We start from the raw sequence: 56,180 nt of genomic DNA, 5'->3' as shown, positions 1-56,180 counted from the left end.
TTTTACTTCAACTGGCAGTCACTGGGGGAAGTATCCGATCCCGCCTTTGGCCCCGCTTTTCTGGCCATCTGGCTGTCGCCCAACAGCCGGGATCCCGGTTTGACCCGACAACTGAAAGGAAACTGATATGCGAATTCTGTTACTGAGTCTGTCTCTTTGCACCGGTTTGCTGCTGATGTCGTGCAGCAGCAATATTCATGATTATGCGGATACTCAACCGGCGTTCGAGCTGGATCGCTTCTTCAACGGCGAGCTGGTGGCTCACGGCATGGTACAGGACAGATCCGGCCGAGTGCTGCGCCGCTTTTCGGTCGAGATGATCGGCCGCTGGGACGGCAACAAGGGCGTACTGGAAGAAGACTTCGTCTATGACGACGGCGAGCAGCAGCGGAGAGTCTGGCGGCTGGAAAAAGGCCCGGACGGCCGGTATAGCGGTAGTGCCGATGATGTGGTGGTGCCGGCCACCGGCCAGACTCGAGGTTTCGCCCTGAACTGGCGTTATACCCTGGCGGTGCCGGTCGACGGCAAGATCTGGAATATCGACTTCAACGACTGGATGTATCTGCTCGACGAAAACCGGGTGCTCAACCGGGCCGAAATGACCAAATGGGGCTTCAAGGTCGGTGAAGTGACCCTGTGGATAGAACGTAAAAACAGTGAGGGGTGAGGAGTGAGGAGTGAGGGGTGAGGAGTGAGGGGTAAAGGGTGAGGCGGGCAGCTTTCCCCTCACCCCTCACGAGCTAAAACTCCGGGCTGGAAATTTCGTCCAGCGACAGGGAAAAGCTGGGCACGAACACTTCGAGAAAATAGCGGATTTCATCGTTCATGCGTGCTTCCAGCATATCGGTGAGCCGTTGCTTGGCCTGGGCAAACTCCCGGTTGCCGGCGCTGATTTCTTCCTCGCATTTCAGATAGGCACAGAGAATGTCCGCCGACTTTACCAGTCGGCTGTAATCGTCCTGCGCATGGCCACAGAGCAGGGGCGCATAGGTTGCCTGCAGTTCGGGGGGCAGCATTCTGAGCAGGCTTTGCTCGGCGTTGCGCTCGATGTCCTTGTAGGCCCGGGCGATGTCTTCGTTGAAGTACTTGACCGGGGTGGGCAGGTCGCCGGTCAGCACTTCGCTGGCATCGTGAAACAGCGCCTGCATGGCCGCCTGGGCCGGATCCAGGGTGCCGTTGAAATTGGTGTTTCTGATCACCGCCAGCGCGTGAGCCACCATGGCCACCTGCAGGCTGTGCTCGGCGACGTTTTCCTGCTCTATGCTGCGCATCAGCGGCCAGCGCTGAATGAGTTTCATGCGGGCCATGTGGGCGAAGAAGTGACTGCGTTTCATGGGCGTGCCTGTGTTGTGAAGGGCGATATCGTTATAATGGCACTAACCGACCCCAATGGAGAAGACAACATGGACAAGCAAACCCAGATTGAACTGGAAGCCGCCGCCTTTCGTACCCTGCTGGCGCACCTGGACAAGCGCAAGGATGCACAGAATATCGATCTGATGAACCTGGCCGGCTTCTGCCGCAACTGTCTGAGCAAGTGGTATCTGGCCGCCGCCGAAGAACAGGGTGTCGAGATGAATTACGACCAGGCGCGGGAGCGGGTGTACGGCATGCCCTACGACGAGTGGAAGGCGAAATACCAGCAGGAAGCGACGCCCGAGCAAAAGGCGGCCTTCGAGAAAAGCCACAAGTAACAGTCGTAAAGGGTAAATAGTGAGGAGTGAGGAGCAAAACACCCGATCTGCGGATATGGATTTTATTCCTCACCCCCCTCACCCCTCACGTTTTATTTGAACACCACCGTCTTGTTGCCGTAGACGAACACCTTTTCTTCCAGCACCAGGTTGAGCGCCCGACTCAGCACCGATTTTTCCACGTCGCGACCGGCCTTGGCCATTTCCTGGGCGTTGAAGGTGTGGTTTACGTGGGTCACGTCCTGCTCGATGATGGGGCCCTCGTCCAGATCGTCGGTCACGAAATGAGCGGTGGCGCCGATCATTTTCACACCGCGCTCAAAGGCCTGCCGGTAGGGACTGGCGCCGACAAAGGCGGGCAGGAAGGAGTGGTGAATATTGATCAGCCGCTGGCGATAGCGGGCCACGAATTCGGGGCTGAGAATACGCATGTACTTGGCCAGTACCACATAATCGGGTTGATAGCGGTCGATGATCTCGGCCAGTTGCAGCTCGTGCTCGGCCCGGTTCATCTCTTCGTGTGACACCGTGTGGTAGGGAATATCGAACTTTTCGGTCAGCCCGGCCAGGGTGTCGTAGTTGCCGATCACGGCCTGAATATCGATGTTCATGGCCCCGGCGAAACGTTTCATCAGAATGTCACCCAGGCAATGGGCTTCCTTGGTCACCATGATGACCACCCGCTTGTTACCGGCAGGCACCAGCCGACGCTGACTGCCGTTGGGCAGGGCATCGTCCAGATCGGCAAGCAGGGTATGATCGTTGAAATAGCCTTCCAGCTCGGTACGCATGAAGAAATGACCGTTGTCGTAGTCCACGAATTCGTCATTGCGCATGATGTTGAGCTGGTGCTTGTAACAGATGTTGGTGATCTTCGAGATCAGCCCCTTGGCATCGGGGCAGTGAGTCAGCAGTATTTTTCGTTCCATGATAAGGCGTCTGTCGGCTAGTTGAATGAAGGGGCTCAGTGTCTGGCGCAGCACTGTTTGTATTTTTTTCCACTGTTGCAGGGGCAGGGCTGATTGGCACCGATTTTGGGCGGATTGAGCTGACCGGAATGGTACAGCCAATGGCCTGCTGCCGAGATAAAACGGGAGCGCTCGTGCAGCGTCACTACCCGGTTGTTTTCCCGGTAGCGAACCTTGAATTCCACTTCTCCCTCTGTGTCGGCAGGCGTACCGCGAGCGAAGACGATGGTCAGATCAAGCCAGTCGGTGTCGAGCCCGGTTTGTGACAACTCAGCCGCGGTCAGTGCCCCTCGAGTATCCGGGTGCCAGCTTTGCAGCAGGTAGTCGCCCAGGCCCAGCACAAACGCCGTGTAGCGTGAGCGCATCAGGGCCAGGGGCGTCGGTGCGGCAGAAGCACCCTGCAGATAGGGCTGGCAGCAAAGCTCGAAGGGCTGCTGGCTGTGGCAATGGCAACGCATGGGAAGGAAAGTCCGGGATAAAAAGAAAAACAGTATGCCATGACCGCAGTAAGGTAAAAATAAAAAACGGCTCCGGGGAGCCGTTTTTGCGGTCAGGAATTCAATCGCTGTTATTCGATGATTTCAACCTGAATAGTGGCCTGGGCCTTGGCATCTACGCGACGGTCGCGCTGACGTTCGGCTTCGGTTACGCCTTCGGCCAGTTCACTGCCGTACCAGGCAGTCTGGATGTTCTGGGCGGCAACGCCACGCTGAACCAGGTAGTCCTTGGCGGCCAGGGCACGACGCTCGGACAACTTGCGGTTGTACTCGGCGCTACCCAGACGGTCGGCATAACCGGCCAGTTCAACCTGGTGATCCGGGTTCTCTTGAGCAAAGCGGGCCACTTCGTCCAGAGTGGCACGAGAGTCGCCAGACAGGTCGGACTTGTCGAAGGCGAAGTAGATGGAGCCATCGGCAGTGACGGTACGGGTTTCATAGGTCACTTCGGGAGCCGGCTGAGGCGCTACCGGGGCAACCGGCGGCGGGGTAGCCACGCCACGGTTCGGGTGCAGCACCACTTCCAGCATGAAGTTGTTTACATCGGTTTCGAAACCGTTGTTGACCAGATCACCCATGTCTTCGACACGGCGATAGCGGGCCTGTACGTCGACCAGATCGGAGGCACGGTAGGCCAGACCCAGACCGGCCAGCGGAGAAACACCTTCGTCACCGGCGCCGGTGTCGGTATCCCAGCCCAGGGCACCCAGCTCGCCGAACAGGGAAACGCGCTCGCTCAGCGGCAGACGACCAATGGCAGACAGGTTCAGTGCCTTGGTGTCGGCATCTTCGCCAAAGTTGTTGAAGCCCAGCTCGGCACCGAAATACTGGTTGAAGTTGTAACCACCGAACATGCTGACGGCTTCAGCATCCTTGTCGAGGTTGGCGTTGTTTTCATCGATATCTTCATACTGAGCGTAACCGGCACCGGCACCCAGGTACCAGTCATTGGCCTGCACGCTGGTAGAGATACCGGCGGCTGCGATAGCGATTGCAATCAGGGAAGGAGCCACTGTTTTTTTCATCATCGTCTTCCTCATTTTATTTGCATTCGGCCGAGGCCGAAATGGATATATCAGCACACACTGAGGGCAGTGTAGTGCGGAATGTCCGTTTGATATTTTTATTGTTCAGAGGAAGAACCATATGGAACAGGTTCATCCTGTGTTTGTACATCCGCACGATTGCAGACTAACGGTTTTCATTGAGGCCCACAAGCAGGCGGCGAGTGAGAAAGGCCAAATTTGTCGCAACTGACTCAAGATGCTGATGCAGTTTGCGCGGGTTTTTGCAATGCAACGCTGCAGTTTGCGGAGAAATCGGAGTTATATAGTGTAGTTAGGCGCTAACTGAGTCTAAATTGGAATTTTTTTCGGTAAAACAGGAGCAGAGCATAACGAGTCTCTTTAGCGGTGTTAAACTAATAAGACAGCGATACCAGTGGTTATCGGAATTCTTCGATAGGAGTAGCAAGGTTATGAATCCAGATACCAGCTTGGTCGGAAAAAAGATCCGGCAAATCCGTGAGGCAATGGGTCTTAGTCGGCCCAAATTTGCCGAACTGCTTCAAGTTCCCCCCACCACCTTGAAAAACTATGAGCTGGGATACCGGGAAGTGGGTGGTGCTTTTCTGGTGGCTCTGGCGCAGCACCCCGAGCTGCACAGATTCACCCTCTGGTTGTTGTCTGATCAGACCATAGAAAGTGTCGGTCAGATAAGTCCGGAGCAGATTGCCGAATGATAGAAAAAGACAAGGGATTGTCTTCTTCTTTATATCAAGCCCTCGTACCTAAAGCTCCCATACCGTGATGTTGGCAGCTGCTTCGCGGTATCTGTTGGCGGATGTTATCTTCAAAGCCATAGTCCGTGCTGTTTTCTTCAGAGGTTTTCAATGTATTACGGTGTTGATATCGGCGGCAGCAAGATAGCCTTTGCCGTGTTTGATGCGCAGGGCGTAGAGCGTGAGCGTTTGGTGCTCCAGACGCCGACGACCCGTTATTCTGCCTTTGTTCAGATGCTGGGTGAGCTGGTGACGGCGGCCGATGGTCGTTGGCAGACGGCCGGTCATGTCGGCATCGGCTTTCCCGGTGTGCTGGACAGTAACGGCCTGATGCTGGCGCCCAATGTGCCGGCGATTCATGGCCATGATCTTAAAGGCGACTTACAGCACCGGCTGGCAAGACCGGTATATGCCGACAACGACGCCAACTGCTTTCTACTATCGGAATATCACCAGGGGGCGGCGGCCGGGGCTGAACTGGCGCTGGCACTGACGCTGGGTACCGGGGTTGGCGGCGCCTTGTTACACCGAGGACAACTGGTAAACAGTGGTCGTGGTGGCAGTGCCGAATTCGGGCACGGGGGCGTCAATGCCGGCCTGCTTGCGCGTTATCCGGGATTGCCTTTGTTTCCCTGTGGATGTGGGCTGCATGGTTGTCTGGAAACCTATGTCTCCGGCACCGGCTTGATCCGGCTTTATCGCCATGTCGGCGGCGAGCCGCTGTCGGGCCCGGCCATTATCGGTGCCTGGCAACAGGGAGAGCAAGTAGCCAACGATTGTCTGTCGCTTTATCTGGATATTCTGGCGGCGGGGCTGGGTAGCTTGATGACCCAGCTGGACCCGGATGTGGTGGTGCTGGGCGGCGGTCTCAGCGAGCAGGCCTGGCTATATCGGGAACTGAGTAGTCGCTTGCCCGAATACCTGATGAACAATGTGGAACCGGCGCCGGTGCGGCCGCCGGTGTTTGGTGGCAGCGGCGGGGTACGAGGTGCTGCATTATTGGCCATGCGTGCCGCCTTGCCATTTAGCTGACCGAGTTATTTTGTTAGCATGCCTTTTTTATACCCAAACGAAGGGAATGTCATGTCGTCATATGAGACAGTAGAGCAAAAAGCCAGCTACGGTGTTGGTCGTCAAATCGGTGATCAGCTGAGCCAGCAATCCTTTGAAGGTCTGGAAGTATCGGCCGTACAGCAGGGCCTGGCCGACGCCCTTGCCGGTGTGGACTTCGCCGTTTCTCGCGAAGACATCAACGGTGCCTTTCAGGTGATCACCCAGCGCATGCAGGAGCAGCAGGCTGCCCAGTCTGCCGAAGCCAAAGAAGCAGAAGTTGCCTTCTTCGCTGCCAACGGTGAGCGTGCCGAAGTACAGCAGACCGAGTCCGGCCTGCAGTATGAAGTACTGGCCGAAGGCGAGGGCGCCAAGCCTGCCGCGACCGATACCGTACGCGTGCACTACCACGGCACCTTCATCGACGGCTCCGTGTTCGACAGCTCCGTCATGCGCGGCGAACCGGCTCAGTTCCCGGTGAACGGCGTGATCAAAGGCTGGGTTGAAGCCCTGCAACTGATGTCGGCTGGCTCCAAGTGGAAGCTGTATGTGCCGCACGATCTGGCCTACGGTGAACAGGGTGCCGGCTCCATTCCGCCGTGCGCGACCCTGGTGTTCGAAGTTGAACTGCTCGAAATCGTCTGATTCTGAAAAAACCGGCAGCCGCCGGTTTTTTTATGTCCTGAAAGACAGGAAAACCCGAAGAGCAAGGCGTGAGAACAACATGACTGCTCGCGCCTTGCTCTTCAGGGCTTTTTCGTTTTAAAGGCCGCTTTTATCTGGCAAACTTCCGGTTTACCCTTGGTTTAGCATGAAGAAAGGAATAAACGCATGACAAATCCGGTTCGCATCGCCGTGGCTGGTTGTAACGGACGCATGGGCAAGGTATTGGTCGAATCCGTGACCCATACCGAGGGCGTTACCCTGACCGCCGCCATCGAGCACTCGGGCTCTACGGTACTGGGTGTCGATGTCGGTGAACTGGCCAATGTTGGCCGTCTGGGCGTGATGGTGACCGACAATCTGGCGGCGGTGATCGAGCAGGTGGATGTGATCATCGACTTTACCCGGCCCGACGCGACTCTGGCGAATATTGCCCTGGCCCGGCAGCATGGCAAGCGGCTGGTGATCGGCACCACCGGCTTTGACGAGGCACAAAAGGCCGAGATCAACGCCGCTGCGGAAGATATCGCCATGGTCATGGCCTCCAACTACAGCGTTGGCGTCAATCTGGTGTTCAAGTTGCTGGAGCAGGCGGCCAGAGTAATGGGCGATTACACCGACATCGAAATCGTCGAAGCACATCATAGACACAAGGTGGATGCGCCGTCGGGTACCGCGCTGAGCATGGGGGAGGTCATTGCCGACACTCTGGGCCGGGATCTGAAAGAATGCGCCGTGTACGGACGCGAGGGCATTACCGGTGAGCGGGATCGCAATACCATCGGTTTTGCCACCGTGCGCGCCGGCGATATCGTGGGTGAACACACCGCCATGTTCGTGGATATCGGCGAGCGGGTCGAGATCACCCACAAGGCGTCCAACCGGCTGACCTTTGCCAATGGTGCCGTGCGGGCTGCCGCCTGGATTGCCGTGCAGCAGCCGGGGCTGTACGACATGCAGGACGTGTTGAACCTGAAATAATATTTATGCGATGAACTCGGCCTTAACCTGATGTCATTGAGCAGGATAACGGGTTTTCCAGGCTGGGTTTATCGCTTTAACTTATTTATATGATATTGATTTTAAAAGGTTTATTTCTTTACTTTTTATTTTTAGCATTAAAGTGTGAAATTTCATTTCAATTCGTTTTTTCTCCGCGTTATTTCCTTCCTTTTTTGTTTTTATGCGTTTTTTGTCGATTTTTACTTCGATTTTTCCTGGCTTCAGGTGAAACGAAAGGTTTTTCACGAAAAAGTTTGTCGAAAACGCCGCTTTTATATAAAATACGCAGAATTTGCCCAGTATTAGCCGAGATGCAGTAATATTTTTTTTGTCTGCACCTCGGGACAGCCAGGTAAATTGTTGATTTATAAGAATTAACTTGGAGGTTGTCTTGACTCACTCAGCGCTGCTTGTATTGGAAGACGGTTCTGTCTTTCGCGGTACAGCCATTGGTGCCGACGGTTGTTCCGTCGGTGAAGTGGTATTCAATACGTCGATGACGGGATACCAGGAAATCCTCACCGACCCGTCTTATTCCCGTCAAATCGTTACGCTTACTTATCCTCATATAGGCAATACCGGCACTAATGCTGAAGATGAAGAGTCCGATCGGGTTCATGCCCAGGGTCTGATCATTCGTGATCTCCCCATTGTCGCCTCTAACTTTCGCAATCAGCGCTCCCTGTCCGATTACCTGAAAGCCCATAACATAGTGGGTATTGCCGATATCGATACCCGCAAGCTGACCCGACTCCTGCGCGAAAAAGGCGCACAGGCCGGTTGCATCATCGCCGGTGAAAACCTGGACGAAGCGGCAGCCCTGGCCGAAGCCAAAGGCTTCCCGGGTCTCAAGGGTATGGATTTGGCAAAAGAAGTCACCACCGCCCAGACCTATGCCTGGACCGAAGGCAGCTGGACCCTGGGCGAAGGCCACAGCCAGCCGGCCGCGACCGAGCTGCCCTATCATGTAGTGGCCTATGACTACGGCGTGAAGCGCAACATTCTGCGCATGCTGGTGGATCGGGGTTGTCGCCTCACTGTGGTACCGGCCCAGACCCCGGCCGCCGAAGTACTGGCGCTGAATCCGGACGGTATCTTCCTGTCCAACGGCCCCGGTGATCCCGAGCCCTGTGACTATGCCATTGAAGCCATCAAACGCTTCCTGGAAACCGATATTCCGGTATTCGGCATCTGCCTGGGTCACCAGTTGCTGGGTCTTGCCAGCGGTGCCAATACCGTCAAAATGAAGTTTGGTCACCACGGTGCCAACCACCCGGTGAAAGACCTGGATAAAGGCGTGGTGATGATCACCAGCCAGAACCACGGTTTTGCGGTAGACGAGGCGACCCTGCCGGCCAACGTGCGGGTGACTCACAAGTCGCTGTTCGACGGCTCTCTGCAGGGTATTCATCGCACCGACAAGCCGGCGTTCAGCTTCCAGGGGCACCCCGAGGCGAGCCCGGGTCCGCATGAAGCGGCCGACCTGTTCGACCACTTTATTGATTTGATTAAGCAGTACCGCGCGTAAGGAGTAGGGAAGAGTCATGCCAAAACGTACAGACATACAGAGCATTCTGATCCTGGGCGCAGGCCCGATAGTGATTGGTCAGGCCTGTGAATTCGACTACTCCGGCGCTCAGGCCTGCAAGGCCCTGCGTGAAGAAGGTTACCGGGTCATTCTGGTGAACTCCAACCCGGCCACCATCATGACCGATCCGGAGATGGCCGATGCCACCTATATCGAGCCCATCCACTGGGAAGTGGTGCGCAAGATCATCGAAAAAGAACGTCCGGACGCGATTCTGCCCACCATGGGTGGCCAGACCGCACTGAACTGTGCGCTGGAGCTGGAAAAGCACGGCGTACTGGCCGAATTCGGCGTCGAGATGATTGGTGCTACCGCCGATGCCATCGACAAGGCCGAAGATCGCAGCCGTTTCGACACGGCGATGAAGAGCATCGGTCTGGCCTGTCCGCGTGCCGGCATCGCCCGCAGCATGGAAGAAGCCTACAAGGTACAGGAAGAGGTGGGTTTCCCCTGCATCATCCGTCCTTCCTTCACCATGGGCGGCACCGGTGGCGGCATCGCCTATAACCGGGAAGAATTTGAAGAAATCTGTACCCGTGGTCTGGATCTGTCGCCGACCAACGAGTTGCTGATCGACGAATCTCTGATCGGCTGGAAAGAATACGAGATGGAAGTGGTGCGGGATCGTAACGATAACTGCATCATCGTCTGTGCCATCGAAAACTTCGATGCCATGGGCGTGCACACCGGTGATTCCATCACGGTGGCACCCGCCCAGACCCTGACCGACAAAGAATACCAGCTGATGCGTAATGCTTCGCTGGCGGTTCTGCGCGAAATCGGCGTGGAAACCGGCGGCTCCAACGTGCAGTTCGGTATCGACCCAAAGACCGGTCGCATGGTTATCATCGAGATGAACCCGCGGGTATCCCGTTCTTCCGCCCTGGCGTCCAAGGCAACCGGTTTCCCGATTGCCAAGGTAGCGGCCAAGCTGGCCGTCGGTTACACCCTGGACGAGCTGCAGAACGACATTACCGGTGGTCTGACCCCGGCGTCGTTCGAACCGGCTATCGACTATGTCGTGACCAAGATTCCGCGCTTCAACTTCGAGAAATTTGCCGGCTCCAACGACCGTCTGACCACCCAGATGAAGTCGGTCGGTGAAGTCATGGCCATTGGCCGTAATTTCCAGGAGTCCATGCAGAAAGCATTGCGCAGCCTGGAAACCGGACAGTATGGTTTCGACCCCATCGTTGACCTCAACGACTCGGACAGCCTGGCGCGCATTCGCCACGAGCTGCAGGAGCCGGGCCCCGAGCGTATCTGGTACATTGCCGATGCCTTCCGTGCCGGCATGAGCGTCGATGGCGTGTTCAAGCTGACCAATGTGGACCGCTGGTTCCTGGTACAGATTGAAGATCTGGTCAAGCTGGAAGAACAGGTAAAAGAACTCGGCATGGCCGACCTGTCTCCGGAGCTGCTGCGCAGCCTGAAGCGCAAGGGCTTTGCCGATGTGCGCCTGGGTAAACTGCTGGGTGTGTCGGAAGGTGAAGTACGCAAGCTGCGTCACCGCTTTGATATATTCCCGGTTTACAAGCGAGTGGACACCTGCGCCGCCGAATTTTCTACCGACACCGCCTACATGTACTCATCCTATGATGAGGAATGTGAAGCCAAGCCGTCCGATAAAGACAAGATTATCGTACTGGGTGGCGGCCCCAACCGTATCGGTCAGGGCATCGAATTCGACTATTGTTGTGTGCATGCCTCGCTGGCGCTGCGGGAAGACGGTTTCGAGACCATCATGGTCAACTGTAACCCGGAAACCGTGTCCACCGACTATGACACCTCCGACCGTCTCTACTTCGAGCCGGTGACCCTGGAAGACGTGCTGGAAATCGTGCGCATCGAGCAGCCCAAGGGCGTGATCGTGCAGTACGGCGGCCAGACGCCGCTGAAACTGGCGCGCGACCTCGAAGCTGCCGGTGTACCCATCATTGGTACCAGCCCGGACGCCATCGACCGTGCCGAAGACCGTGAGCGCTTCCAGCAGGCGGTAGAGCGCCTGGGGCTGAAACAGCCGCAGAATGCCACCGTGACAGCCATGGAGCAGGCGGTGTCTCTGGCCGAGAAAATCGGTTACCCGCTGGTGGTACGTCCGTCTTACGTACTGGGCGGCCGGGCGATGGAAATCGTTTACGACGAGCAGGATCTGCGTCGTTACTTCAACGAAGCGGTTACCGTGTCCAACGAATCTCCGGTACTGCTGGATCGCTTCCTCGATGACGCCACCGAAGTGGACGTTGATGCCATCTGTGACGGCAAGGACGTAGTCATCGGCGGTATCATGGAGCACATCGAGCAGGCGGGCGTTCACTCCGGTGACTCCGGCTGTTCTCTGCCTCCCTATACCCTGAGCAAGGCGATTCAGGACGAGATGCGCGAACAGGTGCGCAAACTGGCCCTGGAGCTGGGTGTCGTCGGTCTGATGAATATTCAGTTTGCGGTCAAGGGCAGCGATATCTATCTTATCGAAGTCAACCCGCGTGCCGCTCGTACCGTGCCCTTCGTATCCAAGGCCACCGGTATTCCGCTGGCCAAGGTGGCCGCCCGGGTCATGGCGGGCAAGTCACTGGCCGAGCTGGGCGTGACCAAGGAAATCATTCCGCCTTACTACTCCGTCAAGGAAGTGGTGCTGCCGTTCAACAAGTTCCCGGGTGTCGATCCGCTGCTCGGCCCGGAAATGCGTTCAACCGGTGAAGTCATGGGCGTGGGTGAAACCTTCGCCGAAGCCTTCGGCAAGGCCCATCTGGGTGCCGGCAAGGGCGTACCGAAAGAAGGCCGTGCTCTGCTGTCGGTTCGCCACAGCGACAAGCAGCGGGTGGTCGACCTGGCCGCCAGCCTGCTGGAAGCCGGCTATCAGCTGGATGCCACTCACGGTACTGCCGTGGTGCTGGGTGAGGCCAACATCAACCCGCGTCTGGTCAACAAGGTGCACGAAGGTCGTCCTCATATTCTGGATCGCATCAAGAACAACGAGTACACCTACATCGTGAACACCGCCGAGGGTCGCCAGGCCATCGAAGACTCGCGTCAGCTGCGTCGCGGTGCTCTGGCCCAGAAACTGGCCTACACCACCACGCTGAACGGTGCCTTCGCCACCGTGATGGCGATGGCGCACGACGCCACCGCCTCCGTGATATCGGTGCAGGAAATGCATGCTCGTATCGCCAAGGGCGAATAAGCACTATCGCGATAGATAGAGCATGAATAGAAAAAGGCGCCGAAAGGCGCCTTTTTATTGCTTAAATATCACACAATAAATATTCACGATAATGTTTGACGCCACCCCCTTACTTCCGTAGAGTGCACGTCAGCAAGAGTTTCAAGTTAGCGCGGCCTTTGTATATTGTTCGTTCCTTACGGCACTACAGTCATCACCAAGCTTCCCTTATTTGATTTTGTTGCATTTTCCGAGCACGTGCTCGTCACTAAAATAAAGGTAAGATAAAATGGCTAACGGTACCGTAAAATGGTTTAACGAAGCAAAAGGTTTTGGTTTCATCACTCCGGCTGATGGCAGCAAAGACTTGTTCGCCCACTTCTCCGAAATCGTCGGTAGTGGCTTCAAAACTCTGGCAGAAGGCCAGGCTGTATCCTACACCGCTACTGAAGGTGCCAAGGGTCCGCAGGCTTCACAGATTCAGGTTCTGTAATTACCCTTCGGTAATTCAAGACCAAAAAAACCCGCTTCGGCGGGTTTTTTGTGTTTTGGTGAGGGGAAAGAGGTGAGGAGTGAGGAGAAAAAGATAAAGAAAGTAGCTCGGTTTTCTGATGTCAGGTATTTTCACGCCTCACGCCTCACGCCTCACGCCTCACGCCTCACGCCTCACGCCTCACAAGTAATTACTTTCCATCCAGGACTCCAGGATCAACTGAGCCGACACCGCATCCACCGCGTCTTTGCCCAGCGCCTTGTAGCCACCGGCCTCGAACAGGCGGGCGCGGGCATCGGTGGTGGTCAGGCGCTCGTCCTGCAGTTCGACCTTGATGCCGAAGCGACCGTGCAGCCGGTTGGCGAACTTGCGGGCGCGGCGGCTGATGTCCTGCTCGGTGCCATCCATGTTGAGTGGCAGGCCGACCACCAGCAGGCCCGGTTGCCACTCCTTCAGTAGGGCTTCAATCTGATCCCAGTTGGGCACGCCCTCGTTGGCTTTCAGTGCCAGCAGCGGGCGGGCAGAGCCGGTGATCTGCTGACCGACCGCCACGCCGATGCTCTTGGTGCCATAGTCGAAACCCAGCAAGGTCAGGCTCATGCATGACCTACCTGAGACGAGAGGTGACGGGCGTCTATGCCTAACCGGGCGATGGCCTGATGCCAGCGCTGGGCGAGGGGGGTGTCGAAGATAAGCGCCGTGTCGGCCGGAATGGTCAGCCAGCTGTTTTCCGTCAGCTCCTGCTCCAGTTGTCCCGGGGTCCAGCCCGCATAACCCAGCGCCACCAGATAATGCTCGGGTGCCAGGTCGGTGCCCAGGGTTTCCAGGACATCCGGCGAGGTGGTAATCATCAGATTATCGCTCAGTAACTGGCTGGAACTGAATCCTTCCACCGGGCTGTGCAGTACAAAGCCCCGATCGGCGGCTACCGGCCCACCCTGCAGCACCGGCGTGTCCATCTCGGGCACATCGTCCGGCTCCATTTCCAGCTGATGCAACAGCTCATGCAGCGGCATATCGATGGGAATATTGATCACCAGCCCCATGGCACCTTCGTCGTTGTGCTCACAGATATAAGTCACGGAGCCGGCGAAGAAGGGATCCTTGAGGCTGGGCATGGCAATAAGAAAATGATGTTGCAGTGAGTCCATGTCATCTCGTCTTGGGTCGGGAATGGCCCCGCCGGCGCAACGCCGGCGGGATTCGGGTCGGGCATTATTGTCAGGATAGACGCTTTTCGATGGCGTCCATCAGCATGCCGGTGATGTTGACCGGAAAGGCGGCTTCAATTTCCCGCACACAGGTCGGGCTGGTCACATTCACTTCGGTCAGTTTGTCGCCGATAATATCCAGCCCCACGAAGATCAGTCCCTTTTCCTTCAGTACCGGACCCAGGGCCTCGGCAATGCGGCGATCGCTGTCGCTCAGGGGGCGGGCTTCGCCCCGGCCACCGGCGGCCAGGTTACCCCGGGTTTCACCGCCCTGGGGAATACGGGCCAGGCAGTAGGGCACCGGCTCGCCATCCACCACCAGCACCCGCTTGTCGCCGTCGGTAATGGCGGGAATATACGCCTGCACCATGCAATAGCGGCTGCCGTGCTCGGTCAGGGTTTCGATGATCACGCCCAGGTTGGCATCATCCTGCTTCACTCGAAAAATCGAGGCGCCACCCATGCCGTCGAGCGGCTTGATGATGATGTCCTGATGCTCCTGATGAAAGGCGCGAATATCACTGCCCTTGCGGCTGACCAGGGTGGGCGGTGTGAACTCGGAAAACCAGGCGGTGTACAGTTTTTCGTTGGCGTCACGCAGACTCTGGGGCTTGTTGACGATCAGGGTGCCTTCGCTTTCGGCCCGTTCCAGCAGGTAGGTGGCGTAAATGAATTCGGTGTCGAAGGGGGGATCCTTGCGCATCAGAATCACGTCGAGCGAGCTCAACGGCTGGCGTTCGGCTTCTTCCAGGGTAAACCACTGGTTGGCGTCTTCCTTGACGGTCAGCCGCGCCATGTGGCCGAAGGCCTCGCCGTCGCGCAGGCTGAGATCGCTCATTTCCATGTACCACAGCTCATAGCCCCGATGCTGGGCCTCCAGCAGCATGGCGAAGCTGGTGTCTTTCTTGATATTGATGGACTGAATGGGGTCCATCACGATTCCCAGTTTAATGGTCATGCAAGATCTCCAAAGCGGCATTGCAGGGCGGTAATGGCGGTCAGGGCCGCGGTTTCTGTTCTCAGCACCCTGGGGCCAAGCAGTATATCAATAAAGCCGCGGGTGCGGGCCTGGATGATTTCGTCATCGGACAGGCCGCCCTCGGGACCGACCAGCAGCCTGAGGCCGGCGTCGGGGGCGGGCAGGGTACCCACGCTGTAGTCGGCTCTGGGGTGCAGGTTGAGTTTGAGGTCGGTGGTGTCTTCGGCCAGCCAGTGTTCCAGCGTCATGGCCGGGCGGATCTCCGGAATACGGTTGCGGCCACATTGCTCGCAGGCGGCGATGGCGATGTTCTGCCATTGCTGCAGCTTCTTCTCCAGTCGCTCGCCGCTCAGCTTGACGCCGCAGCGGCTGGAGAACAGCGGGGTGATCACATTGACGCCCAGTTCGACCGACTTCTGAATGGTGAACTCCATCTTGTCGCCGCGGCTGATCACCTGCCCCAGATGAAAATGCAGCGGTGATTCGCAGTCGGCATCGTCGAAGTCGCCGACGCGCACCCGCACCGATTTTTTATCGGCCTGCAGGATCTCGGCCTGATACTGGCCACCCTGGCCGTTGAACAGCACCAGTTGCTGACCGGGCTGCATTCTCAGCACCCGGCCCACATGATTGGCCCCATCTTCAGACAGTGCCAGTTCTACGCCGCAAGACAGGGCTGCGGGTTCATGGATTCTGGGTATACGCATAATGTTTGCACTGTTCCTTTACAAAGGGGTTGCTGTTGCCCTGAATGGCGCTGATGCGACGATCTCGTTCGCATTCCCATTTGCTGGCCGGATATTGCCGGTTCCAGACTTCAAACAGTTTCAGTTGCTGCGAGGCGATCTTCAGTTTGTATTGCCGTTGCATATACAGATAGGTGCGTGCGATGGCCCCCCGGCTGGCCGTGGGCGGCTGGACTTTTCGGCCCTTGAAGTCGACCAGCATCTGACAACGACCATATTGATTCGGCCTGCCGTTCCATTCTGAAAAGCGATAGTTGGAGCGGTCGCCGTTGACCTCACCCACCGCCGGCACCAGGTTGTGCAAGTCCCCTTCCATCTGTTTGAACAGCGTATCGTTGCGGGTGCAGTTCTTGCGGCCTCCCTGCTGCCAACACTGGCGCTGATGACCCAACTCCCATGCCGGAACCACATGTTCCCACTCGATACGGCTGGCCCGTTTTTGTTGTTTACGCACCTGATAGCCACAGCGTGCGAGATCCGGCACCAGTTTCTTGCCATTGGCACCGATAGGGCAGCCGCAGTAAAAGGTGATCGGATGATCGTTATAAATAGCGGGCGCCGCCCGCTTGGCCTGACGAAAAGACAAGGCTTCGCCATAGGCCAGCCAGGAGCTGAAGCCCAAAAGTAAAATGAAATAGCGCACGACTCGTTATTTTTTATGGTTTTGTAATGGGGCAGTTTACCACCCGCAGCAGGGGCGGGGAAAGGGCGGGCAGTCGGGGGATTAACGGCGGGGAACAAGCGGAATGATGTTGCTCCCCGCCGTTGATACGCGGTTACAGCAAAGCCAGCATGGCGTCGGCAGAAGACACTTCAAACTTGCCCGGTGCCTCCACCTGCAAGGCGGTGACCACGCCATTTTCTGCCACCAGCGCAAAACGCTGGGCGCGCAGGCCACCGAAGTCACCGGTGTCCTTGGCCAGACCCAGCGCCTGGGTAAAGGCGCCGTTGCCGTCGGCCAGCATGGTAATGGCTCCGGCATTCTGCGCCTGCTGCCAGGCGCGCATCACGAAGGCATCGTTGACCGACAGACAGTAGAGATCCACGCCTTTGGCCCTGAACCGGTCGGCCAGGGCCACAAAGCCGGGCAGGTGAGCGTTGGAGCAGGTGGGGGTAAAGGCGCCGGGTACGGCGAAGATAACCACCTTCTTGCCGCCGAAGAGCGCTGTGCTGTCGGCGCTGCTCTTGCCGGACTCGGTGATAAAGCTGAAGCTCTGTTCGGGCAGTTGATCGCCAATCTTGATCATGGGACTTTCCTTTTGGGTGTATCTGCGGTGGATAACAACAACAGTTTATTACAATGCAGGCATTGATAGCGCCGTTTGCCGCGTTGAATGCTGTTATGACGACGTAAACTCAGTTGATGCCGGCGACAACCGCAGTCGTATGCAAAGGTGGGGGCTACTTTGGCGGTGTTCAGCCGATGCCGGGTACGCGGCGCGAGCCCGAACACCGACCGCATGATGCTCTGCCATTCCCGGCCGTGCGGTTTGACCTTGCCGAAGCAGGCAAAGGCCACCAGATGAGCAACTTCATGGGGAATGATCTCGGCCATGAATTCGGCCTCGTTGTCGGCCAGCAGTACCGGATTGAAGCGCAGCTCCCAGCGTTCCAGCCAGGCTGAGCCTGCGATGCGACCGCGCTGGTTGAAACTGACGGCAGGAGGCGCAAACTCTCTACCCAGTTTTTGGGCGGCGAGCGTCATACAGTCGGTTACCCGTGCGTGCACGCGCTGGAAAAGGGCGTCATCAGGTTTCATGTTTGTAAAGCTGTAGGCTTGCCTCTTAGTCACAGGTTCTTGCCGTTTGCTGTACCGTGCGCTTTCGTCAGGCAAAGCGCACTGCTTCTCCGGCCCGCCGTAATGACATGCCACTCAATGTTTCAAACCGCTGCGAACATACTGAATGTTCGGTCGGGTTTAAACATTTCGTCACGGCGAGCAAGCTCGCCCCATGGGGGCTCCGCTGCGCCATCCATGGCGCAGAGGGCGCGGCGAAGCAGACACCCTTTGCCTTCCTTGGTCAGCACCGAGGTGCCTGTTAGCTTTTGACAGGCAACTCCCCAGTTTCACGAAGCAGCAGTGGGGATTGCCGTAGCCGACCGTCAAATGTCAGGGACGACATTTGCCGAGCGTCCCAGGGATGGGCTCGAAGCGCGTCGGCGGAGCGCAACCGCACTGCTGCCTCGCATGACGAACTGACATTCAGCATATAAAAAGGGGAAGCGTTTGCTTCCCCTTTATCACTTATTTCAGGCCGGCGGCGTCGCGCAGTAGCTCTGCCTTGTCGGTCGCTTCCCAGGGGAATTCGTCCCGACCGAAGTGGCCGTAGGCGGCGGTAGACTGATAGATGGGACGATTCAGGTCCAGCATCTGGATCAGGCCGTAGGGGCGCAGATCGAAGTGCTCGCGTACCAGGGCGTCGAGCAACTCTTCCGACACCTTGCCGGTGCCGAAGGTTTCCACGCTGATGGAAGTGGGCTCGGCCACGCCGATGGCGTAGGAAACCTGAATCTCACAGCGGTCGGCCAGGCCGGCGGCCACTATGTTCTTGGCAACATAACGCGCGGCATAGGCGGCGGAGCGGTCGACTTTCGATGGATCTTTACCGGAGAAAGCACCGCCACCGTGACGGGCCATGCCGCCGTAGGTGTCGACGATGATCTTGCGCCCGGTCAGGCCACAGTCACCCATGGGGCCACCGATAATGAACTGGCCGGTCGGGTTGATGTGGAACTTGGTGTTCCTGGTCAGCCATTCGGCGGGCAGCACCGGCTTGATGATCATCTCCATCACCGCTTCACGCAGGGTGGGCTGGTCAATGTCCGGGCTGTGCTGGGTAGACAGCACCACGGTGTCGATGCCCACCGGCTTGCCGTTGTCGTCGTAGACGAAAGTCACCTGAGACTTGGCGTCCGGGCGCAACCAGGGCAGCTCGCGGGCCTTGCGCACATGGGCCTGGCGCTTGACCAGACGATGAGCGTAGGTAACGGGGGCGGGCATCAGCACGTCGGTTTCGTTGGACGCATAACCGAACATCAGGCCCTGATCGCCGGCACCCTGGGCGTAGGGGTCTTCATCTACCCGATCCACGCCCATGGCGATATCCGGAGACTGTTTACCGATGGCGTTGAGCACGGCGCAGCTTTCGCCGTCAAAACCCATGTCGGAGCTGGTGTAGCCGATGTCACGCACGGTACGGCGTACCAGCTCTTCGATATCGACCCAGGCGCTGGTGGAGATTTCACCGCCCACGATCACCATGCCGGTTTTGACGAAGCTTTCGCAGGCCACGCGCGCCTTGGGATCCTGCTCGATGATGGCGTCCAGTACCGCATCGGAGATCTGATCGGCAATTTTGTCCGGATGACCTTCGGATACGGACTCGGAGGTAAACAGTCTGGCCATGATACATTCCTAACTTGAATTAATCTGGGGTGTAATGACGCACCGAATACGGCGGTATTAACATCTGGATGGCTATTCTAGAGAGGCGTCGGCCCGATTGCCAGTAAAAAGTCGTCTGGCTGTCTGGTTTGCCCACTCCGTTTGGCCATCCGTTAGACTATCCGTTTGAGCTGGGAGATTAGATTTGCGCCCTCAGGCCGTCTTTGGGACAATACCGCCGTTTTCTTCACCCCTTTCAAGTTAATGTTCTCAGGAGATGTCGATGCCTTCTCGTCAAGTGCTGGCCAATGCCGTGCGCGCACTCAGTATGGATGCGGTACAGAAAGCCAATTCCGGTCACCCCGGCGCCCCCATGGGCATGGCGGATATCGCCGAGGTGTTGTGGCGCCACTACCTCAAGCACAACCCCGGCAACCCCGACTGGGCCGACCGCGACCGCTTCATTCTGTCTAACGGTCACGGCTCCATGCTGCTGTACTCTTTGCTGCACCTGACCGGCTATGAGCTGTCCATCGACGATCTCAAACAGTTCCGCCAGCTGCACTCCAAGACCCCGGGTCACCCGGAGTACGGTTACGCACCGGGCATCGAAACCACCACCGGCCCCCTGGGTCAGGGCATCACCAATGCCGTGGGCATGGCCATCGCCGAAAAATCCCTGGCCGCCCAGTTCAACCGCCCCGGCCATGACGTGGTAGACCACCACACCTACACCTTCCTGGGTGACGGCTGTCTGATGGAAGGCATCTCCCACGAAGCCTGCTCCCTGGCGGGTACGCTGGGTCTGGGCAAGCTGATTGCCTTCTGGGATGACAACGGCATCTCCATTGACGGTGAAGTAGACGGCTGGTTCAGCGACGATACCCCCAAGCGCTTTGAAGCCTACGGCTGGCAGGTAATCGCCGACGTGGACGGCCACGACAGTGCCGCCCTGACCGCCGCCATCGACGCCGCCCGTGCCGACACGTCACGCCCGACCCTGATTTGCTGCAAAACCGTGATCGGTTTTGGCTCGCCCAACAAGGGCGGCAGCCACGACTGTCACGGTGCACCGCTGGGCGAAGCTGAAATTGCCGCTACCCGCGAGCAGTTGGGCTGGAGCCATGCGCCGTTTGAAATCCCTGCCGACATCTATGCCGAGTGGGATGCCAAAGAAAAAGGCAACGCTGCAGAAGCACAGTGGAACGAGCAGTTTGCCGCCTACGCTGCCGCTCACCCCGAGCTGGCTGCTGAGTTCAAGCGTCGTGTCAACGGCGAGCTGCCGGCCGACTGGGCCGCGCAAAGTGCCGATTTCATCAAGACGCTGCAGGCCAACCCGGCCAAGATTGCCACCCGCAAGGCGTCCCAGAACGCACTGGACGCTTTTGGTGCCATTCTGCCCGAGCTGCTTGGCGGCAGTGCCGATCTGGCCCCCAGCAACCTGACCATGCACAAGGGCTCTCAGCCCATCAGCGCCGAAGACGCCAGCGGCAACTACCTGCACTACGGTGTGCGCGAGTTCGGCATGAGCGCCATCATGAACGGTATCGCCCTGCACGGTGGTTTTGTGCCTTACGGCGGCACCTTCCTGATGTTTACGGAATATGCCCGTAATGCCCTGCGTATGGCGGCCCTGATGAAGCAGCGCTCCCTCTTCGTTTATACCCACGACTCTATCGGTCTGGGCGAAGACGGCCCGACCCACCAGCCGGTTGAGCAGATTGCTGCGCTGCGTCTGACCCCGAACATGAGCACCTGGCGCCCCTGTGATCAGGTTGAGTCTGCCGTGGCCTGGAAAGCGGCTATCGAGCGCAAAGACGGCCCGACTTCGCTGATTTTCTCTCGTCAGGGTCTGGGTCAGATCGATCGCACCGACGCCCAGCTGGCCGACGTGGCCAAGGGCGGCTATGTGCTGAAAGATTGTGCCGGTACGCCCGAGCTGATCATCATTGCCACCGGCTCCGAAATCGAGCTGGCCATGGCGGCGCAAGAGCAGTTGAGTGCCGACGGCAAGCAGGTACGCGTAGTGTCTCTGCCCTGTACCGACGTGTTTGACGCTCAGTCTGCCGACTATAAAGAAAGCGTGCTGCCCGCCGCCGTGACCAAGCGTCTGGCGGTGGAAGCCGGCATTGCCGACTACTGGTACAAGTATGTGGGCTTCGGTGGCGACATCATCGGCATGACTACCTTCGGTGAGTCGGCTCCCGCCGGTGATCTGTTCAAGCTGTTCGGCTTCACCGTCGACAACGTGGTAGAAAAGGCGAACGCCCTGTTAGACAAGTAAGTTAGGCAAGTAAACTGACCTAAGTTTGAGCGTTAATCTTTATGAAAAACCGGCTGCGGCCGGTTTTTTTGTGGCTAAAGGGCAGGGTAGCTAAATCGACAGCTACGTTTTAAGCCGTCTTCCTGACGCAAGTCAGGATCTCGTCTTTTGATTACCTTCAGCCGGTCGGTTCAACTTGAGTGCAGAGACAACACAGCCGTCTCCCACGACATGCTACGAGTACATCCATGTAAGCTCGGACATGCCATCCATGGCATGTCACGGTCGTGGGAGCCGTTCTCTGTTGCCTCTTTATAGTATCGGAGCCGCCTGTTGGCACAGTCTGCGGGCAGAGTGGAACCGACTTGTAGAGGCCGCTTCAGCCGGCCGGTTCTGCGCAGCAGAACTAAATAAATGAGCTCTTTCATCTCGGCGTAAACGTTGGACAAAGGACCCGCTCCGCCGACACGCCGTCAATCCTACCTGGAGGCTCCGCCGCGCCATCCCTGGCGCGGCCGGGAAATGCTCCTGCCGTCCAGGCATTCCCGCCATCCATGGCGGTCAGAAGGTCGGCGGAGCAGATCCCTTTGTCCTCCCAGATGCTCCGGAATGACCTGTTGGCAGAAGCCGCCGCTTACGGCGATGTTTTCCAAGGCTTTTTAATTGCACTTCGCCGTCACTCCGTCCAATATGGTCTCATTTGAAATTCACTTGTCATGACAATGAATGAGTAGGCAGGCCTGAAAACTTGATGTTTTAAAAGGTAGTAATAATCAATGAGTTGTAGCTGGTTTATCCGTTGACACCGAGCATAATCAAGGGTCAATTTGAGCATGAACGTACATGCGTATGTGTAGTATTAAAAATTTTATATTTATTTGGAGATCACACATTGAAGATATTCCTTTCTCTCTTAGGTCTAGTAATTGCAATAATTATTATCTGCATTGGCATGAACCTACTAGAGGAAAAACAAATAACTGGAGGTGAGTTTGTTTCCCTAGTTGTTGCGTTTTCAATAATCGGACTAATCATTTCATTTTCCTCTGAAGTTCAAGAGTTTTCTGTGGCTGGAAATATTGTAAAACTCAAGGAAGTGAAGAAAGAAGCCGAAGAATCTATATCTGGGCTAAAGAAAGCCAGAACAGATAATTTTCGATTCTTGTTAAAGCTTGCGATGAGGTTTCCTGGTGGTTTTGGTAGTGGCGGAACCGTTGATTCTAGACTTTCAGACTTTTGGTTGTTGTATGATCAAATTGTTGAGTTTGGGTGTGAGTTAGAACTAAGAGAGAACATAAAATCAGTAACTGATGTTCTATTGGGCGGTCAGCTTCATAGCATCGCTCAAAACAGTGATAATGTATCAAGTAAGTTTCCCCGTGGAACTATTCCTACTCCGCAAGAACTTACAATAACGGCTCTAGATAATGAATCAGTAGAGAAAGCTGCTTCACGGAATGTAGGTGGCGGCGATATTGCTAAGATTAAAGAGTCATTAGTTATTGGCCTTGATGAATATAAAAGGCTCTATGAATTAAATGAACAATGTAAAATATAACAAGTTAAGCAGGCTGGACTGTGTAGTTCCCCCGTTTGAGCAGACACCTCGATCTAATAAAACCGAAGTGCCATACGCCCTTTTACTGTTGCGCTAGGCGCACTGTAAGAAGGGCGCTATTGAAATTACTCTATTCCCAAGAGTTCCACTTCAAAAATCAGCAAGGATCCCGGTTTTATTGTTCCGGCGGGGCTGTTGCCGTAGGCCAGTTTGGAGGGGATGAAAAACTTGAATTTGTCACCCACGACCATCAATTGCACACCTTCGGTCCAGCCTCTTATGACGCGATTTAACGGGAAGCTGATCGGTTCGCCACGATCCACCGAACTGTCGAATACGGTGCCGTCCAACAGGGTGCCGTGGTAATGCACGGTGACCGTTGACTTGGCACTGGGGTGAACATCGCCGTCGCCTTTGGTCAGTATTTGATACTGCAAACCGGAGGCGGTTTCCTGCACATCATCATTGGTTTTGTTCTGGGCTAAAAACTCGTTTGCTGCCGCGATGTTCTCAACCGCCGCCTTTTTATGATTTGAATTTCTGATGATGTAAAAGCCCACGACCAGAATGACGACCGCCAAAATGAAAAATTTCATTACTTATCCTGCTGATGTTGAGATGTTTGCATTCTATCACTCGATGCTTGCCGAGGTAACACCAACCCCGTTAAGCATCTGATCATGTTGACACTTTTTCTTGAACGCCGAATATTCCGCAGACGGTACCCACAGGCGACTCTGCAGCATCAAGGAGAACTCTTCATCCGCCCCTATGCTGCCGCGTCGCCTGCGGGAACGCCCTGCAGACAACGCGGTGCTTAAGGAGAGGCAACAGAGATCGGCTCCCGCGACCGTGAAATGCCAAGGAAGGCATTTCCCGAGCCCCCATGGATGGTTTATGGCGTGTCGCGGAAGGTGACTCTGTTGCCTCTCGTGGCCAGCTTTAAAATAGATCATATTTTTACTTAGGTTGGTGTAAAGCGGCAATGCAGCGGCACAGGGGAATGGTTATAGTGACCGGAACATTGACCACGGAGAGAAGAATGATGAAAAAATATCTGGCGTTACTGGCCCTGGCCAGCCTGGGTGTTCAGGCGCAGACCGTGAACACCGCCGTGCTCGGCACCGACACCGCCCAGCAGCTGGTGACCGAGGGTCTCAAGCACTGTGCCAAAGACGGTTACCATGTAACGGTGGCGGTGGTGGATCGCTCCGGTGTGCTCAAGGCGCTGGCGCGTGATGAGCTGGCAGGGCCGCACACCATAGAAAGTGCACGCAAGAAAGCCTATACCGCTGCTTCTCTGGGCAAGTCTACCGCCGAATATGCCAACCTCATCGCCGAAAAACCGGGCCTGGCCGGATTGCGCGACATGCATCCGGACATTCTGATGCTGGGTGGCGGACTGCCGGTACGCGTGGGTGAGCAACTGGTGGGCGGTATCGGGATTGGCGGCGCCCCGGGCGGCCATCTGGATCAGGCCTGTGCCGAGGCGGCCATCGAGGCGGTATTGAAGTAACGACCGCCGGAATACTCGTGACCGCAACAAGCTGGCCATAACGGCAGATCCGATGAGGGCCTGCCGTTATTACTCTACCAGCCAGCGCAGCAGCTTGGCTTCCGGCATGGGCCTCGCCCGCAGGTAGCCCTGATAGGCCGGACAGTGCAGCTCGGCCAGGGTGGCCAGCTGCGGCTCGGTTTCCACGCCTTCCGCCACCACGCTCATTTCCAGGGTACGGGCCAGATCCAGCAGGCAGGCGATGATGGCCCTGTCTTGTGGCCGTTTGTCGATATGCTGAATAAAGGAGCGATCCAGCTTCAGTTCATCCACCGGCAGCTCCCGCAGGTAGGCGAAAGAAGAATAGCCGGTACCGAAATCGTCGATGGACAGGTTCACCCCCTGCGCCTTGATTTGCGCCATGCGCGTGCGGCTTTCCTGTAGGTTGTCCAGTATCACCCCTTCGGTTACCTCCAGCGTCAGCCGGTGTTGACAGGCCGGGTATTGTTGCAGCAGCAACGCCAGCCGGGAAACAAAGTTGGCGCTGTGAAAATGGCGGGCACTGATGTTGACCGATACCCGGCCCGGCTGATGGCCCTCGCTCTGCCAGCGCTGAATACGGCTGCAGGCCTGCTGCAGCACCCAGTCTCCGATATCGCAGATGAGCGAGGTTTCTTCCGCTATCGGAATGAAGTGGCCGGGCGGAATCGGCTTCTTGCCCGGCGGGTGCCAGCGCAGCAGTGCCTCGACGCCCAGCGGCCGGTTGTCATTCACCTGCTGCTGGGGCTGAAAATACAGCTCCAGTTCATCGTTGATAAGCGCCTGTTGCAGGGCATTGGATATGCGCACCCGCTCCTGAACCTCGTCGGCCATTTCCTGGCTGAAGAACACATGGCTGCCGGGGGCGACCCGCTTGGCGATGTGGTTGGCGGTATCGGCCTGACGCAGGTATTCTTCCAGCCCCATGCCGGTCACCGGAAACAGGCTGATGCCGATGCTGGCGCTGAGATGCAGGCGCAGGCTACCGAGCTGAAACGGTAACAGAAACTGTTCACGCAGGCCCAGAGCCAGCTGTTCGGCCCGGGTTTTGGCACCGGTGTAACCGTGGCTCAGCTCGGGACACAGCAGCACGAACTCGTCGCTGGAAATGCGCGCCAGGCTGATACCTTCCGTTTGGCCGGCAAAGCCATGCAGCCGTTCGGCAACCTGCACCAGCAGGTCGTCGCCGGTGGCATAGCCGAGCGAGTCGTTGATGTTCTTGAAGTCATCAAGATCGAGCAGCAACAGGGCGCCGCGCGTCGATTCATGTTCGGCCAGCGCCACCGTATGGGCGATATGCTCCACCATGAAGCGGCGATTGTGCAGGCCGGTCAGTTCATCGAAATAGGCCATCTGCTCGATGCGCTGCTTGTCGGCCTTCTGCTCGGAGAGATCTTCAACACAGCACACATAGTGCATGATGCCCAGGCCATCCCGCACCTGGCTGATGCGAATGCTGACCGGCAACTCGCGACCGTCGGCGCGCAGCAGACGTTGCTCACCCTGCCATCTATGCTGCTGCTCCATGGCGTGCACAATGGCGTCTATCGTGGTGCTGTGCGGATCCTCGGCGCGCAGGTTCAACGCCGAGCGACCGGTCAGCTGGTCGCTCTCATAGCCACTGATGTTGGCAAAGGCCTGGTTGGCGCGCTGTATCTGCATGTGGCTATCGGTGATAAAGAGTCCTTCCTGGGCATCAAAGGCCGCCGCCGCCACCATTAATGCTTCCTGATCCCGGCGGCGCAGCAGTTCGTCTCTTACCCTGTTTTCCAGTTGATCCAACAGACTCTGCAGGGCGGTGGTCTGGGTCAGTGGTTGCCTGAACAGCAGGGCCAGAATGCCGATGGGCTGCTGATGCTGATCTTTTATCGACAAGCCGATATAGGCCTGAATGCCTTTTTCCTTCAGTACCCGGTCGTCGGGAAACCGTTCGGCGGTATGGTTATGGTGAACACAGATGTTGGCTGAAGGCTGAAGGCTGAAATGACAGGGAGTTCCGGCCAGATGATAGCTGAACGGGGGCTGCAGCTGATTGTCGGTATAGCAGGACAGCACCCGTACCTTGTCTTTTCGAGCATGTTGCAACCCCACCAGGGCGATATCGGCGCCGCACAGGGTGGCCAGTTGTTGCATCAACTGATTGAAAAAGTCCTGCCCGGTATGGTGCGACAGCACCGGGGTCAGCTGGCCGATATGAATATCGGCGATGGGGGCAGGCATGGCAGGTGCGGCAATGAGTCCGGCCAGGCGGGCGGCGATGACCGCAACAAACTGCATGTCTGCGGCGGTGACCGGCGCGCGTTGCCGCCGGTATTCCAGACTCACCAGCCCGACTATCGCCTTATCGACCAGCAGGGGCACATCGAGCCGATGCTGAATACCGTCGGCTGACAGGTAGCCGAAGGCACTCAATAGTGGCTGCTCGGCACAGTGGCTGTAACTCAAGCCACCTCTTTGTTGCAGGGTACGCAGATAACGGCGTTCGGCCTTGACCGGTTGCAATGAAAAGGGCAATCCCTGGCTGTACAAGGGGCGCAGCACTTCTTCTGCCGCATAGTGGCGCCACAATATCACCCGGTCGGCGTTCTGCTGACCGATCAGGGTGTCCATCAGCATCGGCATCTGGGCTGCCAGCGACGAGGGCGCTTGCTCCCAGCCTTGCTGTAGCTGCCATTCCATCAGACCCAGTTCGTCGTCCCGTTGAACCTTGCCCATCTCGGCACTAAGCAGCCAGTGGCGGTTTTCGGTAGGGGCCAGGTGGCATTGCCAGCGACGGCCGGCGATGGTCAGGCCGATGCTGGCGGCTTGCTCTGTGGCGCACAGCTGTTCCAGCTGGCGACGGTCGTTATCATCAAGCTGACAGAGCAGCGAGCGATCGGCATCGGGCAGGCGAATATCATCGGCGGGCAGCGCGGTTAACGGCGCCAGGCAAAACTGCGGATCCAACCTGAAAAAACACAGATGATGATGGGGGCGATTCAATGCAGGTAACTGCATGGTGCTGATGTTCCTTGTGAGTACACACTTGCCGAATGGCGCCCATCTTGCCGACTGATCGCCGTCTTGTAAATAACAGGACACCGATTCGCCACTATGGATACATAAGTCATTGCTAAACTAAAAGCGTACGGTATCATTAGCATTATCTAATTTAAATGGAGTGGTGTGATGACCATAGTGAACTTCACCCCCTGGACTGCATTGCTGGGCGGCATATTCATCGGCAGCAGTGCCCTGTTGTTGCTGCTTGCTGCCGGCCGCATCGCCGGAATTAGTGGAATCATTGCGGGAATTGGCAGTATGCCGGATAAACGCTGGCGCATCGCGTTTGTGGCGGGATTGATGCTGATGGCGTTTTTTCTGTTCGACAGTGACGGTTTTACCGCCCCGTCACTGGAACGTTTTTCCGTCATCAGGCTGGTGCTGGCCGGCTTGCTGGTCGGCATCGGTGCCCGGCTGGGTAACGGCTGTACCAGCGGCCACGGCATTTGTGGCATGGGGCGGCTGTCGTGGCGTTCGGTGGTGGCGACGCTGGTGTTTATGGCGGCGGGCATCATGACAGTGACACTGTTTGGATTGGGAGCATAACCATGTTGCTATTGATTGCACTGCTGTCGGGCGGCTTGTTCGGGCTGGGCCTGGTTGTCTCCGGTATGGTCGATCCCACCAAGGTACAGGGATTTCTTAATCTGTTTGGCGACTGGGACCCCAGCCTGGCGCTGGTGATGGGCGGGGCGCTGGCGGTGTTTGCCCCCGGCTACTGGCTGTGGCGCCGAACAGGGCGCAGCCAGTGTGCGCTGGGCACCGAACTGCCCAGGGTGCCGGCGCCGCTTATCGATAAGCGCCTGGTGGTGGGGGCTCTGTTGTTTGGCATTGGCTGGGGGCTGGCGGGTATCTGTCCGGGGCCCGCCCTGGCGCTGGGTGCCAGCCTGCAATGGCAGGCCGGCGTTTTCATCGCTGCCATGATTACCGGTTTCTGGCTGGTGGGGAAAGTGAAAATACGGCTTTAAGTGGTTTCTTGGTTATAAATCCAGAGCAGGTAAACAGCTGTGTTTTGTGGCTCATGTTTACATATCGGACCAAGGGCCAGCTCCGCCGACTCGCCGTGAATACATCCTTGTAGGCTCAACCGCGCCATCCGTGGCGCGGATGATCGGCCGAGCAGATCCCTTGGTCCTCCTTGAAGCTTTGGCGTCGGCTGCTGGTGATGCCAACAGCTAACTCGGACGTCAAGAAGAGGCAACAGGGTTGCCTCTTTATTCCGCAAGCCGATGGGTGACCAAAGACAGGCTTACAGCTGATTAGCTTTCCAGGTAATCCATCACCACCTGATGGTGATCCTTGGTCTTGAACTTGTCGAACACCTTGGTCACGGTGCCGGACTCGTCGATCAGAAAGCTGATGCGGTGAATACCGTCGTATTCCTTGCCCATGAATTTTTTCAGACCCCATACCCCGAAGGCGTCGGCCACGGCGTGGTCTTCGTCGGACAACAGGGTGAAGTTGAGCGCGTCTTTTTCCTCGAATTTCTTCAGCCGGGCCACCGGATCCGGGCTGATGCCCAGCACCACTACATTTTTCTGCTCAAGTTCGGCCTGGCTGTCACGCAGGCCGCAGGCCTGTACCTTGCAGCCCGGGGTCATCGCCTTGGGATAAAAATACACCAGTACTTTTTTGCCGCTGAAGTCGGCCAGGCTGACCGGTTTGTCGTTCTGATCATGCAGGGTAAAAGAAGGGGCGGGGCTGCCTGCGGGTAAATAGGTCATCGACGAACTCCTTGAAATTATTTGCGTTTGAGGCGAAGGCTGTGTCGTTCGCATTCCAGCTCGCGGCACAGGCAATCGACGGCGTCTTCGGCTTCGCTGTCGATCAGCTGCTCGGGCAGGTTAAGCTGAAAATGCGCCTGAAACTGACCGGACTCGGCGCCGGTGAGGGTCTGGCTCTGCATCGCCTGAATATCCCAGCCCCGGTCGCTGAAAAACTGGGTGCAGCGGTTAACGATGCCGGGACGGTCGGCCACCACCAGCTCCACGTCGGCGCTGAGGGCATAGCTCGGCTGGCTCAGCACCTGGGTGCGCTTCATCATGGTGATCAGGGCCTGACTCTGGCCAAACAGTGGCAGTGTGGTCTCGAGTCGGGTGATCTGGTTCCAGCTGCCGGACAGCAACAGGATAAAGGTGAACTCGTTGCCGAAGATGCCGAGACGGCTGTCGACGATATTGCAGCCGCAGTCGGTGACCTGGCGCGCCACTTCGTTCACGATGCCGGCTCTGTTTTCACCAATGGCGGTGACCACAAGATGATGCGTCATCTGGCTATCCGAAAAGGTCGGTGGAAGAGGGCGCCATGGTAGCACAAATAGCAAGGGGCTCCAGCGCCTCTCTTGTATTCCGAAGGGGGCGCCACTACCATAGCCGCTCTTGATCCTTAACGGAATTTACTATGTTCAGCGGTAGCATAGTGGCACTGATTACGCCGATGACGGCGGCGGGCGAGGTCGATAACGACAGCCTGAAGCGACTGGTGGATTATCATGTGGCCAGCGGTACGGCGGCCATCGCCGCCATGGGCACCACCGGCGAGTCGCCGACCCTGAGTACCGACGAACACCTTGAGGTGGTGCGTCGGGTGATCGAATTTGCCAATGGCCGCATTCCGGTGATTGGCGGCTGTGGCTCCAACAATACCCGCCAGGCTATTCGGCTGAGCCAGGCCATGGCAGATATGGGCGTATCGGCAGGGCTGTCGGTGACGCCCTATTACAACAAACCGTCACAGGCCGGTTTGCTGGCGCATTACTCCGCCATTACCGAGGCCTGTGATTTGCCGCAGCTGCTTTACAATGTGCCCGGTCGTACCGGTTGCGATCTGTTGCCGGAAACGGCGGGACGACTGGCGGAACTGGGGCCGGTAATCGGCATCAAGGATGCCAGCGGACGTCTCGATCGGGTCAGCGAGCTCAAACATTGTTGTGGTGACGATTTTCTGTTGTTCAGCGGCGATGATCATCTGGCGCTGGATTTTGTTCGTCTGGGCGGTCATGGCGTGATTTCGGTCACCGCCAATGTGGCGGCGGCCGACATGGCTGCCCTGTTTAGGGCCGCGCTGGTCGGCGACTGGGCGCAGGCTGAAGTGATCAACCAACGTCTGTTGCCGCTGCATCAGCATTTGTTTTGTGATACCAATCCCATACCGGTGAAGTGGGCCTGTGCCGAACTCGGGCTCATCGACACCTCAATGCCGCGTTTGCCCTTGATCCCCCTGAATGCGTCGGGGAAGGAACAGGTAAGGGAAGCGTTACTTAAAGCGGAGTTAACAGGGCGTGGATAAAACGTTGAATTCAAAAAAAATAGTATTAAGCCTGCTGGCCATGAGTGTACTGGCCGGCTGCAGCAATCCCGAAACCCGAGCGCAGGCAAACCGGGGGTTTGACTACCAGGATGCCAAGCTCAGAACCACGCCCTTGCTGATCCCGGCCGGACTGGAAGCACCGGAATTCAACAGCGAATATGTGATTCCGGCTCCGACCCAGGGCGTTATTGGCGGCGTGACCGGCAAGGCGGTAGACGTGCGCCCGCCGACCCAGGTGCTGCCACTGGTACGTGGTACCGAAGCGATGGACAGCGACATCGGTAGTGGTCTCTGGTTTTATCAGCAACGGCTGGATCAGCCTCTGGAACAAGAGCTGAGCCAGGCGCTGGCCGCCTTCTTCAAGGGGCAGAAAGCCGAATTCAGCCAGACCGCTCAGGGCTGGCGCAGCGATGGTCGGGCCATCGGCAACGCACAGCAGCAATTCAGCTGGCAGCTGGTGCCGGATGCGGTGCGCCGCGCGGTGGCCGTGCAGGTGAGCGCCGAGGGGGCCGATGCCCAGCTGACGCAGGATCGGCAACGGGCGGAAGCGGCCATGCTGAATGCCTTCTCGCTGTCGTATCAGCGTGCGCTGACCAAGCAGCAGGATCTGCTGGATCGCAGCCCGATTCAGCTAACACTGGATCAAGCGGAAGGCCGCTTGCTGACCGATGAAGGCTACGACAGAAGCTGGAAACGACTGGTTACCCTGCTGCCCAAGCTTGGCTTCGATCTGACCAACCGCCAGCAGGCATTGGGCTATGTCGATGTGGAATTCGACGGCCTGAGCAAGGGCAAGTGGCGCGATCTGGGGCTGCCGGCACTGGATATTCCCGAGCAGCAATATCGTATTCAGCTCGGCGATCTGGGCGAGCAAAGCAGCATCACCCTGAGCGACAAGAACAAGACGCCGGTGTCTGCCGACATTCTGAGCCAGCTGGCGCGCACCCTGGGCGATGCCTTTCAGCGCACCGACCTGATCCGCTAAGCCCTGACCGGCTTTGCTCCAATATGACAGGCCCCGTATCGACGGGGCCTGTCATGTTTAACTAAATACCTCACTCCTCACCCCTCACCCCTCACCCCTCACGTTCCCTTAATGGGTATAATGCCGCCATGACCGACATCGAGCAGGGCTTTATCCTGACCCGGCACAGCCGTGATCGGGCCGGCAGCACCGAAATCATCTACTGGCTCTGTACCGGACAGGGGCCGGTGCGCTTGCTGCTGTCCGGCGAACGGCCGCTGTTGATGGTGCCGACCGAGCGGCGGGAGGCGGTGGCACAGAGTCTGGCGCAGGCCGGCATCGGCTATCAATGGGCCGAGCCCGGTTTGCAGACCCTGGAGTATCAACCGGTGGCGGTGCTCTATTTTGCCACCATGGCCGAACACAGGGCCGCCGCTGAGTGCTTGCGCCGTGACGGCATCGGCGTGTTTGAAGACGATCTGCGGCTGCACGAGCGTTTTCTGCTCAGCCGCTTCATCCGTGGCTCGGTCGACTTTATCGGGCAACCTCAAGCGGCCGTCGGTTATCGCCAGTTCAGCCGGGCCAGGCTCAAACCCGGCGACTGGAGCCCTCGCTTTCGAGTGTTGTCGCTCGACATCGAATGCTCGGGCCGGGGCGAGCTCTATTCCATCGGTCTCTACGGCGAGGGGCTGGCGCGAGTGTTGATGATAGGCAAACCCGAGCCCGCAGAGACCGATATGCAGTGGGTGGCGGACGAACCGGCGCTGTTGAAAGCCCTGGAGCAGGCGCTGAGCCGTCACGATCCGGATATTATCATCGGCTGGAATCTGGTCGGTTTTGACTTTAGATTGTTGCTGCAGCGGGCGGCGCTGCACGGGCTCAGGCTGCGCTTGGGGCGGGGTGGCGAGGCGGCGTTTCTGCGGGAGTCGAGCTATACCGGACAGGTGTTTCTGACCCTGCCGGGGCGGGTGGCGATAGACGGCATCGAGGCGCTCAAGACCGCCTGTTACCAGTTCGACAGCTTCAGCCTGGAGTCGGTGTCTCGCCAGTTGCTGGGACGGGGCAAACAGACCGAAGACGTGGAGCACCGGCTGGCGGCCATCACCCGGGACTTTCGCCACAACAAGCCGAAGCTTGCCGCCTACAACCTGGAAGACTGCCGCCTGGTGTGGGACATTTTCGAACACACCCGGTTGCTCGACTTTCTGCGGCTGCGCAGCCAGCTCACCGGGCTGGAGCTGGATCGGGTCGGCGGCTCGGCGGCGGCCTTTACTCAGGTCTATCTGCCGCACCTGCATCGGGCCGGCTTTGTGGCGCCCAATCTGCCCGCCGGTGGCGGCCTGGCCAGCCCCGGCGGTTATGTGATGGACTCCCGGCCCGGGCTCTACCGTCATGTGCTGGTACTGGACTTCAAGAGCCTGTATCCGGCCATTATTCGCACCTTCAGAATCGATCCGCTGGGGCTGGTACTGGGGCTGAAAGAAGACGACGCCATTCCCGGATTTCGCGGGGCGCGATTTTCCCGCCGGCGGCACTTTCTGCCGGCCATTATCGAGCGATTGTGGCAAGAGCGGGATCAGGCCAAGCGCGAGCGGGATGCACCGCGCTCCCAGGCGATCAAGATACTGATGAACTCCTTTTACGGCGTGCTGGGCTCCGGCGGTTGTCGCTTTTACGATACCCGGCTGGCGTCGTCCATTACCCTGCGCGGCCACGAGATCATGCAGCAGACCGCCCGCTGGATCGAAGCCGAGGGCCACGAGGTGATCTACGGCGATACCGACTCGGTGTTTGTACTGTTGACCGGCCATCACGATGAAGACACCGCCAGCGGGGAAGGCCAGCGGCTGGCGACCCTGATGACCGACCGGTGGCGGCAGCAACTGGCCACGGAGCTGCAGCTGGACAGCTGCCTCGAATTGCAGTTCGAACGCTATTTTGCCCGTTTTCTGATGCCGACCATTCGCGGCCAGGAGCAGGGCTCCAAGAAGCGTTATGCGGGCTTGAGCATCAAAAAGGGTGAAAGCGAGCTGGTGTTCAAGGGGCTGGAGACGGTGCGTTCCGACTGGACGCCGCTGGCGCAGCAGTTTCAGACCGAGCTGTACCGGCTGGTATTCGACGATCTGGATCCGAGCGATTTCATTCGCCAGACCCTGGCACAGACCCTGGCCGGAGAACGGGATGCCGAGCTGGTGTATCGCAAGCGCCTGCGTCGGCCATTGGCCCAGTATGTGAAGTCACAGCCACCCCAGGTGCGGGCGGCACGGCTGGCGGACGAGCACAATGCCCGGCGAGGCGTGCCGTTACGTTATCAGCAGAAGGGGGTGATCCGTTATCTGATCACGGTGAATGGCCCCGAGCCGCTGGAATACCGGACGTCGGCCATCGATTATCAGCATTACGTCGACCGCCAGCTCAAGCCGGTGGCCGACGCCATACTGCCTTTCGCAGGCCTGAGTTTCGATGCCTTGATTGGCCAGCAACTCGGGTTGTTTTGATTGGTTGTTGGCTAAACGTCAGCATGTAGGACAAAGGGCCCGCTCCGCCGACACGCTGTGAATACATCCATGTACGCTCTCTGTTTCATCCCTGAAACAGAAGGTCGGCTGAGCAGATCCCTTTATCCTCCTTGATGCTGCAGAGTCACCTGTTGGCACCGTCTTCGGGCAACTCGGTGTTCAAGTAGAGGTAACAGAGAACGGCTCCCACGACCGTGACATGCCAGGGATGGCATGTCCGAGCTTACATGGGGCGAGCTCGTCTCGCCGAGACGAATTGTTTCTGACTGACCGAACATCCAGTGAATGTTTGCAGCAGGCAGAAACAATGAGTGTCATTTTCCGTAGCGTGTCGTGGGAGGCGGCTGTGTTGCCTCTGGTCTGGGGCCTCAATATGACCAAATCATTACTGGGATTGATATTACCTGATAGCCCGTTGGTCGATTGAAATCGATCCTACATGACAGGCGAACATATTAATCCTTGCTCGTGTCGTCTTCTTTCTTCTTGTTTTCATCATTCGGGTGGTAGCTGCCGGGGGGCACACCCCAGTCGTCTTTCTTGCTTTCTTCGGTGTCCCAGTCTTTCAGGTTCATCTTGTCGCGGTTTTTCTTGACCGACTTTTCAATCTGCTTGGTGTCCTTGAGCGCGCCGACAAAAAGGCCGACGACAAACAATAACGGCAGGGCAATCCAGAGCCAGGTGCTCATGGCTTAATCCTCGGTAGTGGTGATGTAACGGGCGAAAATCTCGTTCAGTTGTTTAAGGATATGCTTTTTTCCCGCCACTGGCTGCAGCCGCAAGGCCTCGGCCACCAATGAGGGGGTCAGCTGGCTGGCGCAGCCTTCGGCCAGCGGGCGGTAGCTGAGGTGCCAGGGCTCCATGGCCACGCCGCCGCGGTTCTGGGCAAAGGGCCGGTAAAAGCCGAAGCGGCCCATGTTGGCGGCCAGCCACTGGCTGAGCGGATAAAAATACCCGTCCGGCTCATACTCCCAGGGCTCAAGCTGCAGCTTTTTATCCGCGGGCAGCAGAGTCGGGTCGTAAATATCCAGATCCGTGCCCCAGTGATGACGGCTGGTGCCGGGCAGGGCGCTCCAGTGCAGAATGGCGAGTATACGCTCGGGCTCGCTCAAAGCCAGCGCATTCAGCGGTTGGCTGTCGGCATCCAGCAGCGGTCGCTTGCCCTCGAACTTGCCGTTCCAGATGGCCAGCTGGCGCTCGAAGCTGCGAAAGCTCGAGGCCGGCATCAGCTGAAAACCGGCCTCGGTCGCCGCCGCCTGCATGGCCATAAAGGCGTCTCTGGCTTCAGCCTGCAGCCGGTGGCCCGGCTCGTTCAGCGCCACCAGATGAGCGTCGTTCAGCCCCAGCAGGCAGAGCGGGTTCATGCCAGCAGACGGTCCAGAATGCCTTCGTACATGTCGGTAAGCAGTTCCAGATCGGCAATTTTCACACATTCGTTGAGCTTGTGAATGGTGGCATTGACCGGGCCGAGTTCCACTACCTGGGCGCCGGTCTGGGCGATGAAGCGACCGTCGGAGGTGCCGCCGGTGGTGAGCAGGGCCGGCTCCTGATGCTTGACCGCCTTGATGGCCTCCACGGTGGCCTGCACCAGATTCCCCTTGTCGGTGAGGAAGGGCTTGCCGTTGAGCAGCCAGTCGATGTGGTAGTCCAGGCCGTGGGCGTCGAGCAGGCTGTGCACCCGGGCCTTGATGGTGTCTTCGTTCAGCTCGGTGCTGAAGCGGAAGTTGAACTGTACCTTGAACTCGCCCGGAATCACGTTGGAGGCCCCGGTGCCGGCCTGCACGTTGGCAATCTGGAAGCTGGTGGGCGGGAAATAGTCGTTGCCGTGATCCCATACCGTATTGGCCAGCTCGGTCAGGGCCGGGGCCGCCTTGTGCACCGGGTTGTCGGCCAGATGCGGATAAGCCACATGGCCCTGGGTACCCTTGACCACCAGATCACCGGTAAGGGAGCCACGACGGCCGTTCTTGACCACGTCACCCACCTCATGGGTGGAGGAGGGCTCGCCCACCAGACACCAGGTGATTTTTTCGTTGCGGGCTTCCAGGGTGTCGATGACCCGGGTAGTGCCGTTGATGAAGGGGCCTTCCTCATCGCTGGTGATCAGAAAGGCGATGGAGCCCTGGTGATCCGGGTTCGCGGCAACAAAGCGTTCGGTGGCGACGATCATGGCCGCCAGCGACCCTTTCATGTCGGCGGCGCCCCGGCCGTGCAGGTAACCGTCGATGTCGGTGGCTTCAAATGGCGGTGTGTGCCACTGATCCAGCGGGCCGGGCGGCACCACATCGGTATGACCGGCGAAACAGAACAGCGGCCCTTCGCTGCCCCGGCGGGCCCACAGATTGGTGGTGTCTTCAAACACCATGGTTTCCAGTTCAAAGCCCAGCGCCTTGAGGCGGGCGCCCATCAGCTCCTGGCAGCCTTCGTCTTCGGGGGTGACGGAGGGGCGGTTAATCAGGTCCCGGGTCAGGGCCAGCACGGCAGAGTCAGTCATTCTAATCCTTGATTACTTATCGGTTACTTATTGAAGAGGCGGGAATACAGTTCGGGTTTGAAGCCCAGGTGCAGCTCGTCGTCCAGCACCAGCAGCGGTCGTTTGATCATCGCCGGCTGCGCCTGTAGCAGGGCGGCGGCGGTGTCCGGGCCCAGGCTGGCCTTGTCGGCGTCCGACAGGGCGCGATAGGTGGTGCCTCTTTTGTTGAGCACCTGCTCCCAGCCGAGTTGTTCCAGCCAGTGTTGCAGCTCGGCCGGGTCCAGACCGTCGGCTCTGTGATCGACGAAGCGATATTCGATGCCGTGTTGATCCAGCCACTTGCGGGCCTTCTTGACGGTGTCACAGTTTTTGATGCCGTAGAGTTTGATGGTCATGATGAAGTCCTGTTGGGGCATGGGCGGAATTTTGTCACTTAAGCCCGCGCCCTGCAACACGCCACCGGGAAAGAACAAAACTTCAACCGGCTCAATGATTTTTAACCATCGGCAATATAAACTGGCGCCCGGTGCGAGCTTTGGGTACTGTTTGCGTTTTTTGCCATTTCTGTCGTCGTGATGCCGCTGCCGTGCTCGCGCGACCATCGGCGTTACCATCGGCCAGAGCGGCATGGAACGCGTTATTCTGCTTGTTTGCCGTTTAATCATTAAACAAAGAAAAGGGGAAGGGGTTGGAACTCAAGGAATACTGGAGTGATAACTATCACTCTCGGGATTTTAAGCTCATCCGCATCGGTGTGGTTGCCGTTCGCTTTCGCTGGTTGGTGACCCTGCTTATTATCGGCATTGCCGGCTGGATTGCCGTCGACTGGTGGGTACTGGATCCGGCTCATTTCAAGCTGCTGTGGAAGGTGCGATTGATCACCAGCGTGATGCTTACCCCGCTGCTGCCGCTCAGTTACCTGTGCAAGCTCAATCGTCGCTGGATGGTGTTGTCGCTCTTTGCGCTGTTGGGCATTCTGCTGCTGTTCAATCTGGTCAGCCTGTGGAGCTTTCGTGACGGGGTGCCCATTCCGGTCGGCTACATCGCCTTCCCCTATTTTCTGCTGGCCTTGCTGGCGGTGCTGCCGCTGCCGGTCCGCTCCGGCCTGCGCGCGGCGGTGGTGGTGATAGTGGCGATACTGGCCACCGATTACTGGCTTGACTCCCGCACCCTGGACAATGGCGAGCTGATCGACCGGGTCTGGCTGTTGCTGTGTTTCAGCCTGTCGATGATCTGGGTGCAGGCCGGGCAGTTGCGCATGTTGCTGGATTTGTACCGGGAGTCGACCCGGGATCCGCTGACCCGGCTGATGAACCGCCGCCTGTTTATGCGTCAACTCGAGGATACCCGTCGGCACAGTCGTCGCGAACAACCCTATACCCTGATCCTGTTCGATCTCGACAAATTCAAACGCATCAATGATGAACATGGTCACCTGATGGGGGACGAGGTGCTGGTCAGCGTGTCCACCACCATCATGGATATCTTCGGTAAGGACGCGACGGTCGCTCGCTATGGCGGTGAGGAGTTCATAGTACTGCTGCCCGAGACCGAGCTGGAGCAGGGTATACGACAGGCCGAAACCCTGCGGCTGGCGGTGGAGTCCCAGCCGGTGGAAAATCCGCTGGACGAGAGTGAAGTCATGGTGACCCTGAGTGCCGGTGTGGTGGCAGGGCACAAGGACAGTGATCTCGAGGCGCTGCTGAATCAGGCCGATGAAGCGCTGTATGAAGCCAAAAGCCAGGGTCGCAATTGCGTGGTGGCACATCGGTAGTCTATTGGCCGTATAAGCACGCGCCGATGGTGGTTTGGGAAGGGGGCTTGGCTTATACTGGCCGGCGAGCCCCCTATTATTCAAATCATAACTTTCCCTTCGGGATTTATAACTAAGCGAGATGTCTTATGCCCCAAGAGCATCATGAAAAACGTGCCCTTTATGTACCCTATGCAGGCCCGGCCCTGCTGGAAACCCCGCTGTTGAACAAAGGCGGCGCCTTCTCCAGGGAAGAGCGAATTTCGTTCAATCTGGAAGGGCTGTTGCCCCACAATATCGAGACCATCGAAGAGCAGGCGTCGCGGGCATATAAACAGTACACCTCCTTTCAGAACGATCTCGACAAGCATATTTATCTGCGCAACATTCAAGACACCAACGAGACCCTGTTCTACCGTTTGGTGCACGACCACCTGAGCAAGATGATGCCCATCATCTACACCCCGACCGTGGGCAAGGCGTGTGAAGAGTTTTCCAATATCTATCGTCGCGCCCGGGGGCTGTTCATTTCCTACCCGGACCGGGATCGTATCGACGACATACTTCAGAATGCCACCAAGCAGAACGTCAAGGTCATCGTGGTGACCGACGGCGAACGTATTCTGGGGCTGGGCGATCAGGGCATCGGCGGCATGGGCATTCCCATCGGCAAGCTGTCCCTGTACACCGCCTGTGGCGGTATCTCTCCGGCTTATACCCTGCCGGTGGTACTGGATGCGGGCACCAATAATCCGCAACTGCTGAAAGATCCCATGTACATGGGCTGGCGCAACCCGCGGGTGACCGGCGAAGAATACGAGCAGTTCGTGGATGCCTTTATCGAGGCGGTCAAGCGCCGCTGGCCCAAGGTGTTGCTGCAGTTTGAAGACTTCGCCCAGAAAAATGCCATGCCGGTACTCAACCGTTACAAGGACGAGCTGTGCTGCTTCAACGATGACATTCAGGGCACCGCCGCCGTTACCCTGGGCTCCCTGATTGCCGCCTGTCAGGCCAGCGGCAGCAAGCTGTCCGAGAAAAAAGTGGCCTTCCTCGGCTCCGGCTCGGCCGGTTGCGGTATTGCCGAGCAAATCGTGGCGCAGATGAAGGCCGAAGGCCTGAGCGATGCCAAGGCGCGCGAGCGGGTGTTCATGGTGGACCGCTTCGGTCTGATCACCGACAACATGCCCAACCTGGTCGACTTTCAGCGTCCGCTGGCCCAGTCGCTGGAAAACCTGCAGGACTGGACCGTGGCCGGCGATAACATCTCGCTGCTGGAAGTGATGCAGAACGGCAAGCCCGATATTCTGATCGGGGTATCCGGCCAGCCGGGTCTGTTCACCAAGGAAGTGATTCAGACCATGCACGCCCACTGCGAGCGACCCATCGTATTCCCGCTGTCCAACCCCACCTCGCGGGTAGAAGCCACGCCGGAAGACATCATCAACTGGACCGACGGCAAGGCACTGGTTGCCACCGGCAGCCCCTTCGCCCCGGTGGAGCACAAGGGCAAGCTGTACGAGATTGCCCAGTGCAACAACTCCTACATCTTCCCCGGTATCGGCCTGGGCGTACTGGCCTGTGGCGCCAAGCGGGTGACCGACGCCATGCTGATGTCGTCCAGCCGTGCCCTGGCGGCCTGCTCGCCGCTGGCCATTGATGGCGAAGGCGCCTTGCTGCCGCCGCTGGAAGACATCCAGCAGGTGAGCCGCCAGATCGCCAAGATGGTGGCCAAAACCGCCCAGTTGCAGGGCCAGGCGTTGCAGATTTCCGACGCCGCGCTGGATGAAGCGATTGAAGCCAACTTCTGGCAGCCGGAATACCGCAAATACCGTCGCGTCTCGTTCTAATGTGAGCGACAGTCACGGGTAAAAAAAGGCATGCTGCGGCATGCCTTTTTCATGGCGTGGCAGATAACGACATTTTGTGCGGCCGTTTTCATTGAAAAGCTCGAGTTCGGCCCCATATTGCTTAACCTGAGTCGTAGCGACGCTCGACGCTGCCGGGATGCCCCGTTATAATGCCGCGTCTAATTTGCCGAGAAGACATTTGTCTTCACCAGGATTCAAGGAAGCAGCCCAGGCTGTTTTAAATCAATCACAGGGTCAGCACCACGGTGCTGAAGAAAATTGAGGTAGAAGAATGCAAGTTTCTGTAGAAACGACTCAAGGCCTGGAGCGCCGCCTGACCATTACCGTACCTGCCGACAAGGTAGAAGGCGAAGTAAACAGCCGCCTGCGTCAACTGGCCAAGACCCGCCGCATCGACGGTTTCCGTCCCGGCAAGGCGCCGCTGACCGTTATCAAGAAAATGTTCGGCTCTTCCGTTGAAGCCGACGTGGCCGGCGACCTGATGCAGCGTAACTTCTTCGAAGCGGTGATCAGCGAGAAACTGAACCCGGCCGGCATGCCGACCATGGAGCCTTCCGCGCTGAAAGCCGGTGAAGACTTCACCTTTACCGCGACGTTCGAAGTGTATCCGGAAGTGGAAGTAAAGGGTCTGGACGCCGTCAGCGTTGAAAAGCCCCAGGCTGAAGTGAACGATGCCGATCTGGACAAGATGATCGACACCCTGCGCAAGCAGCACGCCGACTGGGTTGCCGTTGAGCGCGAAGCCACCACCGACGACCGCGTGACCATGAACTTCGTGGGCTCGGTTGACGGCGAAGAATTCGAAGGCGGCGCCGCCGAAGACTTCGTCCTGGTACTGGGCTCCGGCCGCATGATCCCGGGCTTCGAAGAAGGCCTGATGGGCAAGAAAGTCGGTGACGACTTCACCCTGGAAGTGACCTTCCCCGAGGAATATCACGCCGAAAACCTGAAAGGCAAGCCGGCCCAGTTCGCCGTTGCCGTGACCAAGGTTGAAGCCCAGCAGCTGCCCGAGCTGACCGAAGAATTCGTACAGCGTTTCGGCATCGCCGACGGCAACGTTGACGGTCTGAAGGCCGAAGTACGCAAGAACATGGAACGCGAACTGGCTCAGGCCCTGAAAGCGTCCGTGAAAGAGCAGGTTATCGACGGTCTGCTGGAGCAGAACCCGGTTGACGTACCCAAGTCGCTGATCGACAACGAAATCGAAACCCTGCGCAAGCAGGCGCTGCAGCGTTTCGGTGGCATGGATCCCAACAATGCCCCGCAACTGCCGGCCGAACTGTTCCAGGAACAGGCCGAGCGTCGCGTACGCGTGGGTCTGCTGCTGGGTGAAGTGATCAAAGCCAACGAGATCAAGGCCGACGACGCCAAGGTGCAGGAAATCATCGCCTCCATGTCTGCTGCCTACGAAGATCCGTCCGAAGTGGTTGCCTACTACAACGAAAACCCGGAACTGCTGGAAAACGTACGTAATCTGGCCATCGAAGATCAGGCTATCGAGTTCGTGCTGAGCCAGGCCAAGGTGTCTGACAAGCAGGTCAACTTCGATGACGTGATGAACAAGCCGGGCGCTGGCGCTTAAGAACCATTTGACTTAAGCATCAAGCTCTTGCGTATAATGGCCCCAGTGTGAGTGCACTTGGGCCATTTTATTTTGGGGACAATATCTTATGACAAATAATCATAATTCGATGATGGACGGGCCCCTGGCTGCCCTTATCCCCATGGTGGTAGAGCAGACCGCCAAGGGTGAGCGTTCCTACGATATTTATTCTCGCCTGTTGAAAGAGCGGGTCATTTTTCTGACCGGTCAGGTTGAAGACCACATGGCCAACCTGATCTGCGCCCAGCTGCTGTTTCTGGAGTCGGAAAACCCGGAGAAGGATATCTATCTGTATATCAACTCTCCGGGCGGCTCGGTGACGGCCGGCATGTCGATTTACGACACCATGCAGTTTATCAAGCCGAACGTCAGCACGGTTTGCATGGGGCAAGCCGCTTCCATGGGGGCCTTCCTGTTGGCCGGCGGTGCCGCCGGCAAGCGCTTTGCACTGCCCAACAGCCGGGTGATGATTCATCAGCCGCTGGGTGGCTTTCAAGGTCAGGCGTCGGACATCCAGATCCACGCCAAGGAAATTCTGTATATCAAAGAAAAGCTCAATCGTTTGCTGGCCGAACATACCGGCCAGGAGCTGTCGATTATCGAGCGCGATACCGACCGTGACAACTTCATGTCCGCCGAACAGGCCAAAGAATATGGTCTGGTCGACGAGGTGCTGTTCAAGCGCGATTGAGCAAAGCGGGGTGGGGTGCTGTACACTCTTTGAACAAGAGGCAAGTAGGCACTCCTCAGCCTGTACGCATACGAGGTGACTGAATGACAGACAAACGCAAGGGCGAAGGGGATGGCGGCAAGTTGCTGTACTGTTCTTTTTGCGGTAAAAGCCAACACGAAGTACGCAAGCTCATTGCCGGCCCTTCCGTCTACATTTGTGACGAATGTGTCGAGCTGTGCGAAGACATCATTCGGGAAGAGATCAAGGATATTTCGCCGAAGCGGGAAGGCGATGCCTTGCCGACGCCGCACGAAATCCGTGCCAACCTGGATGACTATGTCATTGGTCAGGATCATGCCAAGAAAGTGCTGGCCGTGGCGGTGTACAACCACTACAAGCGACTGCACAACGCGGGTGCGACCGAAGGCGTTGAACTGGGCAAGTCCAATATTCTGCTGATCGGCCCGACTGGTTGCGGCAAGACATTGCTGGCCGAAACGCTGGCGCGCTTGCTGGATGTGCCTTTCACCATGGCGGATGCCACCACCCTGACCGAAGCCGGTTACGTGGGGGAAGATGTCGAGAACATCATCCAGAAGCTGCTGCAAAAGTGCGACTACGATGTGGAAAAAGCCCAGCGTGGCATCGTCTATATCGATGAAATCGACAAGATTTCCCGCAAGTCCGACAATCCCTCCATCACCCGTGACGTATCGGGCGAAGGGGTGCAGCAGGCCCTGCTGAAGCTGATTGAAGGTACGGTGGCATCGGTACCGCCCCAGGGCGGTCGCAAGCACCCGCAGCAGGAGTTTCTGCAGGTCGACACCTCCAAGATCCTCTTTATCTGCGGCGGCGCCTTTGCCGGCCTGGACAAGGTGATTGAGCAGCGCATGGACAAGGGCACCGGCATCGGTTTTGGTGCCGAAGTGAAAGCCAAGGACGATCGTTCTTCCCTGAGTGAGATTTTCACCCGGGTCGAGCCCGAGGACCTGGTCAAATATGGCCTGATCCCCGAGTTTATCGGTCGTCTGCCGGTGGTCGCCACCCTGACCGAACTGGATGAAGCTGCACTGGTGCAGATCCTGTCCGAGCCCAAGAACGCACTGACCAAGCAGTATGGTGCCCTGTTCGCACTGGAAGACGTGGAGCTGGAATTCCGTGACGATGCCTTGCGGGCGATCGCCCACAAGGCGATGGAACGTAAAACCGGCGCTCGTGGTCTGCGCTCCATCGTGGAAGCGGTGTTGCTCGATACCATGTACGATCTGCCGACCCAGAACGAGGTCACCAAGGTGGTGGTCGATGAAACCGTGATCAAGGGTGAGTCTGCGCCTCTGCTTATTTACGAGAAAGGCGAAACCCAGGCGGCGTCCGGCGACTGAGATTGGCGATGAGCCATCGAAGGGAGGTCATGACGGCTCCCTTTGCCAAGGTGCGTTATTTTTGACCGAATCAAAGGGGCTTTATGCCCCTTTTTCTGTTTTTGCGTGCCTGGTGATTGAATCTGATGATCTCGCCCCCATATACTGCCCAAGCGCTAATAATTGCATCAAGCCGAGAGGACACTATGACCCTAGAGCGTTCCGAACGCATCGAAACCCCTGTTCTGCCTCTCCGTGACGTGGTGGTATACCCTCATATGGTTATTCCGCTGTTTGTGGGACGGGAAAAGTCCATCCGCTGTCTTGAGGCAGCGATGGAGCAGGACAAGAAGGTACTGCTGATCGCACAGAAAGAAGCAGCCACCGACGATCCACTGGCCGATGACCTTTATCAGGTCGGTACCATCGCCAACATACTGCAACTGCTGAAACTGCCTGACGGCACCGTCAAGGTGCTGGTGGAAGGCGGTCAGCGTGCCCGCATGGAGGACTTGCGCGAGCAGGACGGTTACTTCGTCGCCGATGCCCAGTATCTGGAGACCGCGGCGCTCGAAGAGCGCGAGCAGGAAGTTCTGGTTCGCTCGGCCATTACCCAGTTTGAAAGCTACATCAAACTCAACAAGAAAATTCCGCCCGAAGTACTGACCTCGTTGTCGGCCATCGAAGACGCGGCACGGCTGGCCGATACCATGGCCGCCCACATGCCGCTGAAGCTGGAAGACAAGCAGAAGGTGCTGGAAATTGCCGAGGTCGGCGAGCGACTCGAATACCTGATGGCGATGATGGAGTCGGAGATCGATGTGCTGCAGGTGGAGCGCCGTATTCGCGCCCGCGTCAAGAAGCAGATGGAAAAGAGCCAGCGCGAGTACTATCTCAACGAGCAGATGAAGGCGATTCAGAAAGAGCTGGGCGAGATGGACGACGTGCCCGACGAGTTCGAGGCGCTGCAGCAGAAGGTTGAAGACGCCGGCATGACCGAGGAGGCGCGGCAGAAAACCGACGCCGAGCTGGCCAAGCTGAAGATGATGTCGCCGATGTCGGCGGAAGCCACGGTGGTGCGTGGCTACATCGACTGGATGGTCGCGGTGCCCTGGAAGAAAAAGTCCAAGGTGAAGAAGGATCTGGCCAAGGCGGAAGAGACCCTGGATGCGGATCACTATGGCCTGGAAAAGGTCAAGGAACGCATTATCGAGTATCTGGCGGTACAGAGCCGCACCAGCAAGCTCAAAGGGCCCATTCTGTGTCTGGTGGGGCCGCCCGGCGTGGGTAAAACCTCGCTTGGCCAGTCCATCGCCAAGGCAACCGGCCGTAAATACGTGCGCATGGCGCTTGGCGGCGTGCGGGACGAGGCGGAAATTCGCGGCCATCGCCGTACCTATATCGGCTCCATGCCGGGCAAGCTGATTCAGAAAATGGCCAAGGTCGGGGTGCGCAACCCGCTGTTCCTGCTCGATGAAATCGACAAAATGTCGTCCGACATGCGTGGCGATCCGGCCTCGGCGCTGCTGGAAGTGCTGGATCCGGAGCAGAACCACAGCTTCAACGATCATTATCTGGAAGTGGATTATGACCTGTCGGACGTGATGTTCGTGGCTACCTCCAACTCCATGCACATTCCGGGGCCGCTGCTGGACCGGATGGAAGTGATTCGGCTGTCCGGTTATACCGAAGACGAAAAGCTCAACATCGCCAAGAACCACCTGCTGTCCAAGCAAATCAGCCGCAACGGGCTGAAGGAAAGCGAAATCGTGGTGGAAGACTCGGCGATTATCGGCATTATCCGCTATTACACCCGGGAAGCCGGGGTGCGTAGCCTGGAGCGCGATATCTCCAAGTTGTGCCGCAAGGCGGTGAAGGAAATTCTGCTCAATAAAGACGTCAAGCAGGTCGTTATCAATCAGGACAACTTGAAAAACTACCTGGGTGTGCGTCGCTTCGATTACGGCAAGGCCGAAGAGCACAACCAGATAGGTCAGGTGACCGGCCTGGCGTGGACCGAAGTGGGCGGTGAGCTGCTGACCATCGAAGTGGCCAACGTGCCCGGCAAGGGCAAGCTGTCCTATACCGGCTCCCTCGGCGACGTCATGAAAGAGTCGGTGCAGGCGGCGATGACGGTGGTACGCTCTCGTGCCGACAAGTGGCGTATCAACAACGACTTCTATGAGAAGCGCGATATTCATGTGCACGTGCCGGAAGGGGCGACCCCGAAAGACGGCCCCAGTGCGGGGGTAGCCATGTGTACGGCGCTGGTGTCCAGCCTCACCGGTAATCCGGTGCGCGCCGATGTGGCCATGACCGGCGAGATCACCCTGCGCGGCGAAGTGCTGCCCATCGGTGGCCTCAAGGAAAAGCTGCTGGCTGCGCGCCGTGGCGGTATCAAGCGGGTGCTGATCCCGAAGGAAAACGAGCGCGATCTGGAAGAAATTCCCGACAACATCAAGCAGCATCTGTCCATCCATCCGGTGCGCTGGATAGAGGAAGTGCTGGAATTGGCGCTGGAACAGCCTCCGGAAGGCTTTTCTGTGGCCTCTGCCTGAGCTTTTTCGCCGTAACTCACGGTTTCAGGCTTGTCAGCGGCCCTGACTCGCAGTAGCCTTGGATGAAATTATGTGGCCGGCCACCGACATGGACGATGCCGGTGGCCGGAAACGCAGCGCTTGATAAGCTCATGAGCGCTGTCATCCATCAATAACAATATCGAAGTTAAGCTTGTGTCGGCTGCTCAATGGCAGCCGGCCAACGTAAAAACGACAAGGGGAATGACTGTGAATAAATCTCAACTGATCGACAAGATTGCCGACGGCGCCGACATCACCAAGGCCTCTGCCGGCCGTGCGCTGGACGCCTTTGTTGAGGCGGTGACCGAGTCACTGCAAGAAGGCGATCAGGTGTCTCTGGTTGGGTTTGGTACCTTTGCCGTGCGTGAACGTGCTGCCCGTACCGGCCGTAACCCGCAAACCGGCGCTGCCATCGAAATCGCCGCCGCCAAGACGCCGGCTTTCAAGGCGGGTAAAGCGCTGAAAGACGCGGTTAATTAAGCGACGCCTTTACTGGACTTTTGGGTCCGAAAGGTCATGGCTCGAAAGGCGCATCAAAGGGTGCGCTTTTTTTTCGGGTAAGACGGCACCTCCGTCTATCGGGAGTAACGACAGCTTATGTTTTTTGACAAATTAAGAGCGGGTGCCCAGGGCACCGTCTCCAAAGTCATTCTGATATTGATTATTTTATCTTTTGCGCTGGCCGGGGTAGGCAGTTATGTCACTCAGCCTACGGCGGAAGTGGCCGCCGTGGTCAACGGCGATGAGATTGGCGCTCAGGCACTGGAAAATGCCTATCGCAACGAGCGGACCCGGCTGGAAAACCAGCTTGGTCCCCAGTTCAGCCAACTGCTGGGCGACCCCCAGTATGTGGCGCAGATCCGCCGTTCGGTACTGGAGCAAATGGTGGAACAGCGTTTGATTGACCAGAAGGTGCAGGAGCTGGGTCTGTACGCCAGCGACGACCAGGTCCGCAACGCCATTCGTGCTCTGCCGGAGTTTCAGCAGGACGGCCGTTTCGATAACGAACGCTACCAGCAACTGCTGGCCCGCAGCGGCATGAGTGCCGAACAGCTGCGTGACAGCGTGCGGCAGGATCTGAGCCGCCAGCTGTTGTTGAATGCGCTGGTTGGCTCGGGTTTTACTCTGGAAGCCGAAGCCGGCTGGCTGGACCGGTTAAGCCGTCAGCAGCGGGATGCCGAACTGGTACGTTTGCCGCTGGCCGACTTCAGTGCCCGGGTCGAGCTGACCGATGACGAGGTGAAAGCCTACTATCAGCAACAACCGCAGCAGTTCCAACGGCCCGAGCAGGTGAAAGTGAATTACCTGTTACTGGATGCCAATGCGGTTGATGCCTCCGATATCGACGAGCAGACCATCGAAGCCGAATACCAGGCCAACCTGAGCAACTACAGCCAGCCCGAGCAGCGCAAAGTAGCCCACATCATGATCAACAAAGGTGATGATGCCGAGCAGACCATCACGGCCATCGGCGAGCGTCTTGCCGCCGGTGAGTCCTTTGCCGAACTGGCCCAGGCCGAGTCGGATGATGTCTTCTCCGGCGCCAAGGGCGGCGAGCTGGAATGGATGGAGCAGGGGACCCTGGATCCGGCGTTCGATCAGGCGGCTTTTGCCCTGACCGACATCGGTGACATTTCTCCGGTGGTCGAGAGCGAGTTTGGCCTGCATCTGATCACCCTGCTGGATAAACGCGAGAGCAAGACCAGGCCGCTGGCAGAGGTGCGCGATGCCATTGCCGAGCGCCTGGCCCAGGAGCAGGCCGCAAATGCCTTCTACGAGCAGGAGCAGCGTCTGGCCGAGCTGGCCTTCGAGTTTCCCGACTCGCTGGACATGGCGGCACAGGAACTGGACCTGAACGTGACCTCTACCGACTACTTCTCTGCCGTGGATGCGCCGACCGACCTCAAGGACGCCAAGGTGCTGACTCAGGCTTTCTCCGCCGAACTGCGTGAACAGGGCATGAACTCCGAGCTGATAGAGCTGGGCAGCAACAAGGCGCTGGTGATTCACGTGACCGACTATCGCCCGGCGGCGGTACGCGACTTTGACGAGGTGCAGGAACTGGCGCGGGAGCAGGCGGTGGCCGCCAAGGCCATTGAGCTGACCGAGCAGGCGGCGGTTGAACTGCAGCAGGCCTGGGCGGCCGGCGGGCAGCAGGCCTGGCTGGAACAGCATGGCCTGACCGTGATCGAGCTTGAGGATGTGACCCGCGAAAGCGAGCAGGATCCGGCGGTGCTGGACGCCCTGTTTGCCATGCCGGCCCCGACAGACCAGCCCAGCCTGCATGGGGTAGCGCTGGCCGGTGGCGACCAGGTGGTGCTCAAGCTGAATGCGGTCAGTACTCCGGAAGCGCCCTCCGAGTTGCTGGCACAAATTCGCCAGGGGCAGAGCGGCCTGCAGGGGCAGCGTGAATACTTGAGCCTGATTGGTGCGCTCAAGGCCTCGGCCGACATCGAGTATCGTCAGCCCACATTGCAGAATGACAACTTCTGATAATGCTTAATAAAAAAGGCGCTTCGGCGCCTTTTTTTTCGTTCACCGCGGCCGCTGTATTACACCTCTTTATTGCCAATATCTATTTGATTTGATAATAAAGATGGCAGATACATACGATGGCGAATGTTTTATTTTCGTTGGCATCTTCGCTATGATGCCAAGCTTGGGTGAAAGTGTTATATGATAAGCATGTTAACGCAGTCGGAGAGTATCTTTTGATTAACGTATTCCTGGTTGATGACCATGAGTTAGTGCGCACAGGGATCCGACGCATATTAGAAGACGTCAAGGGAATGAAGGTGCTGGGTGAAGCCAAAAGCGGCGAAGAGGCCGTGCAATGGTGTAGAGAGCAGCATCCGGACGTCGTATTGATGGACATGAACATGCCGGGTATCGGTGGCCTGGAAGCCACCCGCAAGATTTTGCGTTTCAACCCGGATATAAAAATCATCGTCCTGACCATTCACACCGAAAACCCGTTTCCTACCAAGGTCATGCAGGCGGGAGCCAGCGGTTATCTGACCAAGGGGGCCGGGCCGGAAGAAATGATCAACGCCATACGCCTGGTGCACAGTGGCCAGCGTTATATTTCGCCGGAAATTGCCCAGCGCATGGCGCTGAGTCAGTTTTCCAACGAAGAAAACCCGTTCAAGCAGTTATCCGAACGAGAGCTGCAGATCATGTTGATGATTACTCGGGGCCAGCGGGTTACCGATATATCCGAGCAGCTTAATCTGAGCCCTAAAACGGTTAACAGTTACCGTTATCGCTTGTTCAGCAAACTGGATATCAACGGTGACGTAGAGTTGACCCATCTGGCAATCCGTTACGGCATGCTGGACGCAGAAAAGATTTAATGGCGTATGAGCCAGCCCTTTGATGCCAAGGCCTTTCTCAAGGCGGTCACGGATCACCCCGGCGTTTATCTGATGTTTGATGAAGCCGGGGTGATTATTTATGTCGGCAAAGCCAAAAACCTGAAAAAACGGTTGTCTTCCTATTTCCGCACCAACGTCAGCGGCGAGAAGACCCGCTCCCTGGTGCGCCAGATTTGTGATGTGCAGGTGACGGTGACCCACACCGAAACCGAAGCGCTGATCCTCGAGCACAACCTGATCAAGCAGCATCTGCCCCGTTACAACGTGCTGCTGCGCGACGACAAATCCTACCCCTACATCATCATTACCGATCATCGCCATCCGCGTATCGGTCTGCATCGGGGGGCCCGCAAGAAAAAGGGCGAATATTTCGGGCCCTATCCCAACGGGGCGGCGGTGCGTGAAAGCCTGCACCTGATGCAAAAGCTGTTTCCGGTGCGCCAGTGTGAAGACAGCGTCTATGCCAACCGCTCTCGCCCCTGCCTCATGTACCAGCTCAAGCGCTGTGCCGGCCCCTGTGTCAGCGGCCTGGTCAGCGACGAGGAATACAGGCATCAGCTGCAACTGGCGCGTCTGTTTCTGCAGGGCAAGAACCAGCAGGTGCTGACCAATCTGGCCGACAGCATGGAGCAGGCGAGTACAGAGCTGCGCTTTGAAGAGGCGGCCCGGTTTCGGGATCAGCTACAGGCGCTGCGCCGAGTGCAGGAGCAGCAGTTTGTCAGCGGTAATGTACTGGACGATCTCGACGTGATCGGGCTGGCGGTATCCCGCAGTCAGGCCTGTGTACAGGTGCTGTTTATTCGCCAGGGCAAGGTGCTGGGCAGCCGCAGCTATTTTCCCAAGATGCCGCCGGACACCGACGCCGAAGAAATACTGCAGAGCTTTGTGCTGCAGTTTTATCTGGCCGGCATTGGTGGCCGAGAAGCGCCCGCCGAAATTCTGCTCGACCACAGCCTGCCGGATGAAGATGTGCTGAGCGAGACCCTGAGCCAGCATTATGGCCGCCGTATCAAGTTGCGCAGCCGTACCCGCTCCGAGCGGGCGCGTTTTATCAAGCTGGCCAGCACCAATGCAGAAACCGCCCTGGCCAGTCGGCTGGCGCACAAGAGCACTCAACGGCAACGGCTGCTGCAGCTGGAAGAAGCGCTGTCCTGCCCGCCGATTACTCGCATGGAATGTTTTGATATTTCCCACACCATGGGTGAGAAAACCGTCGCCTCCTGCGTGGTGTTCAATCAGGAAGGGCCGCAGAAAAGCGAGTATCGCCGTTTCAACATCAACGGCATTACTCCCGGCGACGACTATGCCGCCATGGAGCAGGCCCTGAGCCGACGCTTTCATCAGGCCGATATCGACAAGTTACCCGATATCCTGTTTATCGACGGCGGCCTGGGGCAACTGGCCAAAGCCGAAGAGGTCATCGCCCGTGAGCTGGCCGACAGCCCGCGTCAGCCGTTGCTGATAGGGGTGGCCAAGGGCGTCACCCGAAAGGCCGGGCTGGAGACATTGGTGATGGGCGGCAGCCATGAAGAGCGGCACTTGCCGGCAGACATGCCGGCGCTGCACCTTATTCAGCATATTCGCGATGAGTCACACCGGTTCGCCATTACCGGTCACCGGGCGCAGCGAGGCAAGGCGCGTACCACCAGCACCCTGGAGACCATTCCCGGCGTCGGCGCCAAGCGGCGACAGTCACTGCTGAAATATCTGGGCGGTATTCAGGAAGTAAAACGGGCCAGTGTGGATGAGCTGGCCAAGGTGCCGGGCATCAGCCAGGCACTGGCAGAAAAAATTCACGATGCGTTGCATCACTGACCCGCATCATGCACCATGTAGCGGCATGATCCACTGGCCTGAAAATAATGATAAATATACCTAATTCCCTGACTTTTTTCCGATTGCTGCTGATCCCGGTATTCATAGTGCTGTTTTATCTGCCGGTGGAAGGGGCTTACTTTTGGGCGGCGGCGATATTTACCTTTGCCGCCGTAACCGACTGGCTTGATGGTTTTCTGGCCCGCAAGCTGGAACAGAGTACCCCTTTTGGTGCCTTTCTCGATCCGGTGGCCGACAAGGTCATGGTGGCCGCCGCATTGGTGATTATCGTCGAAGATTACAGCAGCCCGCTGGTGACCATTCCGGCCATGATCATGATAGGGCGCGAGATCATCATTTCTGCCCTGCGCGAGTGGATGGCGGAAATTGGCCAGCGCTCCCAGGTAGCGGTGAGCTGGATTGGCAAATGGAAAACCACCATACAGATGCTGGCGCTGATAGGCCTTATCTGGCAGCAGAGCCTGTACATGATTTGGGGCAGCTATGCGCTCTTGTATGTTGCCACCGGCCTGACCCTGTATTCGGCGTACGATTATCTTAAAGCCGCCTGGGGCGACCTGACCCGCTCGGCCTGAAACAGCATTCGCTGCCCGAGCCTGAATGGGCGAGGGCAGCAGGATGAATAAGCAAAAGCTGCGGTAAAACAGGGTTCTGCGCATAAAAAATGTGCGAACGAAACAAAAAACACAGATTAAAGTTGACTGAGCGACGGCCATCATTAGAATGCAAAGTCATCTGAAAGACCTCTTTTATGGCGCGTTAGCAAAGCGGTTATGCAGCGGATTGCAAATCCGTTCAGTCCGGTTCGACTCCGGAACGCGCCTCCACTTCTTCTGCAAGAAGCATCTACTGCCCGGATGGTGAAATCGGTAGACACAAGGGATTTAAAATCCCTCGCTCGTAAGGGCGTGCCGGTTCAAGTCCGGCTCCGGGCACCATATTCAACAAAAAAGCCGTTCCAACAGCGAACGGCTTTTTTGTGGCCGACACTCTTGCTCGACATCCCAGAGTGGCCGGTCATACCAATCTGTCAAACTAACTGATCTGTTTAGCTGCCCTGTAAAGGTCGAACGAAAGGTCTACTCCACCGACACGCTGCAAGCACCTCCATGTGGCGCTCAGCACATGACGTCCTGTCATGTGATGGTCGGTAGAGTAGAACCCTTCATCCGCCCCTCTGCTGCGGCGTCGCCTGTGGGAGCGACCTGCAGACAACTCGGTGCTTAAGGAGAGGCAACAGAGATCGGCTCCCACGACCGTGAAATGCCATGGACGGCATTTCCCGAGCCCTCAGGGATGAGTTTATGGCGTGTCGTGGGAGGTGGCTCTGTTTCCTCGAGTATCCAGTTTAACCTAGATCATATTTTTATTTAGTTTGGTATCACAGCGCCAAGCGTTCGGGACGGTCATCATTCAGCTATAGAGCTGCATCTCCAGTACGCTGGTGATAGAACTGCCATTCCAGCAGTATTCAAAATGCTTGGCTTGGCAGAGTTCGCTGATAAGCCTTGGCTTGAAAAGCACAAAACAGTCATTCCCGGCATGCCTGACCGAGCGGTATTTTAATCCATCAGCACCATTACTACGATGCTCGTTCGCGAACGCCTGGCTGTGGCTGTAATCGGTTGGGTGGTAAAGGCTGGAAGACAAATGCTGCGTATCGGTAATGTCTATCAGGCCGGCATTGAACCGAGCGAAAAGAGATCGCATCTGAATGCGTTGAGCCGGCTCATTGGTATACCCATACAACCGTTCTTGATGATACAAGGTCTCTTTAATCGCCGTATCGAGCGAGGGGGCACAGTAGTAGCCACCAAAGTCGCCCGTGGTAAACCGAGCGCCTTCCGGATTGATATGAGTGAACGCGGCCATGGCATAACTGGCATGAGGTATCCCAACCAGCCAATCCCCTTTGGGCACCAGATTAAGATCGCCGGCTTCTTCTTGTAGCCGTGGATTGGTCATGGCTTCAACCGCATACACGGCTTCCAGTTCGTCGACAGTAGCCACGTCTTCATAAAGGTCTATCGGCGGATACTTGCTGGGTATCAGCCGGTAGCATTCCTGTCCTTGAAGTTGTGCTACCTGAGGTTCTTCGCTCAAGCCATGCCTCCACGCCAGGCACTCAGTCTTTTAGACACTTCATACAGGTCGGCAACCCGGCCATGAGTCATCACCTCCATCGCGCTCTTGCCTGCAAAGAAGGGGTGCTGGTTGGGCTTGCGTACCCATCCGTAAACACTGTCTTCGGCAGTGAACAGGATACGCAGACTCTTATGGATGTTGAGGATGTAGCTCATACGCTCCAGTGTGTCCGGGCTTAGACGAATGCCGCCATGTTTTGCCTTGTATTTGTTCAATGTTGAACGGGAGTGAATGCCCAGTAGAGCCAGCTGCTCCTGGGTGGAACAGTGCCATTTGTCTAAAATCTTGAACACGACCGGAAGCGCCTTGCTCAGGTCTGGCCCTTGCTTTGATTGGGCTGGTAACACTTGTGACATCATACCACCCTCCTGTTATGTGTAACGCCCGAGGCGATAGCCTTGAGCGCTATAGTGTTAGTCAACTTAGGTCTACTTTAGTTTATTTGTACATAAATGAACAGTTTTGTTCCGGGTGACCAGTCACGCTCTTGGAATGCGATCTTCTTCTATTCGGCGCTGCACCGTGGCCTTGGTCATGCCCGAGAGTTCACAAAAGCGGTCGACACTGGCCACCGGTGTGTCGAAATGGATAGCTATTTGAGTCATACTTGGCACCTATTGTGTTTATATGCTCTTGAAACGACGTGAAGTTCAATTAATTTGTTCGTTACTGAGATTGTTATCAGATTATCTGGTGTGGTCATCAGGACCATTTAAAGCGAAATAGTTACCACAGAGGCGCTAAGCGTGATCCATGGCAAACTTTGAACCTACTAAAGAGACTGTTTCGGGTTCTGTTTCGTTCGATTTGCAGGGTTTTACGGAACGAATGGGGCAAATTCCGGGGGATGAGTCGGCTCGTTCGTTTGGATGGAGCTGTGGTTTATCTGATACGGCCATCAAAAAGTACCGTGCAGGCACTTCGACGCCCAATGTTGAACGGCTTATTGCACTGGCGTGGATGTGCGGCGTGCTGCTGGTCAAGCGCCTGCAGCCCGAACTGATGGGCGGCTTCTGCATCAAGAGCGACAACCCGGCCTACCGCGAGATCCACATATCGCCCAGCAATAAACCCGACGACATACGCATCATCGCCAAGTGGACAGGGAAAAAGATTTAACGGTGTGGCTACCTAATAAACTGCGATAAAGGCTAAAAGCCTGAAAATTATAAAAATAATATGAGCACGGAGTACACAATATGGAAGTTGCTGTATTTTTATACTGCAATACCAAAGGCATTGTAAAAACTTACGAAATCGAAGATCCCAGTCAAGATGAAGAGTACATCCAGGGTATTTGCTTACGCAGCGATGACTTGAAAACCTTTCGTAAAGACCGCGTCATAGATTACTTCGATAGCTTGAGTGAAGCCGATGAAGCGATGGCTGATCTCATTGAGAAAGGCGAAATCGTTCCTTATGTTCCCAAGCCTAGGCCTTGGGAAACCTTTGACGTGTGTTTCACTGGTTACACTCAAGCCGAAAAAGCTGAACTGTCTCAGAAAGCCGAAGCTGTCGGGCTCACTGTCCGTAAAGATGTGACCGTACACCTAAACCTACTTTGCTGCGGAAAACGAGCTGGCCCGAGTAAGATAAAAAAGTCACGAGAGAAGGGTATTCTAATCTTGGGTACCAACCCTTATCAATCCCCTCATATGAGCTAGAGCTGGCGCGGCCTCGCGGGCAGACTACCCATCTTTGAACCAAACTCGACGACACGGCAGCTCATGATCACCCGCGATACTATATCTGAACACCTCCACGACATCTTCGGCCAGGATATGCATGCCAAGCGGGTACTTTCATTGGCCAATGCCACTCAGGGCGTCATTGAATCCAGCTCGCTGGCCATTCATGCCATCGGCAATGGCCTCGCTCAGGCAAATGGTTTGGAGCGTAAATACGCCATTAAACAAGTGGATCGTTTGTTGAGTAACATCAAGCTGAATGTCTGGTCACTGTTCGATGACTGGGTGCCTTACGTGGTAGCTGAACGCAAGGAAATCGTGGTCTCGATGGACTGGACCGAATTCGATGCCGACGACCATAGCAGCATCGTGCTGAGCATGCAGACCAGTCATGGACGCAACACGCCGCTGCTGTGGAA

At 57.3% G+C, this 56,180-nt stretch carries 54 protein-coding genes, 2 tRNA genes and 1 pseudogene (1 of these 57 running past the window's edge); 34 read left to right on the top strand and 23 right to left on the bottom strand.

All coding sequences use genetic code 11. From position 1 onward, the window contains the following. Positions 1-126: the end of a chalcone isomerase family protein gene (locus tag Q0753_RS07850; protein WP_298719212.1), read on the top strand. The gene continues 366 nt to the left of window position 1, outside the view; only the last 126 of its 492 coding nucleotides appear in the window; its start codon lies beyond the left edge, outside the window; it ends in the stop codon at positions 124-126. A gap of 1 nt (position 127) precedes the next feature. Further along, complete coding sequence (locus Q0753_RS07845) at positions 128-667, top strand: DUF3833 domain-containing protein (RefSeq protein WP_298719211.1); 540 nt, start codon at positions 128-130, stop codon at positions 665-667. Positions 668-740: 73 nt separating this feature from the next. Here the strand turns inward: Q0753_RS07845 and yfbR are convergent, their stop codons facing one another. Further along, positions 741-1,334, bottom strand: coding sequence for a 5'-deoxynucleotidase (gene yfbR, locus Q0753_RS07840; RefSeq protein ID WP_298719210.1), 594 nt, complete (start codon positions 1,332-1,334; stop codon positions 741-743). A gap of 69 nt (positions 1,335-1,403) precedes the next feature. Between yfbR and Q0753_RS07835 the strand changes: the two genes are divergently transcribed. Beyond that, positions 1,404-1,694, top strand: a complete 291-nt coding sequence (locus Q0753_RS07835) for a DUF1244 domain-containing protein (RefSeq protein ID WP_298719209.1) — start codon at positions 1,404-1,406, stop codon at positions 1,692-1,694. A gap of 92 nt (positions 1,695-1,786) precedes the next feature. Here Q0753_RS07835 and purU read toward each other — a convergent pair whose 3' ends face one another. From purU to Q0753_RS07820, 3 genes are all read right to left on the bottom strand, one after another. Beyond that, positions 1,787-2,623, bottom strand: coding sequence for a formyltetrahydrofolate deformylase (gene purU, locus Q0753_RS07830; RefSeq protein WP_298719208.1), 837 nt, complete (start codon positions 2,621-2,623; stop codon positions 1,787-1,789). A 35-nt stretch (positions 2,624-2,658) separates the two neighbouring features. Next, positions 2,659-3,120, bottom strand: a complete 462-nt coding sequence (locus Q0753_RS07825) for a YchJ family metal-binding protein (RefSeq protein ID WP_298719207.1) — start codon at positions 3,118-3,120, stop codon at positions 2,659-2,661. A 110-nt stretch (positions 3,121-3,230) separates the two neighbouring features. Then, a complete protein-coding gene (locus Q0753_RS07820) occupies positions 3,231-4,187 on the bottom strand; it encodes an OmpA family protein (RefSeq protein ID WP_298719205.1) in 957 nt (318 codons plus the stop codon). 449 nt (positions 4,188-4,636) lie between these two features. Between Q0753_RS07820 and Q0753_RS07815 the strand changes: the two genes are divergently transcribed. The 7 genes from Q0753_RS07815 to Q0753_RS07785 all read left to right on the top strand — a co-directional run bounded on the left by Q0753_RS07815 (position 4,637) and on the right by Q0753_RS07785 (position 12,898). After that, positions 4,637-4,900 (top strand): helix-turn-helix transcriptional regulator, encoded by a 264-nt coding sequence (locus Q0753_RS07815; protein ID WP_298719203.1) that lies wholly within the window; start codon positions 4,637-4,639, stop codon positions 4,898-4,900. A 150-nt stretch (positions 4,901-5,050) separates the two neighbouring features. Continuing rightward, on the top strand, positions 5,051-5,971 hold the full coding sequence (locus tag Q0753_RS07810) for an ROK family protein (RefSeq protein WP_298719201.1): 921 nt from the start codon (positions 5,051-5,053) through the stop codon (positions 5,969-5,971). 51 nt (positions 5,972-6,022) lie between these two features. After that, complete coding sequence (locus Q0753_RS07805) at positions 6,023-6,634, top strand: FKBP-type peptidyl-prolyl cis-trans isomerase (protein WP_298719199.1); 612 nt, start codon at positions 6,023-6,025, stop codon at positions 6,632-6,634. A 186-nt stretch (positions 6,635-6,820) separates the two neighbouring features. Continuing rightward, the gene (gene dapB, locus Q0753_RS07800; RefSeq protein ID WP_298719197.1) at positions 6,821-7,633 is read left to right on the top strand and encodes a 4-hydroxy-tetrahydrodipicolinate reductase; all 813 of its coding nucleotides are present in this window, start codon (positions 6,821-6,823) and stop codon (positions 7,631-7,633) included. Positions 7,634-8,045: 412 nt separating this feature from the next. After that, positions 8,046-9,182: a glutamine-hydrolyzing carbamoyl-phosphate synthase small subunit gene (gene carA, locus Q0753_RS07795; protein ID WP_298719196.1), complete on the top strand. Its 1,137-nt coding sequence runs from the start codon at positions 8,046-8,048 to the stop codon at positions 9,180-9,182. 16 nt (positions 9,183-9,198) lie between these two features. Next, entirely contained in the window at positions 9,199-12,426 is a 3,228-nt protein-coding gene (gene carB, locus Q0753_RS07790) for a carbamoyl-phosphate synthase large subunit (RefSeq protein WP_298719195.1), read from the top strand. A gap of 268 nt (positions 12,427-12,694) precedes the next feature. Next, a complete protein-coding gene (locus Q0753_RS07785) occupies positions 12,695-12,898 on the top strand; it encodes a cold-shock protein (RefSeq protein ID WP_071473096.1) in 204 nt (67 codons plus the stop codon). Between the two features lie 180 nt (positions 12,899-13,078). Here Q0753_RS07785 and ruvX read toward each other — a convergent pair whose 3' ends face one another. The 8 genes from ruvX to metK all read right to left on the bottom strand — a co-directional run bounded on the left by ruvX (position 13,079) and on the right by metK (position 19,240). Continuing rightward, complete coding sequence (ruvX, locus tag Q0753_RS07780; RefSeq protein WP_298719191.1) at positions 13,079-13,498, bottom strand: Holliday junction resolvase RuvX; 420 nt, start codon at positions 13,496-13,498, stop codon at positions 13,079-13,081. Further along, positions 13,495-14,049 (bottom strand): YqgE/AlgH family protein, encoded by a 555-nt coding sequence (locus Q0753_RS07775; protein WP_298719189.1) that lies wholly within the window; start codon positions 14,047-14,049, stop codon positions 13,495-13,497. Before Q0753_RS07775 ends, ruvX begins: the two co-directional genes overlap by 4 nt. Positions 14,050-14,119: 70 nt before the next feature. Beyond that, a complete protein-coding gene (gene gshB, locus Q0753_RS07770) occupies positions 14,120-15,067 on the bottom strand; it encodes a glutathione synthase (protein ID WP_298719187.1) in 948 nt (315 codons plus the stop codon). Beyond that, a complete protein-coding gene (gene rsmE, locus Q0753_RS07765) occupies positions 15,064-15,795 on the bottom strand; it encodes a 16S rRNA (uracil(1498)-N(3))-methyltransferase (protein WP_298719185.1) in 732 nt (243 codons plus the stop codon). Before rsmE ends, gshB begins: the two co-directional genes overlap by 4 nt. Further along, positions 15,773-16,477: an endonuclease gene (locus Q0753_RS07760; protein ID WP_298719183.1), complete on the bottom strand. Its 705-nt coding sequence runs from the start codon at positions 16,475-16,477 to the stop codon at positions 15,773-15,775. Before Q0753_RS07760 ends, rsmE begins: the two co-directional genes overlap by 23 nt. Positions 16,478-16,610: 133 nt before the next feature. After that, a complete protein-coding gene (locus tag Q0753_RS07755) occupies positions 16,611-17,081 on the bottom strand; it encodes a peroxiredoxin (protein ID WP_298719181.1) in 471 nt (156 codons plus the stop codon). Continuing rightward, on the bottom strand, positions 17,078-17,593 hold the full coding sequence (locus tag Q0753_RS07750; RefSeq protein WP_298719179.1) for a SprT family zinc-dependent metalloprotease: 516 nt from the start codon (positions 17,591-17,593) through the stop codon (positions 17,078-17,080). Before Q0753_RS07750 ends, Q0753_RS07755 begins: the two co-directional genes overlap by 4 nt. Before the next feature lie 486 nt (positions 17,594-18,079). Then, positions 18,080-19,240, bottom strand: a complete 1,161-nt coding sequence (gene metK / locus Q0753_RS07745) for a methionine adenosyltransferase (RefSeq protein WP_298719177.1) — start codon at positions 19,238-19,240, stop codon at positions 18,080-18,082. Positions 19,241-19,502: 262 nt separating this feature from the next. On the opposite strand from metK, the gene tkt reads away from it, so the two are divergent. Beyond that, entirely contained in the window at positions 19,503-21,503 is a 2,001-nt protein-coding gene (gene tkt / locus Q0753_RS07740) for a transketolase (protein ID WP_298719175.1), read from the top strand. Positions 21,504-22,374: 871 nt separating this feature from the next. Next, positions 22,375-23,040 carry a hypothetical protein gene (locus Q0753_RS07735; RefSeq protein ID WP_298719174.1) on the top strand — a complete coding sequence of 222 codons (666 nt, stop codon included), beginning with the start codon at positions 22,375-22,377 and terminating at the stop codon, positions 23,038-23,040. A gap of 125 nt (positions 23,041-23,165) precedes the next feature. On the opposite strand, the gene Q0753_RS07730 is transcribed toward Q0753_RS07735, so the two are convergent. Further along, positions 23,166-23,636 (bottom strand): FKBP-type peptidyl-prolyl cis-trans isomerase, encoded by a 471-nt coding sequence (locus Q0753_RS07730; RefSeq protein ID WP_298719173.1) that lies wholly within the window; start codon positions 23,634-23,636, stop codon positions 23,166-23,168. A gap of 446 nt (positions 23,637-24,082) precedes the next feature. On the opposite strand from Q0753_RS07730, the gene Q0753_RS07725 reads away from it, so the two are divergent. After that, positions 24,083-24,556 (top strand): heme-binding protein, encoded by a 474-nt coding sequence (locus tag Q0753_RS07725; protein ID WP_298719171.1) that lies wholly within the window; start codon positions 24,083-24,085, stop codon positions 24,554-24,556. Positions 24,557-24,625: 69 nt separating this feature from the next. On the opposite strand, the gene Q0753_RS07720 is transcribed toward Q0753_RS07725, so the two are convergent. Continuing rightward, positions 24,626-27,571 (bottom strand): GGDEF domain-containing phosphodiesterase, encoded by a 2,946-nt coding sequence (locus Q0753_RS07720; RefSeq protein WP_298719169.1) that lies wholly within the window; start codon positions 27,569-27,571, stop codon positions 24,626-24,628. A 171-nt stretch (positions 27,572-27,742) separates the two neighbouring features. Between Q0753_RS07720 and Q0753_RS07715 the strand changes: the two genes are divergently transcribed. Together Q0753_RS07715 and Q0753_RS07710 are read left to right on the top strand one after the other, a co-directional pair. Next, positions 27,743-28,162: a YeeE/YedE thiosulfate transporter family protein gene (locus Q0753_RS07715; RefSeq protein WP_298719167.1), complete on the top strand. Its 420-nt coding sequence runs from the start codon at positions 27,743-27,745 to the stop codon at positions 28,160-28,162. Between the two features lie 2 nt (positions 28,163-28,164). Next, a complete protein-coding gene (locus Q0753_RS07710) occupies positions 28,165-28,584 on the top strand; it encodes a DUF6691 family protein (RefSeq protein WP_298719164.1) in 420 nt (139 codons plus the stop codon). A gap of 291 nt (positions 28,585-28,875) precedes the next feature. Here the strand turns inward: Q0753_RS07710 and bcp are convergent, their stop codons facing one another. Beyond that, positions 28,876-29,340 (bottom strand): thioredoxin-dependent thiol peroxidase, encoded by a 465-nt coding sequence (gene bcp, locus Q0753_RS07705; RefSeq protein ID WP_298719162.1) that lies wholly within the window; start codon positions 29,338-29,340, stop codon positions 28,876-28,878. A 17-nt stretch (positions 29,341-29,357) separates the two neighbouring features. Continuing rightward, positions 29,358-29,885, bottom strand: coding sequence for an ACT domain-containing protein (locus Q0753_RS07700; protein WP_298719160.1), 528 nt, complete (start codon positions 29,883-29,885; stop codon positions 29,358-29,360). A gap of 131 nt (positions 29,886-30,016) precedes the next feature. On the opposite strand from Q0753_RS07700, the gene dapA reads away from it, so the two are divergent. From dapA to Q0753_RS07685, 3 genes are all read left to right on the top strand, one after another. Then, positions 30,017-30,904: a 4-hydroxy-tetrahydrodipicolinate synthase gene (gene dapA, locus Q0753_RS07695; protein WP_298719158.1), complete on the top strand. Its 888-nt coding sequence runs from the start codon at positions 30,017-30,019 to the stop codon at positions 30,902-30,904. A 4-nt stretch (positions 30,905-30,908) separates the two neighbouring features. Further along, entirely contained in the window at positions 30,909-31,910 is a 1,002-nt protein-coding gene (gene bamC / locus Q0753_RS07690) for an outer membrane protein assembly factor BamC (protein ID WP_298719156.1), read from the top strand. 128 nt (positions 31,911-32,038) lie between these two features. Next, on the top strand, positions 32,039-34,387 hold the full coding sequence (locus Q0753_RS07685) for a DNA polymerase II (protein ID WP_298719155.1): 2,349 nt from the start codon (positions 32,039-32,041) through the stop codon (positions 34,385-34,387). A 476-nt stretch (positions 34,388-34,863) separates the two neighbouring features. On the opposite strand, the gene Q0753_RS07680 is transcribed toward Q0753_RS07685, so the two are convergent. The 4 genes from Q0753_RS07680 to Q0753_RS07665 are packed head-to-tail and all read right to left on the bottom strand — an operon-like array spanning position 34,864 to position 37,276. Next, on the bottom strand, positions 34,864-35,097 hold the full coding sequence (locus Q0753_RS07680) for a hypothetical protein (protein WP_298719153.1): 234 nt from the start codon (positions 35,095-35,097) through the stop codon (positions 34,864-34,866). A 3-nt stretch (positions 35,098-35,100) separates the two neighbouring features. Then, positions 35,101-35,772 (bottom strand): M15 family metallopeptidase, encoded by a 672-nt coding sequence (locus Q0753_RS07675; RefSeq protein ID WP_298719151.1) that lies wholly within the window; start codon positions 35,770-35,772, stop codon positions 35,101-35,103. Next, positions 35,769-36,902, bottom strand: a complete 1,134-nt coding sequence (gene dapE, locus Q0753_RS07670; RefSeq protein ID WP_298719149.1) for a succinyl-diaminopimelate desuccinylase — start codon at positions 36,900-36,902, stop codon at positions 35,769-35,771. Before dapE ends, Q0753_RS07675 begins: the two co-directional genes overlap by 4 nt. A 23-nt stretch (positions 36,903-36,925) precedes the next feature. After that, positions 36,926-37,276 carry an ArsC family reductase gene (locus Q0753_RS07665; protein ID WP_298719147.1) on the bottom strand — a complete coding sequence of 117 codons (351 nt, stop codon included), beginning with the start codon at positions 37,274-37,276 and terminating at the stop codon, positions 36,926-36,928. A 293-nt stretch (positions 37,277-37,569) separates the two neighbouring features. On the opposite strand from Q0753_RS07665, the gene Q0753_RS07660 reads away from it, so the two are divergent. The 13 genes from Q0753_RS07660 to Q0753_RS07600 all read left to right on the top strand — a co-directional run bounded on the left by Q0753_RS07660 (position 37,570) and on the right by Q0753_RS07600 (position 52,866). Next, complete coding sequence (locus tag Q0753_RS07660) at positions 37,570-38,655, top strand: GGDEF domain-containing protein (RefSeq protein ID WP_298719145.1); 1,086 nt, start codon at positions 37,570-37,572, stop codon at positions 38,653-38,655. A gap of 128 nt (positions 38,656-38,783) precedes the next feature. Then, positions 38,784-40,481 carry an NAD-dependent malic enzyme gene (locus tag Q0753_RS07655; protein WP_298719143.1) on the top strand — a complete coding sequence of 566 codons (1,698 nt, stop codon included), beginning with the start codon at positions 38,784-38,786 and terminating at the stop codon, positions 40,479-40,481. 292 nt (positions 40,482-40,773) lie between these two features. Further along, complete coding sequence (tig, locus tag Q0753_RS07650; RefSeq protein WP_298719141.1) at positions 40,774-42,084, top strand: trigger factor; 1,311 nt, start codon at positions 40,774-40,776, stop codon at positions 42,082-42,084. Positions 42,085-42,172: 88 nt separating this feature from the next. Continuing rightward, positions 42,173-42,796 carry an ATP-dependent Clp endopeptidase proteolytic subunit ClpP gene (gene clpP, locus Q0753_RS07645; protein ID WP_298719140.1) on the top strand — a complete coding sequence of 208 codons (624 nt, stop codon included), beginning with the start codon at positions 42,173-42,175 and terminating at the stop codon, positions 42,794-42,796. Positions 42,797-42,879: 83 nt separating this feature from the next. Beyond that, positions 42,880-44,160, top strand: a complete 1,281-nt coding sequence (gene clpX, locus Q0753_RS07640) for an ATP-dependent protease ATP-binding subunit ClpX (RefSeq protein WP_298719138.1) — start codon at positions 42,880-42,882, stop codon at positions 44,158-44,160. A gap of 185 nt (positions 44,161-44,345) precedes the next feature. Further along, the gene (gene lon, locus Q0753_RS07635) at positions 44,346-46,697 is read left to right on the top strand and encodes an endopeptidase La (RefSeq protein ID WP_298719136.1); all 2,352 of its coding nucleotides are present in this window, start codon (positions 44,346-44,348) and stop codon (positions 46,695-46,697) included. Between the two features lie 174 nt (positions 46,698-46,871). Next, the gene (gene hupB, locus Q0753_RS07630; RefSeq protein WP_298719134.1) at positions 46,872-47,198 is read left to right on the top strand and encodes a nucleoid-associated protein HU-beta; all 327 of its coding nucleotides are present in this window, start codon (positions 46,872-46,874) and stop codon (positions 47,196-47,198) included. A 117-nt stretch (positions 47,199-47,315) separates the two neighbouring features. After that, a complete protein-coding gene (locus Q0753_RS07625; protein WP_298719132.1) occupies positions 47,316-49,211 on the top strand; it encodes a SurA N-terminal domain-containing protein in 1,896 nt (631 codons plus the stop codon). A gap of 218 nt (positions 49,212-49,429) precedes the next feature. Next, complete coding sequence (uvrY, locus tag Q0753_RS07620; protein WP_298719130.1) at positions 49,430-50,071, top strand: UvrY/SirA/GacA family response regulator transcription factor; 642 nt, start codon at positions 49,430-49,432, stop codon at positions 50,069-50,071. A gap of 6 nt (positions 50,072-50,077) precedes the next feature. Further along, on the top strand, positions 50,078-51,907 hold the full coding sequence (uvrC, locus tag Q0753_RS07615) for an excinuclease ABC subunit UvrC (protein ID WP_298719128.1): 1,830 nt from the start codon (positions 50,078-50,080) through the stop codon (positions 51,905-51,907). A gap of 47 nt (positions 51,908-51,954) precedes the next feature. Beyond that, entirely contained in the window at positions 51,955-52,503 is a 549-nt protein-coding gene (gene pgsA / locus Q0753_RS07610; protein ID WP_298719126.1) for a CDP-diacylglycerol--glycerol-3-phosphate 3-phosphatidyltransferase, read from the top strand. Positions 52,504-52,681: 178 nt separating this feature from the next. Continuing rightward, positions 52,682-52,755 (top strand) — tRNA-Cys (locus Q0753_RS07605). 24 nt (positions 52,756-52,779) lie between these two features. Then, a tRNA-Leu gene (locus Q0753_RS07600) sits at positions 52,780-52,866 on the top strand. A 475-nt stretch (positions 52,867-53,341) separates the two neighbouring features. On the opposite strand, the gene Q0753_RS07595 is transcribed toward Q0753_RS07600, so the two are convergent. The 3 genes from Q0753_RS07595 to Q0753_RS07585 all read right to left on the bottom strand — a co-directional run bounded on the left by Q0753_RS07595 (position 53,342) and on the right by Q0753_RS07585 (position 54,678). Next, positions 53,342-54,031: an RES family NAD+ phosphorylase gene (locus tag Q0753_RS07595; protein ID WP_298719124.1), complete on the bottom strand. Its 690-nt coding sequence runs from the start codon at positions 54,029-54,031 to the stop codon at positions 53,342-53,344. Further along, complete coding sequence (locus tag Q0753_RS07590; RefSeq protein ID WP_298719122.1) at positions 54,028-54,432, bottom strand: antitoxin Xre-like helix-turn-helix domain-containing protein; 405 nt, start codon at positions 54,430-54,432, stop codon at positions 54,028-54,030. Before Q0753_RS07590 ends, Q0753_RS07595 begins: the two co-directional genes overlap by 4 nt. Before the next feature lie 120 nt (positions 54,433-54,552). Then, positions 54,553-54,678 (bottom strand): hypothetical protein, encoded by a 126-nt coding sequence (locus tag Q0753_RS07585; protein ID WP_298719120.1) that lies wholly within the window; start codon positions 54,676-54,678, stop codon positions 54,553-54,555. Positions 54,679-54,826: 148 nt separating this feature from the next. Here Q0753_RS07585 and Q0753_RS07580 point away from each other — a divergent pair, with 148 nt between their 5' ends. The 3 genes and pseudogenes from Q0753_RS07580 to Q0753_RS07570 form a co-directional block, all read left to right on the top strand. Continuing rightward, the gene (locus Q0753_RS07580; RefSeq protein WP_298719118.1) at positions 54,827-55,192 is read left to right on the top strand and encodes a S24 family peptidase; all 366 of its coding nucleotides are present in this window, start codon (positions 54,827-54,829) and stop codon (positions 55,190-55,192) included. Between the two features lie 80 nt (positions 55,193-55,272). Next, complete coding sequence (locus tag Q0753_RS07575; protein WP_298719116.1) at positions 55,273-55,737, top strand: BRCT domain-containing protein; 465 nt, start codon at positions 55,273-55,275, stop codon at positions 55,735-55,737. Between the two features lie 63 nt (positions 55,738-55,800). Continuing rightward, positions 55,801-56,180: pseudogene (locus Q0753_RS07570) on the top strand (IS4 family transposase); the annotation flags it as partial.

The sequence above is a fragment of the uncultured Oceanisphaera sp. genome (assembly GCF_947495715.1).
Taxonomy (GTDB): domain Bacteria; phylum Pseudomonadota; class Gammaproteobacteria; order Enterobacterales; family Aeromonadaceae; genus Oceanimonas; species Oceanimonas sediminis.
Note: the sequence above shows the minus strand (reverse complement) of the source record. Positions and strands in the feature narration are given on the sequence as shown.

What these genes read in the sequence shown, in the direction of transcription:
- Q0753_RS07845 (WP_298719211.1), top strand. Translation starts at nt 128, where the DNA reads ATGCGAATTCTGTTACTGAGTCTGTCTCTTTGCACCGGTTTGCTGCTG.
- yfbR (WP_298719210.1), bottom strand. Translation starts at nt 1,334, where the DNA reads ATGAAACGCAGTCACTTCTTCGCCCACATGGCCCGCATGAAACTCATT.
- Q0753_RS07835 (WP_298719209.1), top strand. Translation starts at nt 1,404, where the DNA reads ATGGACAAGCAAACCCAGATTGAACTGGAAGCCGCCGCCTTTCGTACC.
- purU (WP_298719208.1), bottom strand. Translation starts at nt 2,623, where the DNA reads ATGGAACGAAAAATACTGCTGACTCACTGCCCCGATGCCAAGGGGCTG.
- Q0753_RS07825 (WP_298719207.1), bottom strand. Translation starts at nt 3,120, where the DNA reads ATGCGTTGCCATTGCCACAGCCAGCAGCCCTTCGAGCTTTGCTGCCAG.
- Q0753_RS07820 (WP_298719205.1), bottom strand. Translation starts at nt 4,187, where the DNA reads ATGATGAAAAAAACAGTGGCTCCTTCCCTGATTGCAATCGCTATCGCA.
- Q0753_RS07815 (WP_298719203.1), top strand. Translation starts at nt 4,637, where the DNA reads ATGAATCCAGATACCAGCTTGGTCGGAAAAAAGATCCGGCAAATCCGT.
- Q0753_RS07810 (WP_298719201.1), top strand. Translation starts at nt 5,051, where the DNA reads ATGTATTACGGTGTTGATATCGGCGGCAGCAAGATAGCCTTTGCCGTG.
- Q0753_RS07805 (WP_298719199.1), top strand. Translation starts at nt 6,023, where the DNA reads ATGTCGTCATATGAGACAGTAGAGCAAAAAGCCAGCTACGGTGTTGGT.
- dapB (WP_298719197.1), top strand. Translation starts at nt 6,821, where the DNA reads ATGACAAATCCGGTTCGCATCGCCGTGGCTGGTTGTAACGGACGCATG.
- carB (WP_298719195.1), top strand. Translation starts at nt 9,199, where the DNA reads ATGCCAAAACGTACAGACATACAGAGCATTCTGATCCTGGGCGCAGGC.
- Q0753_RS07785 (WP_071473096.1), top strand. Translation starts at nt 12,695, where the DNA reads ATGGCTAACGGTACCGTAAAATGGTTTAACGAAGCAAAAGGTTTTGGT.
- ruvX (WP_298719191.1), bottom strand. Translation starts at nt 13,498, where the DNA reads ATGAGCCTGACCTTGCTGGGTTTCGACTATGGCACCAAGAGCATCGGC.
- Q0753_RS07775 (WP_298719189.1), bottom strand. Translation starts at nt 14,049, where the DNA reads ATGGACTCACTGCAACATCATTTTCTTATTGCCATGCCCAGCCTCAAG.
- gshB (WP_298719187.1), bottom strand. Translation starts at nt 15,067, where the DNA reads ATGACCATTAAACTGGGAATCGTGATGGACCCCATTCAGTCCATCAAT.
- rsmE (WP_298719185.1), bottom strand. Translation starts at nt 15,795, where the DNA reads ATGCGTATACCCAGAATCCATGAACCCGCAGCCCTGTCTTGCGGCGTA.
- Q0753_RS07755 (WP_298719181.1), bottom strand. Translation starts at nt 17,081, where the DNA reads ATGATCAAGATTGGCGATCAACTGCCCGAACAGAGCTTCAGCTTTATC.
- Q0753_RS07750 (WP_298719179.1), bottom strand. Translation starts at nt 17,593, where the DNA reads ATGAAACCTGATGACGCCCTTTTCCAGCGCGTGCACGCACGGGTAACC.
- metK (WP_298719177.1), bottom strand. Translation starts at nt 19,240, where the DNA reads ATGGCCAGACTGTTTACCTCCGAGTCCGTATCCGAAGGTCATCCGGAC.
- tkt (WP_298719175.1), top strand. Translation starts at nt 19,503, where the DNA reads ATGCCTTCTCGTCAAGTGCTGGCCAATGCCGTGCGCGCACTCAGTATG.
- Q0753_RS07730 (WP_298719173.1), bottom strand. Translation starts at nt 23,636, where the DNA reads ATGAAATTTTTCATTTTGGCGGTCGTCATTCTGGTCGTGGGCTTTTAC.
- Q0753_RS07725 (WP_298719171.1), top strand. Translation starts at nt 24,083, where the DNA reads ATGATGAAAAAATATCTGGCGTTACTGGCCCTGGCCAGCCTGGGTGTT.
- Q0753_RS07720 (WP_298719169.1), bottom strand. Translation starts at nt 27,571, where the DNA reads ATGCAGTTACCTGCATTGAATCGCCCCCATCATCATCTGTGTTTTTTC.
- Q0753_RS07715 (WP_298719167.1), top strand. Translation starts at nt 27,743, where the DNA reads ATGACCATAGTGAACTTCACCCCCTGGACTGCATTGCTGGGCGGCATA.
- Q0753_RS07710 (WP_298719164.1), top strand. Translation starts at nt 28,165, where the DNA reads ATGTTGCTATTGATTGCACTGCTGTCGGGCGGCTTGTTCGGGCTGGGC.
- bcp (WP_298719162.1), bottom strand. Translation starts at nt 29,340, where the DNA reads ATGACCTATTTACCCGCAGGCAGCCCCGCCCCTTCTTTTACCCTGCAT.
- Q0753_RS07700 (WP_298719160.1), bottom strand. Translation starts at nt 29,885, where the DNA reads ATGACGCATCATCTTGTGGTCACCGCCATTGGTGAAAACAGAGCCGGC.
- dapA (WP_298719158.1), top strand. Translation starts at nt 30,017, where the DNA reads ATGTTCAGCGGTAGCATAGTGGCACTGATTACGCCGATGACGGCGGCG.
- Q0753_RS07685 (WP_298719155.1), top strand. Translation starts at nt 32,039, where the DNA reads ATGACCGACATCGAGCAGGGCTTTATCCTGACCCGGCACAGCCGTGAT.
- Q0753_RS07680 (WP_298719153.1), bottom strand. Translation starts at nt 35,097, where the DNA reads ATGAGCACCTGGCTCTGGATTGCCCTGCCGTTATTGTTTGTCGTCGGC.
- Q0753_RS07675 (WP_298719151.1), bottom strand. Translation starts at nt 35,772, where the DNA reads ATGAACCCGCTCTGCCTGCTGGGGCTGAACGACGCTCATCTGGTGGCG.
- dapE (WP_298719149.1), bottom strand. Translation starts at nt 36,902, where the DNA reads ATGACTGACTCTGCCGTGCTGGCCCTGACCCGGGACCTGATTAACCGC.
- Q0753_RS07665 (WP_298719147.1), bottom strand. Translation starts at nt 37,276, where the DNA reads ATGACCATCAAACTCTACGGCATCAAAAACTGTGACACCGTCAAGAAG.
- Q0753_RS07655 (WP_298719143.1), top strand. Translation starts at nt 38,784, where the DNA reads ATGCCCCAAGAGCATCATGAAAAACGTGCCCTTTATGTACCCTATGCA.
- tig (WP_298719141.1), top strand. Translation starts at nt 40,774, where the DNA reads ATGCAAGTTTCTGTAGAAACGACTCAAGGCCTGGAGCGCCGCCTGACC.
- clpP (WP_298719140.1), top strand. Translation starts at nt 42,173, where the DNA reads ATGACAAATAATCATAATTCGATGATGGACGGGCCCCTGGCTGCCCTT.
- clpX (WP_298719138.1), top strand. Translation starts at nt 42,880, where the DNA reads ATGACAGACAAACGCAAGGGCGAAGGGGATGGCGGCAAGTTGCTGTAC.
- lon (WP_298719136.1), top strand. Translation starts at nt 44,346, where the DNA reads ATGACCCTAGAGCGTTCCGAACGCATCGAAACCCCTGTTCTGCCTCTC.
- Q0753_RS07625 (WP_298719132.1), top strand. Translation starts at nt 47,316, where the DNA reads ATGTTTTTTGACAAATTAAGAGCGGGTGCCCAGGGCACCGTCTCCAAA.
- uvrC (WP_298719128.1), top strand. Translation starts at nt 50,078, where the DNA reads ATGAGCCAGCCCTTTGATGCCAAGGCCTTTCTCAAGGCGGTCACGGAT.
- pgsA (WP_298719126.1), top strand. Translation starts at nt 51,955, where the DNA reads ATGATAAATATACCTAATTCCCTGACTTTTTTCCGATTGCTGCTGATC.
- Q0753_RS07590 (WP_298719122.1), bottom strand. Translation starts at nt 54,432, where the DNA reads ATGATGTCACAAGTGTTACCAGCCCAATCAAAGCAAGGGCCAGACCTG.
- Q0753_RS07585 (WP_298719120.1), bottom strand. Translation starts at nt 54,678, where the DNA reads ATGACTCAAATAGCTATCCATTTCGACACACCGGTGGCCAGTGTCGAC.
- Q0753_RS07580 (WP_298719118.1), top strand. Translation starts at nt 54,827, where the DNA reads ATGGCAAACTTTGAACCTACTAAAGAGACTGTTTCGGGTTCTGTTTCG.
- Q0753_RS07575 (WP_298719116.1), top strand. Translation starts at nt 55,273, where the DNA reads ATGGAAGTTGCTGTATTTTTATACTGCAATACCAAAGGCATTGTAAAA.